Raw genomic sequence first — 57671 nt, 5'->3', positions numbered from 1 at the left:
GTCAATTGATTTGGAATGGGGGTTTCAAATCAACTTGGAGGCGAAAAAATGAAAAGAGTATTAGTCGTTGATGATGAAAGTTCAATCGTAACATTATTAAAATATAATTTAGAAGAAGCTGGTTTTGAAGTAATTACAGCGATGGATGGCTTAGAGGGCTTAAATCTTGCATTGAATGAACATCCTGATGTTATTGTGTTAGACTGGATGCTACCATATAAGGATGGTATGGAAATCTGTAAAGAGCTTCGCATCAGTAAAATACAAACACCTATAATCATGCTAACAGCAAAAGATGAAGAATTTGATAAAGTTCTTGGTTTAGAATTAGGTGCTGACGACTATATGACAAAACCTTTTAGTCCAAGAGAAGTTACCGCACGAGTAAAAGCGATGATTCGACGCTCAGGTATGGCTAGCGATGCAGCTAATACAGAACCTAAACATACTGAGGAATCATATGTTTTTGGTCCTCTACAAGTATTTCCTGAGCGATTTGAGGTTTTATTAAGCAATGAACCAATTGAATTCACACCGAAAGAATTTGAGCTACTTGTTTATTTAATTGAAAACAAAAATAGAGTCTTAACTCGAGATCAACTTTTAAGTGCAGTATGGAATTATGATTTTGCTGGGGATACTCGAATTGTAGATGTTCATATTAGTCACTTAAGAGACAAAATTGAAGAAAATAGTAGAAAGCCGATTTATATTAAAACAATAAGAGGTCTTGGGTATAAATTTGAGGAGCCAAAGACTAAATGAAAACCTATCAATCACGAATTTTGAGAACTTATTCTATATTAATTGGGGTAATCTTAGCTGGACTAGGCATCGTTCTTGGTCAGCTTTTTCCTATTTTCGTGGACCATTCTGCAAATAAGATAGTGGACTCAAAAATAGAGTCTGTTTCAACTTTTTTAGAAACGACAGAACTTTCAAAAGATGAACAAGTGAAAATTAATCAGTTAATTTCTTCTGAGCTCAAAGGGGAGAACTTAGTTGAGGAGCAATCGCTTTGGTTATTTTTGTTCTTTACTTTACTAGCAGCGTTTCTTATTGCATTATTTCTTGGAGCTAGTATATTTAGAAAATATGCTCAACCGATTGAACATTTGACAGAGACAGCTATGGAACTTGCCCGAGGAAACTATCGGATTAGAGCATTCGAAGATGACTTTTCAGGTATGTCGAAATTAAGTAATTCTCTCAATATTCTCGCACGTAATTTACATGATATTTCTGTTATGCGGGAAACAGAAAAAGAGCGTTTAAAAACGTTAATAGAAAATATGGGCAGTGCATTAATTATGATTGATCGAAATGGATTAATTACGATAGTTAATCGCTCATTTCTACAACAATTACAAATTTCCTTAGATAATGTAGATGGAAAGCTTTTTCGTAAAATTGGCTTGCCTGAAAAAATAGAAGAGTTTATAGATAAGCTTTTTCTGACAGAGTCTTCGAGTCGTGAACAAATTCAAATCAAGCGTGATCTTCATACTTATTACATGGATGCATATGGTGCACCAGTTATAGGAGAACACGGTAGATGGCTTGGAATAGTCGTTGTTATGCACGATATTACTGAGCTTATTAAATTGGAACAAATCCGCAAAGATTTTGTTGCCAATGTTTCACATGAATTAAAGACACCTGTTACATCTATAAAAGGATTCTCAGAAACTCTATTATTTGGAGCTTACAAAAACGAAGAAACATTACTTTCTTTTCTAGAAATTATCCATAAAGAAAGTAATCGATTACAAATGTTAATTAACGATTTACTGGATTTATCTAAAGTAGAGCAAGTTGGGTATGAAATATCCTTAAAGAAAGTCAGGCTAACAGATATTTTAGAGCGTGGTCTTGAAATGACCGCACACTTAGTAGAAGAAAAAGATATGAAACTAGAAACGACGGTAGATGATTCTGTCCATGTTTTAGGGGATATGAATCGTCTCATACAAATAATGATGAATTTACTTGCAAATGGGATTACGTATTCTCCAGAGAATACTACGGTTCGTGTAAATATATTCAAAAATGAACAGTATGGAATCTTTCAAATACAAGATGAAGGCATAGGTATAAGCAAGTCAGAGATAAATAGAATCTTTGAACGTTTTTACCGTGTGGATCGAGCTCGAAGTAGAAATTCGGGGGGGACAGGTCTAGGGCTAGCAATAGTTAAACATCTCGTGGAAGCACACCATGGATTAATAAAAGTAGAAAGTGAAGTAGGAAAAGGTACAACATTTACTGTATATATTCCTATTGCTAAAAGTTAACGGAGGTTTTTATGAACAATCAACCCTTTATTCCAATTATTATCGGCACAGACATAAATGCATATAACATGGCGATTTCCTTTCATGAAGAATACAATATAAAGCCAATTTTAGTTGGTAAGGAAGAAATGTCATTTACAAAGTGGAGTAATATTATTGAACATACTGAAATTCACTCTAATCTTTGGGACAAATCAGCGTTTGTCGCAGTTTTAACTCAAGTTGCTGAAAAGTATAATACACCTGGAAAACAATTGCTTCTCATTGGAACGAACGATTTCTATGTGCGATTGATTATTGAACATGCAGATGCATTGAAAAAGATGTATGTCTTTAACTACATGTCAGAAGAACTGATGAATAATCTACTTGTTAAGTCCAACTTTTATAAGCTTTGTGAAGAACATGGTATTGATACTCCAAAAACATATTATTATTCATGTTTGAAAAAGGAAGCTTTCACAGAAGAAGTATTATTCCCTTTAATTATCAAACCAAGTAATGGAGTTCAATATTACAAGAACAAATTCGAGGGACAACAAAAGGTATATAGAGTTGAAAATAGAGAAGAGCTTAACACTGTAATTAACCAAGTTAATGCTAGTGGATATGAAGAGGATCTAATTATTCAGGATTATATTCCTGGAGATGATACTTATATGTGGGATTCCGTTATTTATATTAGTTCGAATGGAAAAGCTCAATTAAGTACATTTGCACAAGTTGTTTTACAAGAACATACAGTTACTGCAATTGGTAACTATACAGCTCTTATTACAAGATATAACGAGGAAATAATGAATAAATTGCAATACTTCTTAGAAGCTGTTGGTTATGTTGGGTTTGCAAACTTTGATCTAAAATATGATGAGCGAGATGGTAAGTTTAAGGTATTTGAAGTGAATATTAGACAAGGCCGTTCCAGCTATTATACTACAGCTCTGGGACATAATATGGCTCGCTATTTTGTTGATGACGTCATCTATAAAAAGGAAAAGCCTCTAACATTATTAAATGAGCATTATTTATTTACAGTTGTACCTAAAATAGTTCTGAGAAAATTTGTAGAGAATAAAGAAATTAAACAAGAAGTAGAGCAACTTATAAGAGAAGGGAAATGGGGGAATCCATTATTTTATAAGAAAGATACCCATTTAACACGAAAACTATTTCTAATTGCTCGACAGTTTAATTATTATAAAAAGTATAAAAATAATAATTGGTGAATGAAAATTTACAGTATATTCACAATGTATTTACAATCGTCTGCTACATTTAAATAGACCCCTTTTCCAAATGATTTACCTAAAAAAGCTAGCCTAGTGCTAGCTTTTTTACTGTCTAAATAAGTATTAACATAGCTACTAAATAATTTAGAATGCGAGGGTTGTGACCTTATTCATGCCACTCGCATATTTTGAAAATTGTGTAGGGACGTAACGTATAGGGAGAACTACCCTTTTGTTTATTTATTTTTGAAACCTATTACACTGTTGTTCCGTAAATGAGTTATACATAGAAAGGGGAAAAGATATGAGCACAAAGAGATTAATTTCTATTATCCTAGTTTCATTCATTGGAATCATTTTATTATCTGCTATCTTTACGTCTTGGTATACCGTAGATGAATCAGAACAAGCAATCGTTATAACATTTGGTGAAGCAAGCGACCCTATTACAGAATCAGGTCTAAAATTTAAGATGCCTTGGCCTATTCAAAAAGTTGAAAAGTTATCAAAAGAAACTTTTAGTCTTCAATTTGGTTATAAGCAGACACCGGATGGAGAGGTAACATCTTTTGATAAAGATACTAAAATGATTACAGGGGATGACAATATCGTGCTAACTGATTTAGTCGTTCAATGGAAAATCACAGATCCAAAAGCTTATTTATTCAACTCAGAAAGTCCACAAGATCTTTTACATGACGCAACTTCGGCCTCCATTCGTTCCGTTATTGGTAACTCTAAAATTGATGATGCTTTAACTTCAGGAAAAGCACAAATTGAGGCGGATACGATAGAATTACTTGGTTCATTAATCGATAAGTATGATATAGGTATCACCGTATTAACAGTGAAGCTACAAGATGTGGAGCTTCCAAATGCCGAAGTTCGTTCAGCGTTTACTGCTGTAACAGATGCCGAAGAAACAAAAAACACAAAGGTGAACCAAGCGGAAAAATATGAAAACCAACAAATGAGTGAAGCTGTCGGGGAAAAGGATGCAATTATCTCCAATGCAAATGGTTATAAAACTGCTCGTATCGAGCAAGCACTCGGAGATGTGGCATTATTCGATAAGTTATATGCAGAATACCAAAACAACAAAGAGATTACGAAGCAACGACTTGTAATGGAGACATTAGAAGCGGTTCTACCAAATGCAAAAATTTATATTATGAACGATGAAGGCGGTACGATGAAGTACTTACCACTTCAATCGTTAGAGTCAACTAAACAAATAACCCCTCCACCAGCAACTGATACGGAAACAAAAACAGAAGAAGGGAGCGGACAATAATGGCAGACAATAATAATCCATTTGCAAATTTAGAAGCAAAATTTAAAGCGATGGAAAATAAACCAAAGAAAGAAAAAGCGCCAAAGAAAGAAAAGACACCGATAGATTTTAAAAAGCATATGAAATCTTTTATCGCTATTTTCATCATGTTTGTCGTTTTTGTCATTGCTCTTGCAAATATTTATGTTGTGAAGGAAGGCGAATATAAAGTAATTCGTCAATTTGGTGAAATAAAAGACGTAAAAGATACACCAGGATTGCATATGAAAATACCATTTATCCAAAGTGTAACAACTATCCCTAGATATCAAATGAACTATAAACTTTCAGAGGCAGAGATCAACACAAAAGATAAGCGCAGAATCATAATAGATAATTACGCTGTATGGCGAGTAGTCAATGCAAAAGAAATGATAACAAGCGCAGGTAGCTTAGTAAATGCAGGTTCTCGTATGGAAGAGTTTATATACTCCGTAGTACGTTCAGAGCTTGGACAATTAGAGTATAGTGAAATCATCAATGATGAAAATTCATCTCGAGGCAGCTTAAATGACCGAATTACTACACAGGTGAATGAATTACTTAAAAAAGATAAATATGGTATTGAAGTAGTCGATGTCCGTATTAAACGTACTGATCTACCACAAGAAAATGAGCAATCCGTATATAATGAAATGATTTCGGAGAGACAAAGTATCGCACAAAAGTTTTTATCAACTGGGGACGCTGATAAACGACGTATTGAAGCGGAAACAGATCGTGAAGTAAGAGTGATGCTAGCAACTGCAAAAAAAGAAGCGGCAATTATTCAAGCTGAAGGTGAAGCAGAAGCAGCGAAAATATACAACCAATCATTCTCAAAAGATCCTGAGTTCTATTCGCTTTATAGAACATTAGAATCCTACAAAAAAACAATTGGAGAAGATACGATGATTATCATTCCATCTGATTCTCCTTATGCTAAAATTCTCTCTGGATATTTAGAGTAGTATGAATCGTCATTCCCCTTACTCACGTGGTAAGATATAGGGAATGACGGTTTTATTTATCTTATTTGAGCAAAACACCTGCTGAATATCGGAGTACCCTGGCAAATACCGCCATGTCCTACGTCAGAGCCTAGCGACAAACATCCTCTTTGCCTAAAGTATCTTGCGGATGTCAGTAGTTTAAGCAAGCTCAAAGCATAATTCTAGAATCGAATAAGCCAAGGTGATTTTGATTCGCTGGCAGCTTCAGGCTGCACACTTATTACATATTTGAAGGAGTGAACTTAATGTCATCCGAAAAAGTTCTTTTATTAGATGGAAATAGTCTCGCATACCGAGCGTTTTTTGCACTACCTTTATTATCGAATGAACATGGAATTCATACAAATGCAGTTTATGGTTTTACATTAATGCTACAAAAAATTATGGAAGAAGAAAATCCGACTCATATGCTCGTTGCATTTGACGCTGGGAAAACAACTTTCAGACACTCCACTTTTGGAGAATATAAAGGTGGAAGACAAAAAACTCCACCAGAACTTTCCGAGCAATTCCCATATGTTCGTAAGCTAATTGATGCATATGGAATTAAAAGATATGAGCTTGAAATGTACGAAGCAGATGATATCATTGGTACTCTTTGTAAGCAAGCGGAAGAGAAGGGACAACAAGTAATTGTTGTTTCAGGAGATAAAGATTTAACTCAACTTGCTACAGAAAATACAACGGTCTATATTACTCGAAAGGGTATTACGGATATTGAAAAATATACACCGGCGCATGTTGAAGATAAATATGGTTTAACTCCTCTGCAAATTATCGATATGAAAGGTCTGATGGGGGATGCATCGGATAATATACCTGGTGTACCTGGTGTAGGTGAAAAGACCGCAATTAAATTATTAAAAGAGCATGGTTCTGTTGAAAATTTATATCAAGCATTAGATACTGTAAGCGGTGCGAAGCTGAAAGAAAAACTAATGGCAAACGAAGAACAAGCAAAAATGAGCAAAGTTCTTGCTACTATTGAAACAAACGCCCCTATCGAAGTATCGGTAGATGATTTAACATACAGCGGTGCGAATATGGATGAGGTTACTTCTATATGGAAGGAGTTATCATTTAAAACACTATTAGAAAAATCAGAGCATGTTACGGAAGAACAAACGGCTTCGGAAGTGACTTTTGAGATTTTAGATGAAATAAATGCTTCTATTCTAAAAGATAAAATGGCCATTCATCTAGAAATGTTTAATGAGCAATACCATACAAGTGAGTTGCTAGGCATTGCTCTTTATGATGGAGAACAATCGTATTTTGTTACTGGATCTGTCGCGTTTGAATCGGCTGTTTTTTGTAAATGGTTGGAGGATGAATCGAGGATAAAATATTTAGTAGATTCAAAAGCAACACAAGCTGTTAGCCGCAAACATAATGTAAGTTTACTTGGAGCAGATTTTGATTTAGTTCTTGCCGCGTATATTGTTAATCCCTCTATTTCTTCTGATGATGTATCAACAATGGCTAAAGAATTTGGCAATTATGATGTGCTCACAGATGAAAATGTATATGGAAAAGGAGCAAAGAAAGCTACTCCTCCATTGGACAAGCTTGCAGAACATGCAATTAGAAAGGCTCAGGCTGTATGGAAGCTAAAGCCTATATTAGAAAAGAAGTTAGAAGAAAATGAGCAATATGCTTTGTATAAAGATATTGAATTGCCGTTAGCATCGATATTAGGAACCATGGAATCGGATGGTGTAAAAGTTGATGTTCATGTTTTAAAAGAAATGGGAATTGATTTAAATCAAAAACTGCGAGCTATCGAAAAAGAAATTTATACTTTAGCTGGACAAGAGTTTAATATTAATTCCCCGAAACAATTAGGCGTTATTTTATTTGAAAAAATAGGGTTAACACCTTTAAAGAAAACTAAAACAGGATATTCAACTGCAGCTGATGTACTTGAAAAGCTAGAAGGTGAACACGAGATTATCTCCCATATTCTAAACTACCGTCAATTAGGGAAGCTTCAGTCTACCTATATTGAGGGATTGACAAAAGAGATACACGGGGAAGATCAGAAAATTCATACACGATACCAACAAGCATTAACTTCTACAGGACGTTTAAGCTCGATAAATCCAAATCTTCAGAATATTCCTATACGATTAGAAGAAGGAAGAAAGATTAGAAAAGCATTTGTTCCTTCCCAACCAGATTGGATTATGTTCGCAGCAGATTATTCCCAAATAGAACTTCGAGTACTTGCTCATATGTGTGAAGATGAAAAATTAGTGGATGCATTTAATCATGATCTGGATATCCACACAAAAACTGCGATGGATGTTTTCCATGTAGGAATAGATGAAGTCACATCAGATATGCGTCGTGCTGCTAAAGCGGTTAATTTTGGAATTGTATATGGCATCAGCGATTATGGTTTATCACAAAGCTTAAATATTACTCGAAAAGAAGCTGCTACTTTTATAGACCAATACTTAAACAGCTTCCCAGGGGTAAAAGATTATATGGATGATATTGTACGCGAAGCAAAACAAACTGGTTATGTAACGACAATTCTAAAACGAAGAAGATACTTACCGGATATCACAAGTTCTAATTTCAACCTTCGCAGTTTTGCAGAGAGAACTGCTATGAATACACCGATCCAAGGAAGTGCGGCAGATATTATTAAAAAAGCAATGATTGATATGGCTAAACGCCTAAAGGATGAAAATCTGCAAACGAAAATGTTATTGCAAGTACACGATGAACTTATTTTTGAAGCACCTAAAGAAGAAATTGCTATACTTGAAAAAATTGTACCTGAAGTAATGGAGGGAGCTATCAAGTTGATTGTTCCATTAAAAGTAGAATATGCTTATGGCTCATCTTGGTACGATACGAAGTAAGGAGTTTTGAAATGCCAGAATTACCAGAAGTAGAAGGACTTGTACGTTCACTTAAGCCAATTGTTACTGGCAAAACAATTGAATCGGTAGAAGTTTCAAAAACTATTATTGATTCTAAAGCAAATGGAAAAGAAGCTATCTTGAAAGGGTTAGATGTAGAATCCTTTCGAGAAGCTCTGCCTCATATGAAGATAGAGCGAATTGATAGACGTTCAAAATATATTTATTTTCATCTACAAAAAGATGGGACTCCATATTTACTCGTTTCTCATCTTGGTATGTCTGGGGCTTGGTTTTATGTAAAGGGCTTACATGAAATTTTGGAGGATAAATTCAAACGGCATATACATGTCATCTTGCATTTTAGTGAGGGTGACATGCTTGTATATGCAGATATTCGTCGCTTTGGAGAACTTCGATTTTTGAATAGCGTTGAAGATTATCCCCCATTATTATTAATGGCACCTGAGCCTTTTGATCAAAACGCTTTAGATCATTACTTAGAAATGAGCATATTGCCAAAGTATGATAATAAACCGATAAAAGAATTTATTATGGATGGTCATGTTGTTTCTGGGTGTGGAAATATATACGCTACAGAAGCATTATTTCGTATGCGAATTCATCCTGGGCGTAAAGTAAAAAGAATTAGTAAAGAGCGTAAGATACAATTATTTAATGAAATCGTCATCGTTCTTTTAGATAGCATTGAAAATGGGGGCAGCAGCATTTCTGACTATCGTCAGATTAATGGAGAGTCAGGGAAAATGCAGAATCGGTTGCAAATGTATGCGAAAAAGACTTGTCCATTATGTAATGCAAAAACTCTACAGAAAACGATTGGCGGAAGAACTTCTACTTATTGTGGAAAATGTCAGAAATAAGGGAGGAAGCAAATGATTATTGGGCTGACTGGTAGTATTGCTAGCGGAAAAAGTACCGTTTCCAACATGTTGAAAGAATTAGGTTATCCTATTGTTGATGCTGACTTAGTTGCTAGGGTTGTAGTTGAAAAGGGAACGATGACGCTGGAAACGATCAAAGTAGCATTTGGAGAAGAAGTTTTATCGGAAGATGGAACGCTGAATCGAGAAAAATTAGGTACTATCATTTTTTCATCACCACAAAAAAGAAAGCAATTAAATGATATTATGCATCCGGCTATCCGTGAAGAAATGCTTCGACAAAAAAATGTTTTACTTGAAGAAGGTTTTGACACAATTGTCATGGATATCCCCTTATTATTTGAAAGTAAGCTTCAGTCCTATGTAGATAAAATTTTAGTTGTAACTGTAACAGAAGAAACGCAGTTGAAGAGACTAATGGCTCGTAATAATTACACTTTAGAAGAAGCTAAAGCAAGAATTCAATCACAGTTACCACTATCGATTAAAGAACAAGGTGCAGATGCTGTCATCTATAACAATGGAACAATAGAATATACTAAAGAGCAATTACTCAAAATATTGTCAATTTGGAAAGACTAGTAGTCGGAAAATAAAAAATATTGCGGGTTTCTTTTGCAAGGCTACACAATTGTGAAAATGTGTTATACTAATTCATGGTTATAAAATAAAAAGTATCACATAGTTACAGGAGGATTTTTTTATGACAGCTTCAATCGCAATAAACGGATTTGGACGTATTGGTAGAATGGTGTTCCGCCAAGCAATTGTACAAGAAGACATTAATGTTGTAGCAATTAATGTGAGATACCCATTAGAAACTTTAGCGCATTTAATTAAATATGATTCTACTCATGGAACTTTCGAGGGAGAAATAAGTATTGATAATGATGCACTAATAGTTAATGGAAAGCGAGTTCAAATCGTAAATGATCGTGATCCAGCTAACTTACCTTGGGGTAAATTAAATGTTGATATCGTGATTGAATCAACTGGAAAATTTAATGACGGGGAAAAAGCTGCCGCTCACTTAGAAGCTGGAGCAAAAAAAGTTATTATTACAGCACCTGCCAAAAATGAAGATGTGACGATTGTTATCGGTGTAAATGATGACAAATTAGATGTAGCTAAACATAATATTATTTCGAATGCTAGTTGTACAACAAATTGCTTGGCACCGGTAGCGAAAGTATTAAATGATACATTTGGAATCGAAAATGGTTTAATGACTACTGTACATTCTTATACAAATGATCAAAACAATTTAGATAATCCTCATAAAGATTTACGTCGTGCACGTGCTTGTGCACAATCCATCATCCCTACTTCTACTGGAGCAGCAAAAGCGCTTACTATCGTGCTTCCAGAATTAGAAGGGAAAATGCATGGAATGGCTTTGCGTGTACCAACGCCAAACGTTTCTTTAGTAGATTTAGTAGTAGATTTACAGAAAGATGTTACTGCAGAGGAAGTAAATGCTGCATTTGTAAAAGCATCTGAAGGATCAATGAAAGGTATTCTAGGAGTAACAATGGAACCTTTAGTTTCAATTGATTTTAATACAACAACAAATTCAACAACTATTGATGGTTTAACAACAATGGTAATTGGAAATCGTAAAGTAAAAGTACTTGCTTGGTATGATAACGAGTGGGGCTATTCGGCACGTGTTGTTGATTTAACAAAAAAAGTTGCTTCATCTCTTTAATCTCTTTCCTCTTTCAAAGTTTTTTGAAAGAGGATTTTTTTTTTCTTGCTAATTTGAATAAAACATCCTATAATGAGAATCGTGTACTTCACGTGCACCGACTACTTAAAGGGTTAGGACCTCTTAGGACTAACTTTCCCCCGTGGTAGTCAACTTTGAAAATTTTTAAAACTAAATTTTATCAAAGGGGGAAACGGACATTGGAAACAATGGGACGTCACATTATTGCAGAACTATGGGAGTGCGATTTCGACAAACTTAACGATATGCCATTTATTGAGCAAACATTTGTTGATGCAGCACTTAAGTCTGGTGCGGAAATCAGAGAAGTTGCATTTCACAAATTTGCGCCACAAGGTGTAAGTGGAGTCGTTATTATTTCCGAATCACATCTAACTATTCACAGCTTTCCAGAGCATGGTTATGCGAGCATTGATGTGTATACATGTGGTGATTTAGATCCATCGATTGCAGCTAACTATATTGCAGATGCTCTTAATGCTGGAATACGCGAAACGATTGAAATGCCCCGTGGAATGGGTCCAGTAAATGTACCTAAGCCACGTTTGACAGTTCAAGCATAATAGACTTTAGGCTAAATGAGTTAGCAGAGGAAGAGATTCCTCTGCTTTTTCGATTTTAGGGAAGAATATTGTTATAATAGATACATAAATTTTCGTAACTAATTAGGAGAGATCAATATGAGATGTCCAGCTTGTCAGTTTAATGGCACGAAAGTTGTCGATTCTCGTCCTGTAGATGACAATAAAGCCATTAGACGAAGAAGAGAATGTGAAGACTGTGGATTCCGTTTTACTACATTTGAAAAAGTAGAAGAAACTCCACTAATTGTAGTGAAAAAAGATGGTTCGCGTGAAGAGTTTAGTCGCGAAAAAGTATTGCGTGGATTAATTCGTGCTTGTGAAAAAAGACCAGTAGCATTAGATCAGTTAGAAGAAATTGTGTTTTCGATTGAAAAAGAATTAAGAAGAACAGGAAATTCTGAAGTAAAATCAGAAGCAGTTGGAGAAAAAGTAATGGACAAACTCTCAGAGGTTGACGAAGTTGCTTATGTTCGATTTGCTTCGGTTTATCGTCAGTTTAAAGATTTAAATGTTTTTATAGATGAACTCAAAGAAATTCTAAAGAAAAATCCGTCATTATAGAAAACAACAAGAGAGAGTAGGTAGGAATGTCGATGTTATATAAGGAGCTACAGCCAGCAGACATGTATATGATTCGCTTGCCATATTCTTTCTCTGATTATGATCGTCAATTATTAACGTTATTGTATCAACCATTAATTGGTGCAGAAGGAATAAGCCTGTATCTTACTTTGTGGGCTGATGGAGAGCTTAAAAGTGAGGAACAATGGCAGCATTATCAGCTTATGAACTTACTTGGGGTATCAATAGGTAAAATATTTCAGGCAAGAATCGCTTTAGAAGCTATTGGATTACTTCGCTCATGGCAAAAGACCGAAAATGATACACGAATTTTTTATTATGAACTTGCTGCTCCATTAGATGCAGAATCGTTTCTAAAGGATCCTTTGTTGTCTATGTTTCTATTAAACAAAATAGGGGAAAAAGCATATAAGCGACTAAGAAGTCGCTTCATTCAAACTCCTAATTGGAATGATGGCTTCAAAGACGTTTCACGTACCTTTATGGATGTATTTAAACCGTCTACAAAAACAGTCCAACCTGTCCCTTATAATGATGCATTTGAATCAAAGAGTAGGAATTCTGCATTGCCTTTTTACTTTGAAGAGTTTGACTTTACTTTGCTTCAAGACGGTTTATCAGAGCAACTTGTTCCGAAATCAGCCTTAACTATTGAAGCAAAACAGGTAATAGCTAAGTTAGCTTTTTTATATAATCTCGGTCCAATTGAAATGCAAAAAGTGGTGATTCTAGCATTAGATGACGATTTGCACTTATCAGATGCAAGATTGAAAAAAGCGTGTGCAGACTATTATAAGTTGACCGTATCAAAGAAAGCTCCTGTTATTCAAAATATAGCTAAGGCTAAAAAAAGTGTAAGTGAAAATAGTAAGCCATTAACTAAAGAGGAAGAACTTATTCATTATTTAGAAACAACTTCACCAGTTACTGTGTTAAAAGATATTGCAAATGGGAAGGAACCAATTCTTGCGGATGTTCAATTAGCGAACCATTTAGTGTCTCATTACAATATGCCTGTAGGAGTAGTAAATGTTTTATTGCAATATGTATTACTTAGAACAGATATGAAATTAACTAAAAACTACGCGGAAAAAATAGCATCTCATTGGATGAGAAAAGATGTCAAAACGGCAAAAGAGGCAATGGAGTTAGCTAGAAATGAACATGAACAATATTTAAAATGGAAGAATGAAGGTTCTAAACAAAAATCCTATTCGAAAAAACCGACCAGAGAAGAAAAGGTACCAGATTGGTTTTATAAAAAAAATGGCGAAACAAAGCAATCGGGAACTGCAACAAACAATATTCAAAACATTGATGAAGAGCGAAAAAAGCTATTAGCTGAATTAGGCGTAACGAAAAGGTAGGTGACATTATGGAACGAATTAATGAAACATTAAAAAGGGTTATTACACCAGAATTTACTTCGAGGCTCGATGAAATGAAACAAGAGGTGCTTGAGGATCCAGGCGTTCAACTATTCCTTGAAGAAAATGCTGCTCATATTTCGAAGCAAATGGTAGACCGAAGCTTAAGTAAGTTATATGAATATAAGTCACAATCTCATGATTGTGGTGCATGCCAATCTCTTGAATTGTGTACGAATTACATGAAAGGCTATGAACCAAGGCTTGTATTGGATCGGAATCTGATTGATCTTGAATATGTTCGATGCAAGCGAGGAGTAATTGAGGATGAACGAAAAAAAGTAACATCCATGATTAATAGTATTCATATGCCGAAAGAGGTAATGGAGTCTAACTTGGCAGGTGTTGACTTAGAGGATGGTAGTAGAGTAGTAGCAGTTCGAGCTGCTAAAAACTTTTTAAATGAATGGGAGCAAACTTCTACATTACCGAAAAAGGGACTATATATTCATGGACAATTCGGTGTAGGTAAATCTTATTTACTTGGAGCACTTGCAAATGAATTGGCAGCCAGACATATCCATTCGGTAGTTGTTTACGTTCCAGAGTTTTTCCGTGAAATGAAGCAAGCAATTCAAGATAATTCTCTTGCAGAAAAAATTGAATTCGTAAAACGTGCGCCTGTTTTAATGCTAGATGATATTGGAGCAGAGACAATGACTAGTTGGACGAGGGATGAAATATTAGGGACAATTCTACATTACCGAATGTCCGAACAGCTCCCAACTTTTATGACATCCAATTTTAATTATGACGAATTGGAACATCATTTATCCTTCACGCAGCGAGGAGAAAAAGAGGTCGTCAAAGCTGGACGAATTATGGAAAGAATCCGAGCGCTTACGAATCCAATTCCACTTCAGGGAAAGAATTGGCGAGAAGAAAAATAGCTACTTGCAAATGATTTTTGAGTGGCGTATAATCATTCACATAAGAATAAAGAAATGCGTAGAAGAGGACAACAATCAGTTTGTACGACTTTATAGAGAGAGAAGCCAAGGCTGCAAGCTTCTTAAGTATCGGCAATCGATTTACCACCTCCGAGCAGTAGTTGTGAATTTAACAGCAATTACCGGTGACCGGCCCGTTAGCCGATGCAGAGCTTCGTCTATTTACAGATTTAATAGACAGAAGAAGGGTGGAACCACGATAGTACCTCGTCCCTTTATAGGGACGGGGTTTTTTTGTTGTTTTCCGATAATAAATGCATACGCTTTACCTAAATAAAAGGAGTGTTCAAAATGGCAGAAGTTATTAAGTTGAAATTTCCAGATGGAGCAGTAAAAGAATTTCCGATTTCTACAACAACAGAAGAAATCGCTCAATCCATTAGCCCAGGCTTACGTAAAAAAGCACTTGCAGGAAAGTTAAGTGGAAAGTTAGTGGATTTAAAAACTCCTATAACAGAAGATGGAGAAATCGCGATTATTACACCTGAATCAGATGAAGCACTAGAAATCTTACGACATAGTACAGCTCATTTACTTGCTCAGGCAGTGAAACGTTTGTTTAAAGATGTGAAACTTGGAATAGGTCCAGTTATCGAAAATGGATTCTATTATGATATTGATTCGCCAGAACCAATAACTGCAGAAGATTTAGTGCTAATCGAAAAAGAAATGAAAAAAATCATCAATGAAAATATTGAAATCGTTCGACATGATGTATCTCGTCAAGATGCATACGACAAATTCAAAGAAATTGATGATGAATATAAATTAGAACTTTTAGAAGCGATTCCTGAAAATGAACAAGTATCCATTTATGAGCAAGGTGAATTTTTTGATCTTTGCCGAGGAGTACATGTTCCTTCTACTGGAAAGTTAAAAGAATTTAAATTGTTAAGCATTGCTGGAGCATACTGGCGCGGAAATAGCGACAATAAAATGCTTCAACGTATTTATGGTACTGCATTCTTCAAAAAAGAAGAGCTTGCTCATCACCTACAAATGCTAGAAGAAGCAAAAGAACGTGACCATCGTAAAATAGGGAAAGAATTAGATTTGTTTATGACTTCCCAAAAAGTTGGACAAGGTTTACCACTATGGTTGCCTAATGGTGCTACAATTCGTCGTGTGATCGAGCGCTATATTGTAGATAAAGAGCTTAAACTTGGATATAAACATGTGTATACTCCTGTATTGGGTTCCAAAGATCTTTATGAAACATCTGGACATTGGGAGCACTATCAAGATTCTATGTTCCCACCAATGGAAATGGACAATGAGACATTAGTGTTGCGTCCAATGAATTGTCCACACCATATGATGATATTTAAAAATGGTATGCACTCTTATAGAAATCTTCCATTGCGAATTGCTGAGCTTGGAACAATGCACCGTTATGAAATGTCTGGTGCTGTATCAGGTTTACAACGTGTACGTGGGATGACATTGAATGATGCTCACTTATTTGTTCGCCCTGACCAAATCAAGGCAGAATTCCAAAAGGTAGTTGAGTTAATCATCTCTGTCTATAAGGATTTCGATTTAACAGATTACTCATTCCGTCTTTCTTATCGTGATCCAGAAGATAAAGAAAAATATTTTGATGATGATGTAATGTGGGAAAAAGCACAAAGTATGTTAAAAGAGGCAATGGATGAGCTTGGCTTAGATTACTTCGAAGCAGAAGGTGAAGCTGCATTCTACGGACCTAAACTTGATGTGCAAGTAAAAACAGCTATTGGTAAAGAAGAAACATTATCAACGGTACAACTTGACTTCTTATTGCCAGAACGATTTGATTTATCATATGTTGGGGAAGATGGTAAGCCGCATCGACCAGTCGTTATTCACCGTGGTGTCGTTTCTACAATGGAACGTTTCGTTGCATTTTTGATTGAAGAATATAAAGGTGCATTCCCAACTTGGTTAGCACCTGTTCAAGTTGAAATCATTCCAGTATCCAATGAGGTCCATTTCGATTTCGCAAAACAAGTGGAGGAAAAATTAGTTGCTGCTGGATTCCGAGTTGAAATGGATGACCGAGAAGAAAAACTAGGTTATAAAATTCGTGAAGCACAAATGCAAAAAATTCCGTACATGCTTGTTCTTGGAGATAAAGAATTGGAAGCAGGTAATGTAAATGTACGTAAATATGGAGAGCAACAATCAGAAAGTATTCCATTTGATGAATTCCTTGCTCGAATTCAACAAGAAGTTTCTCACTAATATTTTATGTTGACATGCCTAGTACAACATGGTATAGTTAATAAGGTTATTGAATACAAGTTTGTGGTATAAGAAGAGGCTGCCCGCTTCTCACCTGTTCGACACAGCAAGTCGTTGACTGGTAAGCACACGATCGACTGTAATATGTAGGTTGCTACATGTTCTTATATCGGCGGGCAGACATACATCTTATGTCTGCTCGTTTTTTTATTTGATCGAAAACGGCGTAAGTAATTCGTTTCTACGGAATTTATGCCCAAACCATGTATTCGCGACACTATCTGGAGGTGGATTGTTATTAGCAAAGACATGTATGTGAACGATGGCATTCGAGCTCGCGAACTACGAGTTATTGATCAAAATGGTGATCAATTAGGTTTAAAAACACGTAACGAAGCACTTGAAATTGCAGGTCGTGTAAATTTGGATCTTGTCCTTGTGGCTCCTCAAGCCAAGCCGCCGGTCGCTCGTATCATGGACTATGGTAAATTCAAATTTGAGCAGCAAAAGAAAGATCGTGAAGTTCGTAAAAATCAAAAAATCATCGTAATGAAAGAGGTTCGTTTGAGCCCAACAATAGATGAACATGATTTCCAAACGAAATTGAAAAATGCGATCAAATTCCTTGAAAAAGGAGATAAAGTGAAAGCATCTATTCGTTTTAAAGGTCGTGCCATTACTCATAAAGAGATTGGTCAACGAGTATTAGATCGTTTTGCTGAAGCTTGTACGGAAGTATCCACAATCGAGTCAAAACCGAAAATGGATGGCCGTAGCATGTTCTTAGTGCTTGCACCAAAGAACGAAAAACAGTAATAGAGTACAATTGTTTAGGAGGAATTCGACATGCCGAAAATGAAAACTCACCGTGGAGCTGCGAAACGTTTCAAAAAAACGGGTACAGGTAAATTAAAACATGACCGTGCTTTTGGAAGCCACTTATTCGCTAACAAATCTACTAAAGCTAAACGTAAATTACGTAAAACTAAAGTAGCTTCTTCAGGCGATTACAAACGTATCAAAACTTTACTTACTTACATGAAATAATAAGAGAAATTCAATCATTCGAAAGAATAGCAGGAGGTAATGAACTATGCCACGCGTAAAAGGCGGAACAGTGACGCGCAAGCGTCGTAAAAGAGTATTAAAATTAGCTAAAGGTTATTACGGTTCAAAACATACATTATATAAAGTAGCAAACCAACAGGTTATGAAATCATTAATGTATGCATACCGTGACCGTCGTAACAAAAAACGTGATTTCCGTAAACTATGGATTACACGTATCAATGCGGCAGCACGTATGAACGGACTTTCTTATAGCCGTTTAATGCACGGATTAAAATTAGCTGAAATCGAAGTAAACCGTAAAATGTTAGCTGACTTAGCTGTAACTGATGCAGCAGCATTTACACAACTTGCAGATGCAGCAAAAAAAGCAATCAATAAATAATTTATAGATAAAAAGGCTGATAGAGATTCTATCAGCTTTTTTTGTACAAGGAGTATCCAATGACAGAGATTATCCTAATATTTATTTTAGTAATGTCCATTTTTGCATTTTTCGTTATGGGATATGACAAGTCTCAAGCAAAAAAACATAAACAAAGAGTTTCGGAGAATACATTGTGGACGCTCGCTATCTTTGGTGGTGGAATTGGCGCATACATTGGAATGCAATTTTTTAGACATAAAACAAAGCATACCAATTTTCGCGTTGGCTTTTTAATGTTATTAATACTATATGTATTCTTGATTTTTTGGCTCTTGCAAAAAGACAGTCCTATTTTAACTTAAATGTATTCCGATGCTTACTTCGGGTGAGCGGCAAGCCTCCTGCTCTACAAAGGTACACTTTCATCTAATATCGTTTGATATTGGATGAAAACAAATTTCACAATCCAGACCTTGCAGGAGCGTAGCGAAGGCACTAAAAAAGTCCTCCAAGAGATTTCATAACAGTATGTGAACGACAAGTTGTTTACATACTCGATTTATTATTTTGGACCTGTTAATTTCGTTCCAGGCGGACGCGTTCCGCCGGCATGGCTTCAGCCGCTTCCCTCACTACGCTCAGTCCAGGGTCTTCAGCTCATGCACCTGACGCTTCGCTTTCGGTGCAGAAAACATTTGCTATTCCGGCTGGAGTCGCCACCTTCCACTCCAATCAACTATTATCCGCTTTTCAATTAGAAAACCATCATGCCATTAATAGAGCAAGTTTTTATGTTTTTATCTCATAAATTTTTTCAATTAGTATTTATAAAAAATCGTTGAAAAAGGCGACACTCCTGCGCGAATAGCGTTAGCCGAAGACCCCACAGCGCAGCGAGGAGGCTAAGGCAACGCCCGCGGAAAGGGAGCCGTTTCAACGATTTTCTTATTTATCGGACGACATTATTTAGTAAAGTCAAATTCTATAGACCTTTTCAGTGCCCTCAGCGTAAGGAAGGAAGTGTAGGTGCGCTACGTCAAATGGATGCAATGTAATTTTTCTGTTGTTTGCACTTTTAGCTTTCTTATTCCTCTTTCATTAGTTGTTCTATCGGGCTTTTCCAATTAATTTTAGCAGCTGGATAACTCATTTTGATTTCGTTATGTAAAAACCGAAAATCTTCTTTAGTAAATCCTTGCAACTTGGATGAATCTTTTGTCCAAACAAATATAGAAACGACTTCAAAAGCTTGGTCAGTAGTACCTAAATATTTTTCTCCCTCAAAAATTGCACCTTTATAAGTAATAAAAAAGTTTTTCCTAACATTTTTAATATCATCATAAAAATAGTATTGTTCCTTCTCGTAGGCCTCATCAAGTTTTCTTTTAGGATCAAACAAGTAACGTAGAATTTTATAAAAAACATATATAATAAGGGCAATTATAAGCAATCGTAGTATATGGACCATTTGAAATGTCCTCCTTGTAAAATACATAGTAACTGCTATACGATAGAAGGGGTAGTTTGGTTTCAAAATAATATAAAATTTTTGGAGGAAAACATGAATTTAGATAAACTTTTTACAATGCAGCAAGCTTTAGATCAATATATTCAGTCAAATAAACAAGTGAAAGAAGATGTTTTTGCGAAAAAAGGGCTCGCTTTGCTTGTAGAATTAGCAGAACTAGCAAATGAAACAAGATGTTTTAAATTTTGGAGTGAGAAAGGTCCATCTTCACAAAGCGTAATACTAGAAGAGTATGTGGACTCCATTCATTTCTTACTTTCACTTGGAATTGAAAAAGGATTTAATGATTTAAAAAGTTGGCCAATCGAAAAAATAGACGCCGATTTAACTGAGCTTTTTCTCTTAACAAATGAGGCGGTGTTATCGTTTTTGAAAAATCCTACAAGAATGTATTACGAAAAAATGTGGGTACTGTATGGAGCAATGGCAGAAGAACTTGGCTTTAGCAGTGAAGAGGTATTACAAGCATACATACAAAAAAATGAAACAAATTATGAGCGCCAGAAAAGTGGATATTAAGTAATTTTAATGAAACCAAATCAAAAGCAAACCGTAAAAATTACTAGAGTTATTAGTATTTTTAGGAGGTGTTGCCGATGAAAAAGATGATTAGCACAATTGTTTTATTCATTATGATGTTTTCATTTAGTGTCATTGCAGAGGCTAAATCCTATTCAATCGAATCGGTTCATATTAAATCATGGATTCAACCAAATGGAGATCTCTTAGTTAATGAAGTATTTACGTATAATTTTGACGGGGAATTTAATAATCTCAGCCGATCCTTCCCTAAAATACACGATAATAATGTAATAAACTTCTATGCTTATGAATTATCTCAATTAAAACCAGAGCCTGGATTTATAGATGATGCTACGCTCAAACAATTAAATGTATCAAAAGAGAATGGAGTTTATCGTACAAAAGTAAATAAAGAGAATCAACAAGTTTCATTTTTATATGTATATACATTAAAAAATAGTATAAAAGCATATGATTCTTATAGTGAAGCGAAAGTAACTTATTTTGAAGATGTGGATGCTCATGATCAGAATATTAATAATGTGACAATTGACTTCATCCTTCCTAGTACAACAGATCCCACTAATTTTGATGGTGTGCTTTTTGATAGGAATGCAAAGAAAAATGAAAAGTCACAGTATGGAATCCGATTTAACACTTCTGTTTCGGAAGCATACACCGAAACTAAAACAAGCTTTTTCTTCCCATCTTCTATGATGACTAATATGGAAAAAACGAAGGTTGCTATTCCTTTACAACAAGCAATAGCAAATGAAAAGCGAATACAGAAAGAAACGGAAAAACGTATTTCTTATATAGACAAACTACATGCAATTATTCCAAAAGCTACAATTGGTATACTTATTATCGTCCTTCTTCTTTTTTTATTACCACAAAGGCACTTTTGGCGAAAAGGATCAACTGAGGATGTTATGAATACAGATCTTTTATATTTATACTTTGTAGACCGGGTAGGTAAGCCACATCCTAAAGCTTTTTTAGCGGGACTATTTTCAATGGTAGAAAAAGGTGCTGCTACAGTTAGGCAAACAAAAGCAGCACTTCGTTTTAAAGAGGATTCTCATGCGCCAAAGGAAACACTTGATTTTCGATTAGTTAAAGGATCATTGGCTTCTTCTGATTTTGAGAAACAGATGATTAATTGGCTTTTTACAACTAGAAGTGGCTCTAGTAAATGGGCATTTCATTTACACGATGCTGCAGGTGCAGCTAGAAATAACAAGACTTCCAGTTATTTTCATGGGAGAGTAAAAGACTTTAAGAAGAATCAAATGAAATGGCATCGTTTAGTTGAAAGTGATTTAGAGGAAGCTGGAACATTTAATAGTAAGCTTCCCTTAATAATATTAAGTATAGCTACAATTGTTTTAGCTACAATGACAGCTTTTTCTTATTATGCAGATTTACGAAGCGGTTGGGGCATTGGTTTTATATTGGGACTAACATTTCTATTTCTAATTATACTATGGTTAAAAAAACGTTCGAATTTATTTTTTGGCTTATATATCATTATTATGTATTTCTCAACAACTCCCCTTGTTAATGATCAATTAGTTGATATTCTAGTGAATTTGTTATTAATGTTCACAGTTTTATTTATTGTACTGCCAAGAAATATATTATCTATGAATGCTGTTCGTGCAAAGGATGCGATACGTTCCTTTAAAAGTCGCATTAAACTAGGTATACCAGATAATTTAAGTGATAAAGAACAAGAAAAATGGGTTGTCAGGGCTTATCTACTTGGTAGAAAAAATGAAAAGAAAGTTTCTTTGCAGGAGATATCAGTTCCTCTTGCTGCTTTGCTTTTAACTTCAACGGATCCACTTGACTATGTTACTCAGTCATGGAAGTGGACTAAAGTAGCTTCATCAGATGGAACTTCGTGGGGAGGAGCTTCTAGTGGTGGAAGTGAAGGAGGGAGTGATGGTGGAGGAGGAGGAGCTGGAGCAGACTAACTAGTTAAATTTTGAAAATGCATACATTTTAGAATATAATATATTAGATAGATATTTAGGAGGTCGAAATAATGGCACAGCTGGATGAAACATTAACTATGTTAAAGGAATTGACAGATGCTAAAGCTATTCCCGGAAATGAGCGAGAAGCACGTAAGGTAATGGAGAAGTATATTGCTCCTCATGCTGACAAAATTGAATATGATAATCTAGGAAGTCTAATTGCCGAAAAAGTCGGCGATGCAAACGGACCAAAAATTCTGGTTGCAGGTCATTTAGACGAAGTCGGTTTCATGATTTCTAAAATAGATGATAAAGGATTTTTAAGTTTTCAAACTGTAGGTGGCTGGTGGTCTCAAGTCATGCTTGCACAGCGTGTTACAATTGTTACTCGTAAAGGAGACACAATTACTGGTGTTATCGGGTCAAAGCCACCGCATATATTAACTCCTGATGCTCGTAAAAAAGCGGTTGACGTAAAAGATATGTTTATCGATATAGGTGCATCTTCCAAAGAAGAAGCAATGGAATGGGGAGTATTACCAGGGGACATGGTTGTTCCGTATTTTGAGTTCACTGTTATGAATAACGAAAAATTACTTTTGGCTAAAGCTTGGGATAATCGCATTGGTTGTGCCATTGCAATTGATGTATTAAAAGGATTAAAAAATGAAAAACATCCGAATATTGTTTATGGAGTTGGAAACGTTCAAGAAGAAATTGGTCTGCGTGGGGCAAAAACTTCTACAGTAAAAGTTAAACCGGATATTGGTTTTGCAGTGGATGTAGGTATTGCAGGGGACACACCAGGAATTACTGCTAAAGAATCAACAAGCAAAATGGGAGAAGGGCCACAAGTTATATTATTTGACGCTTCAATGGTTTCACATAAAGGTCTACGTGACCTAGTAATTGATACAGCAGAAGAAAATAATATTCCATATCAATTTGAGATGATTCCAGGTGGCGGTACAGATGCTGGGTCTATGCATATTTCTTTAAATGGAGTTCCTTCTTTATCTATTGGAATTGCCACTCGTTATATTCATTCACATGCTGGAATTTTACATCGAGATGACTATGAAAATACAGTAAAGCTTCTAATAGAAGTCATTAAAAAGTTAGATCGAAACACTGTAAACCAAATAACATTTGAGTAATGAAAGAGTCTAGAAGGCAGAAAAATAGCCTTTCTAGACTTTTTTTATTATTATAAAATTTGTATTAAAATTCATTTGACTTTATAATTATTCACATTTATAATAAGGGTTACATAAATATACGTAAAAAGGAGTTTTTATAAATGAAATTACTAGAATGGGTTAATCTAAAAGTGGTTGATAGCTTAAAAGGCAAAGACCTGCTAACACTTTTGGATTACTCAAAAGAGGAAGTGAGAGAATTAATACAGCTAGCAGTAGAATTGAAAGCATTGACTAAGGCTGGAAAGTGTCCCCCCTTATTAGAAGGGAAAACTTTAGGAATGATTTTTGAAAAACATTCGACTCGTACTAGAATCTCTTTTGAAGTTGGGATGAAGCAATTAGGCGGAAATGGCATGTTTATGAATGCACGTGATCTACAGATCGGACGAGGTGAATCGGTATATGACACTGGCCATGTATTATCTGGATATTTAGACGGGATTATGATTCGAGCGAATTCACATGAAATGGTGAAAGAACTTGCAGAACATGCAAGTATACCTGTTATTAATGGTTTAACTGATATGTATCATCCTTGCCAAGCACTTGCAGATATATTAACGATACATGAGGTAAAAGACAATATGGAAGGTCTGAAGCTTGCTTATATAGGTGATGGAAATAATGTAGCTCATTCCTTGGTAATTGCAGCAGCTTATATGGGAATGCATATTGCAGTGGCAACTCCGGTTGGTTATGAAGCGAATGCTGACATTATTAATAAAGCAACAGCAATTGCACTGGAAAATGGAGGGTCACTTTTTGTGACAAATGATCCATTAGAGGCAGTTGTGAATGCAGATGTAGTTTATACAGACGTTTGGACGTCTATGGGGCAGGAAGAGGAAACAGCAAAAAGACTTGCGGACTTTAAAGATTTTCAAATTAATGATGAATTAGTAGCAAATGCTAAATCGGACTATATGTTTTTGCATTGCCTACCTGCTCATCGTGAAGAAGAAGTTTCAACATCTATTATAGATGGTCCAAACTCATATATTTTTCAACAAGCCGAAAACCGTTTACATGCCCAAAAAGCAGTACTTGCTTCTGTAATGGCATAGTAAACATTTTATAGAATTCAAGTTGACTTGACAGGGTTTGTCTAGCAGCTTGATAAGATTGTTTTGTATTTGTAACACCGTACAGTGATGTTGTCTGTCAAGATGGACGGCTTCATCACTACATAGGAAGAGTGATTCAGGAGACGCTGGATCACTCTTTATTATTTACATAGAGTAAACTATTTCTACTCAGTAAACTCAGGACACCCTCATCTAAAAAACGCGGTATGGATGAAGCAACCGCACTGTCCACATCAATCCGATATCTATTGAAAACAGGTATTACTTTTCATAGGCGAGATTAACGATTTTTTAGTTCTGTTAAATCTTAATTTTCCACAACTTCAAATTCAATTGATTGTTCCATATTATAAGTTTGTTTTGCCTCATCTGTTTCAATATAGAAATCTGTTTTACTAGTAATAACATATCTTCCTATCGGAAATTCTCCATCCATTAGCTTATTAACAAATTGAACGTGATCATCTGGACTGAATTCATTGTAACCACCAGAAAAACTATATGGTATACGTAAAGGTTCCCTTTTTTTTAGCGTTGAGCTGAGAAGTGGTGTATCCATTGCATACCCAAAATCAAAATTAGTATTTAACTCTTTCAACTCTAATATGAAAGGGGAACTAGCGTGATAAATCGTAATTTCATCACTTTCGCCAACATACTCCAGTTGAGCGTAAATTTGAAGGGGTTCGTTTAGTGTATAAGTATCTTTTTCAGATTTAAGTTGGAATATGAAATCATCCATAATGTCCTTGTTATCTTTTGAAAATATCTGTTCATCATCTTGTTTTGCAGTTCCGCAAGCAACGAGTGCTATTAGGATAAATATTAATAGGAAAATTTTTTTTATAGTGGTCACTTCCTTTCATTAAGGTTGCATTCTATAATTAGTCGTGACTTCCACAAACTTTGTTACAGTTTTTTATGTATATAATCCCATTAAAAAAGACTGACCCATCGTCGTGTTATCGGCAAATGAGTCAGTCATTATTTTGTCAATTATACTTCAGACACGGTAATTTTCGTTGTAGTAGAGCTTATTTTTTCACTTCCCTCAACTGGACGTTTAGACCAATATGTCGCGAGGATAGGACCAGAAATATTGTGCCAAACTGCACCTAGTGCACTTGGTAATGCTGCTAGAGGACCTAGATGAGCTGTAGCTAATGCAACACCTAATCCTGAATTTTGCATCCCAACTTCAATAGAGATAGCACGACAATCTAATTTGGAAAGACCAGTCATTTTCCCTGCATAATAACCTAAAAGGAGACCAGCCCCGTTGTGAAGAAATACTCCTAAGAATACCAAAAATCCAGCAGAAGCAATATTGTCGACGTTTCCAGCTACTACCGCAGAAACGATTGTAATAATCGCTAAAACAGAAATTAAAGGAACGACGTTTAAACTTTTTTCTACAAAAGTAGGTAGTATTTTTTTTACAATTAATCCAAGAGCGATTGGAAGAATAATTACTTGTACAATTGATTTAAACATCGACATAGGATCAACCGGCATCCATTGACCTGCCAATAAAAGTAATAATATTGGCGTAAGTAATGGTGCAAGTAATGTTGAAAAAGATGTCATCGTTATGGATAATGGAACATTTCCTTTTGCTAAATAAACCATAACGTTAGAAGCTGTTCCTCCAGGTACAGAGCCAAGGAGGACAAGTCCAGCTGCAAGTTCACCAGGAAGCTGTAAAATATAAGCAATAGCAAGTGCTGTAGAAGGCATAATGATAAACTGAGCAGCCACACCTAATAAAACTGGTTTAGGATGTGTTGCAATTAACTTGAAGTCAACAGCTTTCAACGTAAGCCCCATCCCAAACATTACTATTCCTAGCAAAATCGTAATATACTTTCCAAACGGTAAAAAAGTATCCGGAATTAAGAATGCGATAACCGCTACTATTATTACTAAAAAAGCAAAATATTTTCCTGCAAAGTTACTGATGGATTCTAAAACTTTCAATTTATTCACCTAAGCTTTCTATTTTTACTATTTTATTAGGATTTAAAATATTATTTGGATCAAGTGCTAGCTTAATCTTTTCCATTACATGAAGTGCTTCTCCATGTTCAGCAGCCTGATATTTTTGTTTACCTACTCCAACTCCATGTTCTCCTGTACAAGTACCATCTCTTTCTAGTGCATAGTGAACGATTTTTTCATTAAATGCATCAGCTTTAGCAACTTCTTCTGGATTATTCATGTCAATCATTAATAGAGCATGGAAATTACCATCTCCAACATGGCCTACAACTCCACCGGTAAGTCCGATTGCTTCTAATTCTTTTCTTGCAAAAATTACTGCACCTGCTAATTCAGATATCGGAACACAAACGTCTGTAACCATCATCTTTTTCCCAACGTTTCCGTGTATATAAGCATAGGCCAGATTATGTCTTGCATCCCATAGTTTCGTGCGAGCTGTATTGTCTGTTTCAAATTGAATTTCTTCGCAATCATGATCTTCCATTATTTCTTTTGTAAACTCAACATCTTGTGTTAATCCTGCTTCGTTGCCGTCGAATTCTAAAAACAGCGTTGGTCTTTCTGCATAATTTGTATCGCTAAAATGGTTTACTTGACGAATAGATTCTTCATCTACTAATTCCACACGAGCTATTGGAATTCCAGCTTGTAAAATAGAGGTAACTGCCTCTACAGCATTTTGGACTGTAGGGAAGACTGCTCTAGCAGCTGTTGTGAATTCAGGAATACCATATACTTTTAAAGTCAGTTCTGTGAAACAACCCAGTGTCCCTTCCGAACCAACAAAAAGACCGTTCAAATGGTATCCAGATGAGGATTTTGCTGCTAAGTTCCCAGTATGTATAATAGTTCCATCCGCAAGTACTACTTCTAAATCGCGGACTTGATCACGCATAACTCCATATTTTACGGTAGTTGTACCACTTGCATTTGTTGCAGCCATTCCACCTAAAGTTGCATCTGCTCCCGGATCAACAGAGAAGAACAGTCCGTATTTTTTTAACTCCTTATTCAACTGAGTTCTTGTTACACCAGGTTGTACTTTTACAAGTAAATCCTTTTCACGAACTTCTAAAATTTTATCCATCAACGAAAAGTCAATGGTAATTCCCTTATCGTAAGGAATGATGTGTCCTTCCAGACTAGAACCACGACCAAATGGGACAACAGGTACTTTTAAATTATTTGCTACTTTCATGATATTACTTACTTCTAAAGTTGTTTTTGGAAATACCACAATATCTGGAAGGCTTATATCATGATAGGATTCGTCTCTACCATGAAGTTCTCTAATTGTTTGATTGATTGAAACTTGGTCGTCTCCTAAAAATTCTTTTAAAGCAAGTACTATAGTTTCGATGGATGTGCTCATTTTTTTCTCCTCTTCACTTAGAATTAAATATAAATTAGAATTTTTCAGACAATTCCAATAGTGTAATTATCAAATAGAAAAAGTAAAATAGCAAGTTATAAAAATACCTTTTTTGGAAGAAAAAAGGGGTAAATATATTGCATATTAGTCTAAAAGTAGCTTAATACAAGGACAAATTCCCTTTGTGAATATTTTCGCAATTTTACTCAAGAAAATATATACAATAGCTAAAGGTGATGTTTAATTAACTTTTTGTTAATTTTAATTGACAATATGTTAAGTATACGTTACATTATGTATATAAAAGTTAACTTTTTGAAGAAAGGGTTATTTAAATGCTTAAAAATCGTGTGAAAGAGCTTAGGGCAAGATTTAGCTACACTCAAGGGGAATTGGGTGAAAAAGCCGGAGTAACAAGACAAACAATTGGGTTTATTGAAAAAGGGGAATTCTCCCCATCTATAACACTTTCTTTAAAGCTTGCACATATTCTCGACTGTAAAGTGGATGAATTATTTTGGTTAGAAGGGGAGGAATGGAAATGAAGAAGGATTTTCGGGTGCAATATCCACTTTGGCAAATGGGCTTTGCTTTGTTATTTCTATTATTTGCAATTGTAATTACTGGAGCAATATCTAATTTTGCTAAGGCGAATAGCTCGTTCACCTATTCTGTAGAGTTAGGTGCATTAGAAGGATTTATGGTGTTTTTATTGCTTCCTGTATACATTGGGATGGTTCTACTATTTGGTACAAAAATATCGAAATATAACAAAGAACATCCGAGAAACAAAATAACTATTTGGGGTATAAAACCAGCTGAATATATGGAAGATGATGAAGCTTGGCAAATGATTACAACTAAAGCAACCCAGAAAGTTTACACATTCTTTTCATGGTCATTGCCTTTATCCGCTGTTTTCCATCTATTTTTACCTGCATCTCAGCTATTGATCATTTTGAATATAATTGTTCTTTCCATGACGCAATATATTATTTATTATGTAAATATTCGTAAACATACAATGGAAGAAGAGGAAGTATAAAAAGAACCCGTGAAGAATCAAATTTTCTTCACGGGTTATTTTTATTTGAATGCAGTTGAAAGTTCATTTAGTACAGCGTTTTTCTTTGTATCATCCGCAATGTTCCACCATTTTTCAAAGAACACTCCAAGACCAGGAAGTAAATGTTCTTCTCCTCTTTGAATTGCATCCTCAACAACCCCTCGAATGTCAGTCGGAGATTGCCCTTTCATATTAGCTGATATTGCTTCTCGAATTTGAAAATCCATTTTTCATCACTCCTTGCAATTATCTTCCCCAAACACTCGCTTGCTATACATGAATTTGTTACTATTAAATAAAAAAGGCGGTTACATATAGATGAAACGAATTGAATCCACGCAAAATTCGCTAGTGAAACATTGGAAAAAATTATTAAGTGTTCGAAAAGAGCGCGAAAAAACAAGCGAGTTTCTAATAGAGGGATATCACTTAGTAGAAGAAGCGATTAAACAAAAAGAAAAAGTATTAACTATAATGATTAGTGACACAAGCGAAATCCCTGTGACTTGGGACGTAAACAATATAGAAATAGTAGAAATTAATGATGTTATTAAAAAAGAACTTGCAGAAACAGAGCATACACAAGGTATATTTGCTCATTGTAAGCAGCAAACTGTGAAAGAGGAAGAGCATGCCAATTGGAAGCGAATTTTGTTAATTGATGCAGTTCAAGACCCTGGGAATATTGGTACAATGATCCGTACAGCAGATGCTGCTGGAATCGATGCAGTAATTTTAGGTAAAGGATCTGCGGATGCATATAATCCAAAGACGCTAAGATCAGCACAAGGCTCTCATTTTCATATACCGATTTTAAAAGGTGACTTGCATTATTGGGTAGAGCAATTAAAAAAACGTCAGATTCCCGTTTTCGGTACTGCATTTGAAAACTCAACACCATTCCATAAAGTTGAGAAAAGTGATTCTTTTGCTTTAATTGTTGGAAATGAAGGAAGCGGCATTAACAAAGAGCTATTAGAGCAGACTGATCAAAATATTATAGTGCCCCTTTTAGGACAAGCCGAATCATTAAATGTGGCGGTTGCAACAGGAATACTGTTGTACGGATTGTCATTATAGTTCACAAATGAGCAACATTGTTGCGAGTAAGGGATTACGCTAGAAATTAGCGTTCTGGCGTTTCGCTTTCCGCGGGCGTTGCCTTAGCCTCCTAGGCCAACACGATGTTGGTCATGCAATCGTTTCCGCAAAAGTTCTTTTGCGACGAGCTTTGCGCAGGAGCAGGATGCGGCGAGCTTAGATTGCCTTCCACACAACTGCGGGGTCTTCGGCTAACGCTATTTCCGCAGGAGTCTCACACCACCACGCTAAATCCAATAAATGGTTGAACGAGACAATACTCGCTATGAACGCGACAAACCGACCTATAAACACGACAACATTTCTTATAAAAAAGCTTTAACTTGGCATGAGATGCTATTTTCTAATTAGCTTTTATATATATTGCACGTATGAAAAGAAATGTAGCGAGTATGGTAGTCTATGTTGAGAAAAATGCTCTGGAATGTTGTGCGTAATTATGTAATTTGTAAAAAAATGATTTTAACTAAATTACTGCTAGTAAGACGTTGATAAATCTAATGATCTATCCCATTTTGCTATTGATTAACCAGCAAGTTCCATTGATTTTCACAGCAGGCGGAGACTCCAGCGGGACGAGTGAGACAGATGAGTCATCACAACGAACGCGTAGCGGCGGTGATGGCTCATCGCTCACCCCGCGGAAAGCGTCCGACTGCTGCGAAATACCTAAAGGGCACTTCTTTAAGACGTATTTTATCTAGTATGCGCAACATTATGGTTCAGTTGCGTATAATATAAAAAAGTCACACTTGATGAAACGTTTAAAACTCCGTATAATAGAATATAATTTGATAAATAAAAAAGCTGTCATCGGGAAAAGTATATATGACGATTCGAATAAAGGAATTTTACACCTTGACTGAAAGTGTAATTGGAGAATGCATATAGAAGTTCACCCCGTTAGCTGCCACCGGGACCAGCAATTGCTGTAAAGGTGTGCCGGTGTAGAACCGTTAGTCGAATTGAGTGATTGTACGTTTTTTGTACAATAATCAGGGTGGTACCGCGAAATTAGTCCTCGTCCCTTTTATAGGGGCGGGGTTTTTATTTTGTCAAAATTTCAATTAGCGGAAACATGCATGCCTTCGGCGGAGGGCACAGATTTTGTAAAGGAGTTCATCGAGCGGGCTCGATGCAAAATCTGGACTCTAATACGCCAAGGCGAATTTGATTAAGGAGAGATCATAAAACATGGAAGCACAACTTCAACAATTAAAAGAAGAAGCTTTGCAAAAAATTGAAGCTTCACAAAATGTAAAAGAATTAAATGATGTACGTGTTGCATACCTAGGGAAAAAAGGACCAATTACGGATTTATTAAAAGGAATGGGTAAACTTCCTGCAGATGAACGTCCAAAAATGGGAGCTCTAGTAAATGTTGTTCGAGAAGAAGTAACCGAAGTATTAGAAGCTCGGATGACACTCCTTCAAGAGCAAGCAATTCTAGAGCAATTAGAAAAAGAATCTATTGATGTTACATTACCAGGTCGCCCAGTTAAAACTGGGAATCATCATCCTTTAACACGAGTGGTAGAAGAGATTGAGGACTTATTTATCAGCATGGGTTATGAAATTGCCGAAGGTCCAGAAGTGGAAAAGGATTACTACAACTTTGAAGCTTTGAACTTGCCAAAAGGACATCCAGCTCGTGATATGCAAGACTCTTTTTATATTTCAGAAGATATTCTTCTTCGTACACATACATCACCTGTGCAAGCTCGGACAATGGAAGCAAAAGAAGGCAAGCCAATTAAAATTATTTGTCCAGGTAAAGTGTATCGTCGAGATAATGATGATGCGACTCATTCACATCAATTCACTCAAATTGAGGGATTGGTAATAGGTGAAAATATTCGAATGAGTGACTTAAAAGGTACACTTTCTGTTTTTGCGAAAAAAATGTTCGGAGAGGATAGAGAAATCCGTCTACGTCCAAGTTTCTTCCCATTTACAGAGCCATCTGTTGAAATGGATATTTCTTGCTTCAAGTGTGGTGGTAGTGGCTGTAACGTGTGTAAAAAAACAGGTTGGATTGAGATTTTAGGTGCTGGTATGGTGCATCCGAATGTCCTTGAAATGGCTGGATATGATTCGAAAAAGCTTTCAGGTTTTGCATTTGGTATGGGCCCAGAACGTATTGCTATGTTGAAATATGGAGTGGAAGATATTCGTCATTTCTATACGAATGATGTGCGTTTCTTATCGCAATTCCACCGAACAGAAGTGTAAGGAGGAAATGACATGTTAGTTTCTACGAAATGGTTAGCAGAATATGTAAATACGCAAGGACTCGATCCAAAGGATTTGGGTGAAAAAATAACTCGTTCAGGTATTGAAGTTGATGCAGTAATAGATCGTTCTCAAGGCATGACAAACGTTGTAGTAGGTTATGTAAAGGATTGTGTGAAGCATCCAGAAGCAGACAAATTAAATATTTGCCAAGTAGACGTAGGAGAAGAAATAACACAAATTATTTGTGGGGCTCCAAATGTTGCAGCTGGACAAAAAGTAATCGTTGCACGACCAGGAGCAGTACTGCCTGGTGGAATAAAAATTAAGAAGGCAAAACTTCGTGGAGAAGAATCAAACGGAATGATTTGTTCTCTTCAAGAACTAGGTATAGAAGGAAGACTCGTACCTAAAGCGTATGCAGAGGGTATTTATGTACTACCGGAATCAGCAACTCCTGGGGAGAGTGCATTGCCTTTACTAGGTTTAGATGATATTATCCTTGAACTTGGCCTGACTCCTAACCGTTCAGATGCACTAAGTATGCTTGGGGTAGCTTATGAAGTAGGGGCAATCCTATCAGAAGACATGAAATATCCGGAAGCAACTTACAATGAAAGTAATGAACAAGCATCTGATTATTTAAATTTACGTGTTAATGCTATGGAAGAAAATCCAATGTACGTAGCAAAAGTGGTGAAAAATGTTCAAGTAAAAGAATCACCATTATGGTTACAGCATCGCTTGATGGCAGCTGGCGTTCGTCCACATAATAACGTAGTAGATATTACAAATTACGTATTAATGGAATATGGTCAACCTCTTCATGCATTCGATTATGACAGATTAGAAACAAAGGAAATTGTCGTTCGTCTTGCAGAAGAAGGGGAAAAAATTGTCACATTGGATGATCAAGAGCGTACATTGAAGTCCAGTCATTTAGTAATTACAAATGGTCAAGAACCAGTTGCAATTGCTGGTGTAATGGGTGGCGCAAATTCAGAAGTGCATGATGGAACTACGACGGTAGTAATTGAATCTGCATACTTTGCAAGTGGTTCTGTTCGACAAACATCTAAAGACCACAACTTACGAAGTGATGCAAGCGCTCGATTTGAAAAAGGTGTAGACCCAAATCGTGTGATTCTAGCTGCTGAACGAGCGGCAAGTCTTCTTGCAGAGCTTGCTGGCGGAGAAGTTTTAGCTGGTTCTGTTATAGTGGATGAGTTAGAAAAAAAACCTACTGAAGTAGTCGTGTCTCCTGATTTCATCAATAACCGTTTAGGGATGAAAATTTCTTTAGAAGACATGACATCTATTTTGAGTAGATTAAAATTTGATTATCAAGCGGCAAATGGATACTTATATATTAATGCTCCAACTCGTCGTCAAGATATTAAAATTCCAGAGGATATCGTGGAAGAAATTGCTCGTATGTACGGTTATGATGAAATTCCAATGACTTTACCAGTGGAAGAATCAAAACCAGGTGGCTTAACCTCTTACCAAGCAAAACGTCGTCAAGTTAGAGCTTATTTGGAAGGTGTAGGTCTTTATCAAGCTATTACGTATTCTTTAACTTCTAAAGAAATGTCTCAAAAATTTGCATTAGAAACAGCTCCAGTCACAGAACTATTAATGCCAATGAGTGAAGAACGTAGCATCCTTCGCCAAAGCTTAATCCCGCATTTATTGGAAGCTGTTACGTATAATACTGCACGTCAAGCAGATACGGTGGCACTTTATGAAGTAGGGTCTGTGTTCTTAGGAGAAACAGAATCAGGTTTGCCACATGAGCAAGAACATTTAGCAGCAGTAATTGCAGGTAAATGGGTAGAGCATAGCTGGCAAGGTGAGAAAAAAGTAGTTGATTTCTTTGTATTAAAAGGAATTGTAGAAGGTTTAATGGAACTTCTTGGCCATACAAGTGAACTTACATTTGAAAAAGCGGTAATAGATGGCTTACATCCAGGACGTACTGCATCCATTAAGCTAGCAGGAGAAGCAATCGGTGTCATCGGTCAATTACATCCTTCTGAGCAAAAAGCACGTGATTTGAAAGAAACTTATGTAGTAGAAATTAATTTAGCAAAAGTATTAAATAAAGAATTGGATGCATTATACTATGCACCAGTTTCAAAATTCCCGTCAATTACACGTGATATTGCATTAGTAGTAGACAGCGAAAAAGCAGCTGGCGAACTACAAGCAATTATTCAATTATCTGGTGGAAGACTATTAAAAGGTGTACATCTTTTCGACTTATATGAAGGAGAAAAAATGGAACCAGGTAAAAAATCGGTTGCATTCTCTCTCACATACTTCGACCCAGAACGTACACTAACAGACGAAGAAGTTGTGAATGCCCATAACAAAGTATTAAAAGCACTTGCAGAACAAGCAGGAGCAGAGTTAAGAGGATAATTTAAACGGAGCAGCACCAATTATTGGTGCTGCTTTTTTATGAATAAAAAGATGAAACATTTGCCAATGACCAAAATGATATGGAGCTATTATAACATGCAGCCTATACACTAAACGTTAGCCTGCACTGAACTAAAAATTAAAAGACCTAAGTTCGAATGGATATCGAACTCAGGTCATGGAAGCTACCATCTTGTCTAATTATTGGGTCAGGCCAAAGATAACTTTTTGCTATACATCTACTTTCTATGTTTCCGAATTGTCAATAAAACACCGAATAAAACTCCAATGAATGACATAATGGAAATAATGAAATAAAAAGTATGTCCACCAAATTCTTTATATATGTAACCACCAGCATAAGATGCAATTATACTAGATAAACCGAAGAATAAGAGCGCAAGTACGGTTTGTCCAGTAGCACGCCATTCTTTTGGCATAATTTGATATAAATATTGAATCGCAGCAGTATAAAAAATAGGGAATGTAAACATCTGTAGTACTTGCAATAATGTTAAAGCAAGGGGACTTAAAATGAAAGCAGCGAGGATAAAACGTAAAAAGTAGAAAAATGTTGCAATCGTAATAATTTCTAACTCTTTGCCCTTTCGAAGCCACCAAAAACTTAAAGCAAATATAACTATTTCACTTGTTGCTGCTATAAAGAAGGCAATTCCAATTAATGAAGTATCCCCTCCAAGTGCCCGCAGATGTAGACCTAGAAATGTATCATTCATACGTGCTGGTATTGAACTTATGAAAACCATCACTAAAAACAGAAGCATTTCTTTATTCTTTAATACTTGTTTCAGTCCTTCCATAGTAACAGGCTTTGTGGAGGCTTGGACATCCGGCATGAACCAAACGATTGCAAATGATATCAATCCTAATATTGCAAACAATATAGAAGCGCTGTTCATACCGAAATAGTCCATTGAAAACCCGACAATTAAAGACAAAATCGCATATCCCAACGCTCCATATGTTCGAATTGATCCATAGCTGACTCGAGCCATTTCGGAAACGGTAAAGTTAAGGCTTTCCGTCAGAGGATCCAATGGCATGAGTGCGAAGTATACTAACAAAGAAAACATTACAAGTAACACAAAACTATCCACGTTAAATAAGAAGTATCCAAAAATTGTTGTTAGACTAACAAGTATTAGCATCACTTTACGTATAGTTTTTGTCTTATCACTAATGAATCCCCATAGAGGTTGTGCAATTAATGTTACAAATCCGCCCGTTCCAATAACTAAACCAATTTCGCTAGCTGATAAACCTTTATCCTCCAAATAGACAGGTAAAAAAGGAATAAATAATGCAAGTAAACCAAAAAATAAAAAATTATACCCTTTTAATAAAACTTGAACTTTCAAATCAATTCTCCTTCTAATGTAAAGCAAATTAATTCTGTATAAACAAATATCCTTGAATATTGTAACTGATTTTAAAGTGAAGAACCGAAAACTGTATTTTTAATTATCTTTTATAGACTGAAAGATAGATACTTACTTTTTGAAAGTTTAAGTAAAGGATGTTGTGCATCTCCCGCAAGTCTTCCTAACTTATCGGTTATTAATTATTTCCATTCTTCTGCTAATATAGCGTAATAATATTCGTCCCACCACTCATTATCATGAGGAATACATTTCTTAAAATACCCTTCTCTTCTCATACCGATCTTTTCCATAACTCGGTAAGAGGGTGGATTTTGAGGTTGGCAAGTAGCAATGATTCTGTGTAATTTCATTTCTTCAAAAGCATATTTTAATATGGAAAGAGCAGCTTCCGAAGCATACCCTTTATTATAATATTTAGGATTAAACACCCAACCAATCTCATAGGTATGATCACCAAAATATTGTTGAAAGGAAATGTGCCCAATTAATTCTTCTTTATCTGACAATACAACAGGAAACATATGAGCGTCCCCGCCAATATTTTTATTTATAAAGCACTTTGCATCCTCTTCAGTAAAAACTCCCTCTGGTATGTATTTCATAACAACTGGATCGGAAGTATACTCGTGCACTGCCTTCCAATCACTTATTTTAAAGTTGCGTATATGAAGTCTTTCTGTTTTTATATTCATTCCTATTCCCCCACCTTTTTCCATTCTTATTTTATTTAACATCATATATCCCAAAAGGACAATGGTTTAATTTATTAAGAAAAAAGGATTTACCTTCTTTAAATAGAACCTTAATAATATGTATATTGTTGGAGGCTATGAAATGGATAACATAGACAAGAGAAAACGTTTAGATGCAAATCCTTTTAGTTATCATATTACGAAGGATCATATTGTTTTTCTTGAGTTTCATGGGAAACGTGTAAAAATATTAAAAGGAAAAGACGCTGAGAGATTTTTAGAAAAAATGAATGATGCCAAAGATGAAAAAGAAGAACAATTAATATTAGCGAAACTCACTGGCAATTTTAAAAGAGGAAATGAGAGAAAATAATAAAGGGGATTAGATATGTTAAAAAGGAGATATGGGAATCGTTCGGAATGGAAGCGAATTGTGAAAAGAAAGTATGCACAATACTATTTGAATACCAAAGAGTTTACTGGAGTTTTAACATTATTAAATCTTGTTCAAGTTACGGAGCCTTTATGGGTGAACTATGCAGACAAAAGCATTTGTATTGTAGATGATGGGTATAGTTGGATGCAACATTTCCCGATAGAGAACAATTATTCCATTACTACGATGTTTAATGCGAATGATGAGATTGTACAATGGTATATAGATATATGTCATGAAATAGGAACAGAAAATAATATTCCTTGGTGGGATGATTTATTTCTAGATATTATAATTTTGCCTAGTGGAGAGATTATTCTGCAAGATGAAGATGAACTGGAAGATGCTCTTTCAAGTAATCTCATTGATCGAGATATGTATAATCTAGCATGGAACGAAGCCAATAGAATTACATCATTACTAAAGGAAGATAAATTTGAGTTGCTTAAATATTCAAAGATCCATAAGGAACAGTTAGAAAAACATTTTCATACTGTGGGGGATGTACATGCGTAGAGTAGAAGTTTTGCCTTATTCTGATCAATGGAAGGAACAGTTTGAGGATGAAGCAAGAAAAATAAAAGAAATATTTGGTTCTGACATTCTGGAGATCCATCATATTGGGAGCACCTCTGTTAGAAGACTTCAAGCAAAACCAATAATAGATATGATGCCGGTAGTTAGTGATATATCTATAATTGATACATATAACGAAGCAATGATTAATCTTGGATATATTCCAAAAGGAGAGAATGGTCTCCCAGGACGTAGATATTTTCAAAAAGGTGGCGATAATCGATCACACCATGTGCATATGTATGAAACGGGTAATACAGAAATTAAACGACACCTTGTATTTAGAGATTACTTAAGCGTGCATCCACAAGTTGCCCATGAATATGGGGAATTAAAGAATATGTTAGCAAAACAATTCCCATATAATATGGATTCGTACATTAAAGGAAAAGAAAAATTAGCATTGGAAATTCAACAAAAAGCAATGGAATGGTCAAAAGGTATAAAAAAAAGGAATTTTCATCGCGCATTTGGTGTCTATGGTATATGCGTGCAACAAGAAAAACTGCTTGTTATTAATAAAAATGGTGGTCCTTACATTAACCGCTTTGATCTTCCTGGAGGGAATTTAGAAGAAAGAGAGAGTTTAGTACTAGCTTTAAAAAGAGAATTTTTAGAAGAAACAGGTTTAGAAATCGAAATTATTCAAACTATAGGAACGACTGATTTCATGGTTTCTGCGGACTGGAGAGGTGCGACAGATGTACATCATATTGCAGTGTTTTATTTAGTTAAGCAAGTGGGTGGTGATATAGTGGAACCTGAACAATTTGAAGGACAAGACTCATTTGGAGCTGTGTGGGTTGCTGAAAATGAAATTAATGCTGATAATGCATCACCACTCGTACTAAAAGCAATGGAATGGTTAAGAACTGAAAGTTTAGGGCTGGATGTAAACCATTACCCTAAGTTTGTAGTTAAAAAAGATTGGAGTTGACTTGATGTTGAAAAATGAAATTACTAGGTTATTAAAGATAGAGCATCCTATTATTCAAGCACCAATGGCTGGAGGGATAACTACTTCGAAATTAGTGGCAGCTGTTTCTAATAGTGGAGCGCTTGGAATGATTGGAGCCGGATATTTAACTCCAGCTCAATTACAAGAGCAAATCAAAGAGGTAAAGCAGTTAACATCAGAATGCTATGGAGTAAATTTATTTGTTCCAAACTTTTTTGAGATTGATGAAACCAAGATAAAGAAAACCAATCAATTACTAAGCAAATATAAAGCGGAATTAAACATTCAAGATGAAAATATACTTCTTCCAAGTATAGAGAATACCAAACAGACATTTATGGAACAAATACAAATTGTTATGGAGGAAAAAGTTCCTATTTGTTCTTTTACTTTCGGTGTTCCATCCAAAGAAGTGTTAAATGAATTAAGGAAACTAAACATTATCTCTATTGGTACGGCAACAACAGTTAAGGAAGCAATACTTATTGAGGAACTAGGAATGAATGCTGTCGTTGTGCAAGGAAGTGAAGCGGGAGGTCATAGAGGTAACTTTTTAAATGCTCACGAAGAAGGCTTGATTGGCCTAATGTCTTTGATTCCTCAAGTAGTAGATCATGTAAAGATACCTGTAATAGCTGCTGGGGGCATTATGGATGGTAGAGGGCTAATGGCTTCTTTAAGCTTAGGTGCATGTGCTGTCCAAATGGGTACTGCGTTTTTAACTTGTGAAGAAAGCGGTGCTCAACCAATACATAAAGAAGCAATACTCGAAGCAAAAGATGAAGATATAACGTTAACTAATGCTTTTTCAGGTAAATGGGCAAGAGGGATTAAAAATAAATTTATAATAGAAATGCACAAAAATGAAACTGATATTCCAATTTTTCCTATACAAAATACATTGACACAATCGATTCGAAAGACATCTTCTGATCAACATAATAAAGAATTTATGTCTCTTTGGTCTGGTCAAAGCCCCTTACTTGCTAGAACGGAGACAGCGGAAGCATTAATACAGCGGATCATAAAAGAAGCAAAAGGAATAAATATAAGCATGTAAAAACAAAGGGGCTGTTCAATAATTCCCTAAAATAATGCAAATGGAGAAAAACGACTTACATTATAAGAAATTTGGCGGTTTTTCGGCGACTCCTGCGGGAAAGCGAGACAGTCCGAGGCACCGCACGTAGTGTAGGAGGGCACTGAAAAAGTCCAAAAGCGTCCGCTTGGAACGGAAATAATCATCTTTTTATTAGAAGCTACGAAGAAAGGGGCTGCCCCTAAAAGTCATTATTTATGACTTTCAAGACAGCCCCATTTTCTAGTTTGATACAATAATGTATTCATAATAAGGCTCATCTTGTTGCGTATCATCAAACCATTTCATACCTTTATAAGTAAAACCAATCTTTTCTAGTATTTTGAGTGAACCTTTATTCTCTGGAGTCGCGGAAGCTGTTACCTTTTGAATATTTGTGTGTCTTTTAGCTAATTCTAAACAAGCCTTAGCAGCTTCAGATGCAAAACCTTTTCCCCAAGATGATTGAATGAAATGATAAATTAATTCAACTTCTTTCATGGTGCCTGCTATATTAAACCCTGCTGAACCAATAACCTCATTCGTTTCTTTTACTATTACAGCGTAAACGGATAACCCGAGGACTTCATGACATTTACGATAAACTGCGATTACTTGAGACAATAGTTCATGTGGGGTAGGTCCATCACATAATGCCATCACTTCTTGATTGCCCCAAAAATGTTTTGCAGACTCTATATGTTCTTCTTCAAATACACATAAATACATTCGAGCAGTTTCCATTACAATCTTCAAATCCCCACTCCTTTTCACTGTTATCAATCTATAAATATGTTATCATGTCCTTTTTGCCTTTTATAGAAAATTTTATCTGCATTTTTTTTCACTTCGCAAATATTATCTGCTTTTTTTTAAAGAAATGAAATTCTGATATCTCATTTAACTAAAAATAAACTATTCGGAATTTGTGTAAGTGTACGAGATTGATTAAATTACAAATTTCTTATTCTGGCTCCTCTATTAAACATGCTCTTTGTTAGCTCCTGTAGTCTCTCACATGGACCCGCTTTTCCCGCTGAAATCAATGGCAACATATAACTTAATTTTTTCTAATAAAATCGTATGTTGGCACGACACTTGCATTATAAAAAGTGTATCAACAAAATTTTATAATTAGGAGGAATTAATAATGACAACACCTGAAATCTTATATTCTGTGAAAGCACAAAGAGGACCTGAGTTACGTTGTAAAGGGTGGAGACAGGAATCCATCCTACGCATGCTTGAAAATAACATGGAAAACGCAGAAAAACCAGAGGAGCTTGTCATCTATGGGGGAATCGGGAAAGCTGCACGCAACTGGGAATCCTATCACGCTATCGTGAAATCCTTAAAAGAGTTAGAGGATGATGAGACATTGGTCGTGCAATCTGGGATGCCGGTGGCGATCTTCAAGACACATAAGTATGCCCCGACCGTGGTGATGGCAACGACGAACATCATGAAAGCAGATTGGCCGACATTCTACGATCTACAAGATAAAAACCTGACGATCTATGCGAACTATACAGCGGCACCTTGGGAGTATATCGGCACCCAAGGGGTGATCCAAGGGACATTTGAAACACTTTCGGCGATTGCACGCCTGCATTACAATGATTCACTCGTTGGAAAAATTCTGCTTACTGCAGGAGCTGGAGGGATGGGTGGAAACCAAACACGTGCAATGACGATGCATGGGGGTGTTGCCATCCTTTGTGACTCGAACATCGAAATCATTCAACGTCGTATCGACAAAGGCTTCATCGATGAGGTTGCGGGATCGCTGGACGAGGCGATTGCGAAGGCGAAGGAATATGCGGCTGCTGGGAAACCGCTTGGCATCGCAGTCGTAGGAAATGCGGCTGATATTTTTGAGGAAGTGCTTGAAAAAGGATGGCTACCAGACATATCTACTTCCATGACCCCAGGGCATGACCCAATCTCTTACTTGCCAGCTGGTTATACCGTGGAAGAAGCGGAAGAATTACGTGATTCCAACCGTGAACTTTACCTGGAAAAAGCACGTGAGACAATGGTCCGTGAATTGAAGGCGCTTATCAAATTCATGGATTTAGGTGTCCATTCATTCGAATACGGAACAAGCCACCGCAAAGAATGCATCGATGCTGGAATGGACGAAAAAGAGGCGAAGCGACTACCGGGCTTCGTGGCAGAATATATCCGCCCGCTGTTCTGTGAGGGACGAGGACCATTCCGATGGGTTTGCCTATCGGGTGAGGCAGAGGACTTACGTAAGATTGACGACATGATCCTCGAGAAATTCAGTGACGACCACCTGGTGACACGTTGGATCAAGCTCGCGAAGAAACATATCCCGATCGAAGCGCTACCTGCGCGTATTTGTTACATGGGCTTCGGTCAACGCAAGGCCTTCGCATTAGAAGTGAACGACATGATCCGTCGCGGAGAACTAGCAGGACCTGTGGCATTCTCCCGTGACAACCTGGATTCTGGTTCGATCGTGAACCCGACATTCGAATCAGAAAACATGAAAGACGGCAGTGACCTGATCTCTGACTGGCCGATGTTGAACGGACTTTTAAACGCAGTAGGCATGTGTGACCTGATCGCGATCCAAGCGAACTATTCAATGGGGGAGGCAGTTCATACAGGCGTGACGATGGTTGCGGACGGAACAGCAGAATCGGATATGAGACTCGAGGTGGCGATGACCGTAGACTCAGGCATAGGGGTTGTTCGTCACGCACAGGCGGGCTATGAAATTGCTCAAGATGTAGCGAACGGAAAAGGAAAATTAACAGAGGAGAGCATCAAGATTCCATTATGGTGGAAGCGTGAAGCGACATTTGGACCTAAAGATATAAAGAAAGAAGAAGCAAGAGTGAAATAAAAAGTACAAAACAGAACGGCATTAAACCGTTCTGTTTTTTAATCCGCATTTGTGACCAGTGTAATGGCAAATAGTTCCGAGAATCCTGAATGATATTATTCCTTCATTTATATAGTAGGTTTTTCAAGATCATGCTTTTTAATATGATATTGTAGACTTTGTCGTGTAATGCCAAGTTTTTTTGCAGCTCGAGATACATTCCAATTTGATTGTACTAATGTTGTTTCGATTAATTGTCTTTCCGTACTATTAAAGATTTTTTTAAGAGGTCTTTGAGTGTCCTCTCGCTGATTATTGGAAGTATTGGAATACATCAATATTTTTCCACGCATATAAGATGGAAGATGCTCAATATCAATAGTTTCACCGTTTTCTGGAACTCGAATAATGATATTTTCAATCAAATGTTCTAATTCTCTAATATTACCTGGCCAAGTATAATGAAGAAGACTTTTTCGTAACCAATCGGAAAGTGGTGGAACCGTTTTTGATAATTTTGCTTGATAAGTATCTAAAAAATAATTTATAAAAAAATGTACATCTTCAATTCGATCTCTAAGTGGTGGAATGTATAAACTTGTATGTGCAATTCGATAAAATAAATCTAGTCGCATCCTATTTTCTGCAATAAGTTTTTCGGGATCTTCGTTACACGCACTTATAATAGTACATTTTACAGGTGCAACTTCGTTAGAGCCTACTTTACGAACTAGCCTTTCTTGTAGGACACGCATTAATTTTGTTTGCAAAGTAATGGGCATCGAGTTAATTTCATCTAAAAATAAGGTGCCATCTTGTGCATATTCAAATAATCCCATTTGGTCTGTAGCACCTGTAAATGCACCTTTTACTGTTCCAAATAACGTACTTTCGAGTAAATTTTCTGGGATTGCAGCACAATTTATTGCAACGAATGGTTTATTTGCCCGCGGACTATGGTTATGCATACTTTGTGCAAATAACTCTTTTCCAGTACCTGTCTCGCCTACAATTAATGTATCTGCATTATGTATAGAAACATTTTGCGCTTCTTTTATAAGTTCTAATAGAGCAAGGCTTTTTCCCTTAATATCATTAAATGTAAAAATAGTGCCATTCTTAGAATGGACTTTATCTTCGCTTGAAACATTTGCTTGTCTTTTTAGTTCAATTGTTTCGTGTAGTCGGTCTTTCAATTTTGATTCATTCGTGCTGATAGAAAATACTGAAATGGTTTTCCCGTCTTTTTGGATAGGAAATGTACTATAGTTAACGTATTTAGGTATACCATTAATTTTTGAATGTGCCCGATATCTAGAATAGATAGGTTTTCCTGTTTTAAATGTATGTCGATGTTCCGAGTATTGCGGATTGTAATTATAGACAGACCATAAATGTTTACCTATTATATCCTTGCTAGATAAACCTTCCATTTTCTCTTGAGCATCATTATACAAAGTAATTTCTCCTTCTGAATTACTCATCATAACTCCTTCATCAAGAGCTTCAATAATTTTTTCTAAGCAAAACAATCTTTCCTCTATATAAGTTATATCGGTTTCCGAATATTTTAGGCATAAAAAAATAATAGAACAATCGGAAGAAAAAACTTTCACATCTACTGATAACTTTCTTCCATCTAATTGAAGAGTAAATGATTCATTGTTGTTAAACTGGTTGTAATCACAGTCAATAAAACTACTAATAGCCATTCCATTTGAGATCTTAATAGGAAAGTCCATATCTAAGTCATACCAAAGAATATCATGATTCTCGTTTAGTGCAATCACTCCATCTACAAAACTTCGAATAATTGATCCGATAGATGCTACAGTCATGGTAGTTTTACTCCCTTCCATAAATAAAATTATCAATAGTATAACATAATTCTTCTGACTATTTAGAAGAGTCTGCATGTAAAATTTATCTGCACCTAATAAAACTCAACTCTCTCTATATATTTTGATAAATAAATAAAATTATTTAATTGCAAGTAAAAAAATATCTGCAGTGTTTTGAATGATTTTGGCATCTCTCTATCTATCAAAATTTCGGTGATAACAAAAATAGACTTATAAAATCAAATGAATTTACGGAATTTTAAAATAGTTTCAAAAAGATTTAGAAAATTGGCACGGCTCTTGCATTATAAAAATGTGTAGAAAACAATTTTATAATTTAGGAGGAAATAGTAATGACAACACCTGAAATCTTATATTCCGTGAAAGCACAAAGAGGACCTGAGTTACGTTGTAAAGGATGGAGACAGGAATCCATCCTACGTATGCTTGAAAATAACATGGAAAACGCAGAAAAACCAGAAGAGCTGGTCATCTATGGGGGAATCGGGAAAGCTGCACGCAACTGGGAATCCTATCATGCCATCGTGAAATCCTTAAAAGAGTTAGAGGATGATGAGACATTGGTCGTGCAATCTGGGATGCCGGTGGCGATCTTTAAGACACATAAGTATGCCCCGACCGTGGTGATGGCAACGACGAACATCATGAAAGCAGATTGGCCGACATTCTACGATCTACAAGACAAAAATCTGACGATCTATGCGAACTATACAGCGGCGCCTTGGGAGTATATCGGTACCCAAGGGGTTATCCAAGGAACATTTGAAACACTTTCGGCGATTGCACGCCTGCATTACAATGATTCACTCGTTGGAAAAATTCTACTTACTGCAGGAGCTGGAGGGATGGGTGGAAACCAAACTCGTGCAATGACGATGCACGGGGGTGTTGCCATCCTTTGTGACTCGAACATCGAAATCATTCAACGTCGTATCGACAAAGGCTTCATCGATGAGGTTGCTGGATCGCTGGACGAGGCGATTGCGAAGGCGAAGGAATATGCGGCTGCTGGGAAACCGCTTGGCATCGCAGTCGTAGGAAATGCGGCTGATATTTTTGATGAAGTGCTTGAAAAAGGATGGCTACCAGACATATCTACTTCCATGACCCCAGGGCATGACCCAATCTCTTACTTGCCAGCTGGTTATACCGTGGAAGAAGCGGAAGAGTTACGTGATTCCAACCGTGAACTTTACCTGGAAAAAGCACGTGAGACAATGGTCCGTGAATTGAAGGCGCTTATCAAATTCATGGATTTGGGTGTCCATTCATTCGAATACGGAACAAGCCACCGCAAAGAATGCATCGATGCTGGAATGGACGAAAAAGAGGCGAAGCGACTACCGGGCTTCGTGGCAGAATATATCCGCCCGCTGTTCTGTGAGGGACGAGGACCATTCCGATGGGTTTGCCTATCGGGTGAGGCAGAGGACTTACGCAAGATTGACGACATGATCCTCGAGAAATTCAGTGACGACCACCTGGTGACACGTTGGATCAAGCTCGCGAAGAAACATATCCCGATCGAAGCGCTACCTGCGCGTATTTGTTACATGGGCTTCGGTCAACGCAAGGCCTTCGCATTAGAAGTGAACGACATGATCCGTCGCGGAGAACTAGCAGGACCTGTGGCATTCTCCCGTGACAACCTGGATTCTGGTTCGATCGTGAACCCGACATTCGAATCAGAAAACATGAAAGACGGCAGTGACCTGATCTCTGACTGGCCGATGTTGAACGGACTTTTAAACGCAGTAGGCATGTGTGACCTCATCGCGATCCAAGCGAACTATTCAATGGGGGAGGCAGTTCATACAGGCGTGACGATGGTTGCGGACGGAACAGCAGAATCGGATATGAGACTCGAGGTGGCGATGACCGTAGACTCAGGCATAGGGGTAGTTCGTCACGCACAGGCGGGCTATGAAATTGCACAGGACGTAGCGAACGGAAAAGGAAAATTAACAGAGGAGAGCATCAAGATCCCATTATGGTGGAAGCGTGAAGCGACATTTGGACCTAAAGATGTGAAAAAGGGAGTTAAGGCATAAGGAAATGAAAAAAGGTAGTAGATATCTAGACATAGGATATCTACCCTTCTTTTCTTTTAGTTTCATGGATAAATGGCTCTAAAAAAACATAAATAGGGGGCAATGGAATGAAAAAGAATTTATTTCTTACGATAGTCATGATTTTCTCTTTAATCTTAGCGGCATGTGGGTCAGGAGAGGCTGATGCAGATAAGAATGGTAGCGGTGGAGATAAGAAAACACTTAAAGTTGCAACAGAGGCTAATTATGCGCCTTTTGTTTATTTGGATAAAGGAGATATGACTGGTTTCGATGTAGACTTTATGAATGCTGTTGCAGCAGAAGCTGGTTATGAGATTGAGCTAGTTAATGTTGGATGGGATCCACTGTTTGTTGAAGTAAAAAGTAAGCTTTCTGATTTAGGGATATGTGCAATTACAATCAATGATGAAAGAAAGCAAACGTACGATTTCTCAGTTCCATATTATCTATCAACTAATAAAATTCTAGTTCCAGAAGGTAGTGATATTAAAACTGCTGCGGACTTAAAGAATGATAAGGTAGTAGCGGTATTAGGTGGAACGACTGGTCAGGAAGCAGTGGAAGGTATTCTTGGTAAAAATAATAGTAATATAAAAAAATTCGATAATAATAACTTAGCTATCATGGAAATGATTAGCGGTGGGGCTGATGCTGTTGTTGCAGATAATGCAGTAGTGGAAGAATATGCAAAAAATAATCCCGACCAAAAGCTTGTAGTAATTACAGATGAACAAGGATTTGAGAGTGAGTTTTATGGAATTATGTTTCCTAAGGGAAGTGAACTGACAGGAGATTTTGATAAAGCGGTGTCTACAATTCTTGAAAATGGAACCTATACAAAAATCTATAAAGAATGGTTTGGAACAGAACCGGATGTAGATACAATACTTGCTCAACAGGAATGATATGAAAATGAAATAGCGTAACTTTGAATTTATTAGTTACGCTATTTAGTTTTTACTAGGGGGGGAACCTATTGGATTTTAGACTAGACATTTTAGTGGAATATATCCCTTTCTTTTTAAAGGGAACGTTATTAACAATAGGATTATCACTTATTGGAATACTACTAGGAACAATATTAGGATTACTAATAGGTTTAGGAAAAATGATGCGAAATAAAGTTATTTCTTTTATATGTAGTTGCTATATAGTATTTTTCCGAGGAACACCTTTATTTGTCCAAATCTTATTGATCCACTTTGGGGTAGTTCCTATGATTATTGGTCATACAAATGGAATAATAGCTAGTATTATCGCACTTTCATTAATAGCGGGTGCTTATATATCAGAAATATTCAGAGCTGGGATTCAATCGATTGATAAAGGCCAAATGGAAGCATCACGTTCACTAGGTATGAATCATGTGCAATCAATGAAAGATGTAATTTTGCCACAAGCATTCAAACGAATGATTCCACCACTGGGTAATGAGTTTATCGTCCTAATTAAGGAATCTTCACTTGCAGCGATTGTTGCAACTCCAGAGCTGATGTATTATGGGCGTGCATTAGCAAGTCAATATTACAGAGTATGGGAGCCTTATCTGACCGCTGCCCTTATTTATCTCGTACTAACAACTACTTTAAGCTTCTTGTTAAATCATCTTGAAAGAAGGTTGGCAACAGAATGATACAAGTGAAGAACTTAAAAAAATCATTTGGTAGTAACGAAGTATTAAAAGATATTAATGTTGTCATAAAGCCAAAAGAAGTTGTGGTAGTTATTGGTCCATCAGGGTCCGGAAAATCTACCTTTTTACGATGCTTGAATTTATTGGAATCCATCACGGATGGTCGTGTTGCGATAGAAGGTGTTGATATAACGGATAAGAAGACAGATATTAATAAAGTTAGAACTGATGTAGGTATGGTGTTTCAACAATTTAATTTATTCCCCCATAAAACGGTAATGGAAAATATAATACTTGCCCCTATGAGGGTGAGAAAACTTTCGGAAGAACAAGCAAAGAAAAAAGGCTTAGATTTACTTCGCAAAGTGGGACTTGAAGAGAAGGCAAATGCTTATCCCGATTCCCTATCAGGCGGTCAAAAACAACGAGTAGCTATTGCAAGGGCACTTGCGATGGAGCCGAAAATTATGCTTTTTGATGAACCGACATCTGCATTAGATCCTGAAATGGTTGGGGAAGTTCTGGAAGTAATGAAGCAATTAGCAAAAGAGGGGATGACGATGGTAGTAGTAACTCATGAAATGGGATTTGCTCGAGAAGTAGGTGACCGCGTTATATTTATGGATGGTGGTTTCATAGTGGAAGAAAATATTCCAAAAGAAATTTTTGAAAATCCACAACACGATCGTACAAAATCCTTCTTGAGCAAGGTTCTCTAATAGTTTCCGAGATTATGAAATCAAAAATGGGGTGAAAAAATGAATAGCCTTCCAGAATCATTAGAAAATCATCAAGTTTCGTTTAATGAGCAACAAAAAATATATTCGTTTCGGAATTTCTTAAAGTTCTTCTTTTTTAGTACGATAGGAATCTTTATGTTTTTTATACCTATCAATATAAATGATAAAAATTCCATTCCTTTAGATCATTTGGTTACATGGATTCGGTCATTTTCTAATACGGCAAATGCCTATTATGCCATGATATTAGTAGTTTTGGGTGCAGCTTACCCATTTTACAAAAAGACATGGCGCAAAAGTAAAGTGGAAATGGTGTTATCTAGCTTTAAAGTATTAGGAGCTATTGCTGCTTTTCTTGTATTGTTTGAAATTGGTCCTGCCTGGCTTATGGCAGAAGATATGGGCCCTTACTGGTACTATAGTTTGCTCATTCCTATTGGAGTTCTTGTACCAATTGGTGCCATCTTTTTAGCAATGTTAGTCGGATATGGATTACTTGAGTTTATTGGTATTTTCATGCAACCAATTATGCGTCCAATATGGAGAACTCCTGGTAGATCTGCTATTGATGCTGTTGCCTCGTTTGTTGGTAGTTACTCAATTGGTTTGTTAATAACGAACAGAATTTACAAGGAAGGTAAATATACAAAAAAAGAAGCTGTTATTATTGCAACTGGTTTTTCAACTGTGTCCGCTACATTTATGATTGTTGTGGCAAACACTTTAGACTTAATGCATATTTGGAATTTATATTTTTGGCTCACATTTTTAGTTACTTTTGTGGTAACAGCAATTACGGTAAGAATTTGGCCAATAAATAAAATGAGCGATGAGTATTACACAGAAGAAGGTTATCCAGAAGAAATTATAAAAGAGAATCGAGTAAAGTATGCATGGGAGCAAGCAATGCTTACTGCTCATAATGCTCCTAAATTAAAGACAAATATTTATGAGAATGTCAAAGATGGATTAGTAATGGCAATGGGTATTTTACCGTCAATTATGTCCATTGGATTATTTGGGCTAATATTGGCCAATCATACACCGGTGTTCGACTTTCTTGGTTATATTTTTTATCCATTAACTTGGATTCTTCAAATTCCAGAACCACTTCTAGCTGCAAAGGCTGCAGCCATTAACCTGATCGATATGTTTTTACCGTCATTGGTTGTATTGGAGGCAAGTTTAGAAACTCGATTTATCATTGGATCTCTTTCCATCTCAACGATTCTTTTCTTCTCTGCTTTGATACCTTGTATTCTATCAACGGAAATACCAATTAAGATGACTCATATATTAGCAATTTGGTTTTGGAGAACAATATTAACGCTAATTATTGTTACACCACTTGCATTTTTATTCCTCTAAAATAGCGAGGTGTGTAGCTGAAATGTGTCTCTTACTACTTATAATGGAGGTATGAAAACAATGAGTGAAAAAATAGAAGTCGACCTTTTAATTAGTAATGCAGCGGAAATCGTAACTTGTTCTGGCGAAGGTATGTCTGGCATTGGAGTTCTAAAGAATACTTCGCTTGTAATTAATGATGGAAGAATTATTGGAGTCGGATTAAAAGATGAACTAAGTAAGAAGTTTGATGTTGAAAATACACAAATAATCGATGCGACTGGAAAAGTAGTTGCACCTGGATTTGTAGATTGTCATACACATTTAGTATTTAACGGTACACGCGTAGAGGAATACGCAGCAAAACTGACTGGCAACAATCCTGAAAAATTAAAAGAACTTGGCATTACTACAGGTCCTAATCGGACGATAGAATTGACACGGGATGCTTCCATAGGAGATTTATTTGAACAGTCCAAGAAAAGAATGCTAAGCATGTTAAATTACGGAATTACAACTATAGAGAGTAAAAGTGGATATGGTTTGACTACCGAAAGTGAAATTAAAATACTTGAGGTGGGAAGAAGGCTTGATAGAGAAACTCCTGTCGATGTATTAAATACTTTTCTGGGAGCACATGGTTTTCCGAAAGGTATGGAAAAGAGTGATTATCTCTCCATTATTATAAATGAAATGATTCCAGAAGTAGGTAAGCGCAATCTTGCAGAATTCTGTGATGCTTGGTGTGATGAAGGTTACTATACGGCGGAGGAATCAAAGCTAATATTGGAAGCTGCTTTACAATATGGAATGAAACCGAAGTTACACGCAGATGCTTATTCCTATATTGGAGGATCTGATTTAGCGGTGGAGATGAACATGGTTTCCGTAGATCATCTTAATTATACACCTGTTGAAGTAATGGAAAGGCTAGCACATTCCAAAGTCACCGGAGTATTAATGCCGGCATTGGATTTTGCTGTTGGACACAAGCAACCATTTGATGCGAGAAAAATGCTCGACTTAGGGATGGAAATAGCTCTTGCAACTGATTTATGCCCTGCATGTTATACAGAGTCCATGCAATTTGTTATTAACCTTGCATGTAGACTGTATAAATTCACAGTTGAAGAAGCAATAAAAGCGGCTACATATGGAGGTGCACGAGCACTAAATTTAAATGATCGTGGTGTTATTGAAGTAGGTAAACTAGCAGACTTGCAGATTTGGGATATTCCTACGTATAAACATATAGCATACGAGCTTGGAACGAACATAGTTGAAACAGTTATTAAAGACGGCAAAGTAGTAGTCAATCGATAAAATAGGAGGAGTTATGGATGACAAAAAAACAATTCACTTCAGCTGCAGAAGAAGTAAAAGAAGAGCGCTTGCTCCAGTTGTTTTTGGAACTTGCAAAAATTAATGGTCCAAGTACAAAAGAACAACTTGTAGCGGAATATTTGATGAAAGTATTACCGGAGCTTGGATTTACAATTGAATTTGATGAAGCACATAAAAATTTTAATGGTGAAGTTGGTAATTTAATTGCTTGGCATGAGGGAACTGATGCAACTATTCCTCCACTATTTTTCTCTACTCATATGGATACAGTGCTTCCAACTGAGGGACTTAAACCAGTTATAAAAGATGGAATTATCTATTCTGATGGCACAACTATATTGGGTGCAGATGATCGAGCTGCATTAGCTGCATATTTAGAAGGAATACGAGCGGTTATTGAAAGTGGGATACAACATGGACCAATTGAATTTGTTTTAACTGTTAATGAGCAACCAGGACTTGTGGGAGCAAAATATATGGACTATTCAAAGGTTAAGAGTAAAGCAGGTTACATTTTTGATAGTAGTGGCGATGTCGGTCAAATAATTTTAAAAGGACCATACAGTAGTCGCATCTGGATGGAAGTGGAAGGTAGTGCGGCACATATTGCACTAAACGCTGAGGAAGGAAATAGTGCATTTCTAATAGCTGCAAATGGTCTATTGAATATGAAGTTAGGCACCATTGATGAAGAGACACTAGCTAATATAGGTATTATAAATGGAGGAGAATTAACATCCATTATTCCTGGTTCTGTGACGGTGGCAGGAGAAGTACGAAGCTTTTCTAAAGATAAATTAGAACGCCAGTTAAAGCATATGGAGGATGCGATGCAAGAGGCAGCTAGAAAAAGTGATGGTAAAGTAAATGTTCGTATTGAAAAGAAATATAGCGGATTTGATATTCCTAAGGATCATATTCTAACCTCCACGGTTGAAAAATCAGCGAGAAACATACATGTAAAACCATATTTAACCGAAACATTAGGAGGTGCAGATACTAATGTACTTAACGAGAATAGTTTGACTTGTATTACTTTAGGTAATGGGTTTCAAAACATCCACTCCTTTAGAGAATGTATTAGTATTGAAAACTTAATAAATACAGGTAGACTAACAGCTGAATTAATAGAACAATGGTATGAGAATCATAAATAATTATTCTATTTAGTAGTAGACATAGGGAGTGAACGGACAATGAGAAATGAAGAAGTAGTTGAATTAGATGGACGTACGTTAGATAGACATAAAATTGAGCGTGTGGTTTATGGGGATGTAAAGGCGATTGTACCAGAGGCTGATTTAATAAGGGTACGTGCTAGTCGGGAAAGAATCGAAAAACAGCTTAGAGATGGAAAAGTTATCTATGGAGTCAATACTGGATTTGGTAAATTAAGTGATATCGAAATAGAAAAAGAAGATATCGCGAAATTACAATTAAATTTACTACGTGCAGACGCAGTTGGGGTAGGAGACCCACTACCAACACCCGTTGTACGGGCGATGATGGTTCTTCGTGCAAATGCACTAGCAAAAGGTTTTTCAGGGATTAAAGAAGACACACTTCTATTATTAGTAAATATGATTAATAAAGGTATTCATCCTATTGTCCCTAGTAAAGGGTCAGTTGGAGCAAGTGGCGATTTGGCACCGTTAGCTCATGTAGCAATAGTGTTAATAGGTGAGGGGAAAGCCGAATATGAAGGTGAGATTCTTTCGGGTGCTGAAGCTCTCAAGCGAGCTGGTTTAACACCTGTTTCCTTAGAAGCAAAAGAAGGACTTGCATTAATCAATGGGACACAGGCGATGACTGGAGTTGGAGTTGTTACACTTAATGAAGCAGAACGTGTAGGCTTAGCCGCGGATATGGCTGCATGCTTAACAATGGAAGCACTACAAGGAATTATTTCTGCTTTTGATAGTGAATTATTAGCTGTGCGCCCACATCCGGAATTGGAATTCGTCGCTTCTCGAATGAGAAATTGGTTGGAAGGAAGTAAACGAATTACGCATCAAGGGGAAATAAGAATGCAAGATGCATACTCCATTCGATGCATTCCTCAAGTTCATGGTGCATCCTGGCAAGCATTTAATTATGTAGAAGAAAGACTGAAAATTGAAATTAATTCTGCAACGGATAACCCTATTATATTAGAAAATGGTGAAATAATTTCTGGTGGACATTTTCATGGTCAACCAATTGCATTGGCTATGGATTTTTTGAAAGTTGGGGCTGCAGAGTGGGCGAATATTTCAGAAAGAAGAACAGAACGTCTAGTTAATCCCCAATTAAGTGGGTTATCTCCATTTTTAGCTATGGATCCAGGTTTAGAATGTGGATTAATGGTTCCGCAATATGCTGCGGCTGCTCTAGTTTCGGAAAACAAAGTCCTTGCTCATCCAGCAAGTGTTGATTCCATTCCGACGTCAGCAAACCAGGAAGATCATGTGAGTATGGGGACTATTGGGTCACGCCAAGCACGTGAAATTGTTCATAACAGCGCGAGAGTCATTGCTATTGAGTTAATATGTGCATCTCAAGCGATTTACTTAGAGAAAGCGGAAAACCAACTTGCACCAGCGACAAGGGATTACTTAGAAAAAGTGCGAGCGATATGCCCGCCATTAGATAGTGATCGAGCAATCTCTGACCAAATGGAAGCATTAGCCCAGTATATTTTGCGAGAAGACGTATTAAAATTCGGCAAGTAATATTAATAAAGCTATTTCTAAAATGGGGGGAAGGAAATGACGGAATTTCGATTAAAAAGTAACATGGATAGCCTCATTACAGATGTATTTGAGGACGTAATTAAATGGAGAAGATATTTTCATCAAAACCCTGAATTATCGTATGAAGAGATTAAAACATCTCAATATGTTTTTGAAACACTCACATCATTTGGAAATATAGAAGTTACACGTCCAACAAAAACAAGTGTAGTGGGACGTCTGAAAGGTAGCGAGCCCGGTGAAGTTCTAGCGATGCGAGCTGATATGGATGCTTTGCCCATAACGGAAGAAACTGGGTTGCCATTTGCTTCAAGTAATTCGGGCATCATGCACGCTTGTGGGCATGACGGACATACTGCTATGCTCCTTGGTGCTGCTAAAATTCTTGTGCAACTAAAGGATGAAATAAAAGGTGAGATAAGATTTATTTTCCAACACGCTGAAGAACTCTTTCCTGGTGGTGCGCAAGAAATGGTGAAAGCTGGAGTGCTGGATGGTGTCGACAAAATAATTGGATTACATGTTTTTTCCAATATTCCAACTGGAAAAGTTATTATGCCATATGGAACTTTCTCAGCAAATTCAGATGTGTTTGACATTAAAATTATTGGTAAGGGGGGACATTCCTCTCAGCCTGAAGAAACAATTGATCCCATATCAATAGGAGCGCAAGTAGTAAATAACATGCAGCATATAATTGCACGCAATGTAGCGCCATTAGAGCAAGCGGTAGTTTCCGTTACGGAGTTTAATGGTGGAACCGCAAAAAATATCATACCTGATTCCATTAAAATCGGTGGAGGAGTAAGAAGTTTTGATCAAGGAGTTCGAGAAAAAATTGTACATCGTATGGAAGAAATAGTGAAAGGAGTTACAGAGGCTCACAAAGCATTCTACGAGTTTGATTATATATATGGTTATGGTTCTGTAATGAACAATCACAAATTAACGGAGGAAATGGAAGAACTTATTAAAGAAGAATTTAGTGATGAAACAATTATGATTGTTCCACCGATGATGGGTGGGGAAGACTTCTCAGCTTTTTCAGACAAAGTTCCTGGCTGTTTTATTGGTGTTGGAGCAGCATTTGCTGATGATGGGCGTAATTTTCCCCATCATCATCCTCGATTCGATATTGATGAAAAATCATTGGAGATGGGCCTTAAGCTATTGATTAAGGCACCGTTTAAATTATTGAATTAACAAGTACATCATCTTAGAAAAACTCTATAAATAATTTTCCATAAAATAATGATAGAGAAGAGGAAAAGATGTATGTTTCAAGAACCTGTTGTAGCAGCAATGGTGATTTTAGGATTAATCGCTGTTGGAGAGGTAATATCTATTTTAACAAAAGCAAGAATTCCAATGCTGTTCATAGCGTTGATGGGTTATCTTGTACTAATTTGGACAGGAATATTACCAAAGAGTATGATTGTTGATTCTGGTTTCGTAACTGTAGGTACTGTTTTAGGTACTGCTCCGATTATTGTTCATATGGGGACATTAATTCCATTAAAAAGCATTAAGTCCCAATGGAGAGCGGTTGCAATAGCAGTGTTAGGTATAATCTTTGCTTCTGTGCTAATCTTAACGATTGTTACTTTCATTTTTGATTATTCTGTAGCAGTTGCTGGTGTTGGTCCTCTAACTGGAGGTATTATCGCCCTTCTTGTTACGTCAGAAGGATTAGCGGAGTTAGGCTTAGTTTCACTGGTGACAATTCCTGTATTAATTATGGCGATACAATCCTTATTTGGAATACCTATCGCGACAAATATTCTCCGTAAATATGCACTGAAAATTCGTACTGAAATGGACAATGGAACCTACGTCTCAGAATACAAGGCAAGCGATAATAATGAAAAGGAAAATGACAAGTTTTTTCTTCCGGATAAATATAGAAGTAATTTAATTTTACTCTTCTTATTATTTGTCGGTGGAGCTCTTGCAGTTGTTCTAGGGAAATACACACCTATTCCATATAGTTTATGGGCTCTAGTTATCGGTGTCTTGGGTAGGTTAATTGGATTTTATCCAGAGAGAGTAATGGAGCGTGCGAATGCATTTACTGTCGGTATGGCAGGAATTATATTTTTAATTATTATCATGATGAATGATATTACATTTGGCCAATTTATTGGCTACCTCCCAGAAGTACTATCTATTATGGTAGTTGGGATTATAGGAATTATTGTCGGTGCGTACATCGGATCAAAAATATTTAAGTGGGACCCACTTAAAGGGATTCCAGTGGCCCTAACTGCTACGTTTGGCTTCCCTGGAGATTATATTGTGTGTGAAGAAGTTAGCAGAAGTGTAGGAAGAGATAAAGAAGAAGAAGAAAAGATTTTTAATGAGATATTAACCCCCATGCTCGTAGGTGGTTTTACAACTGTAACTGTGGGGTCGGTTATTATTGCAAGTATATTAATAAAAACACTATAAAGGGAAATAGAAAAAGAGATTATGTAACATTCATAATCTCTCAGATTTAAGACAAAAGGCAGTAAGGTATCTCTTAGCGAGTATGTGAACGACATTTCGTTCACATACTCGCTTTTTGTCTGGGTCCCGTTAATTTCCGTTCCAGGCGGACGCTTTCCGCCGGCATGGCTTCAGCCGCTTCCCTCGCTCCGCTCAGTCCAGGGTCTTCAGCTCATGCACCTGACGCTTCGCTTTCGGTGCAGAAAACATTTGCTATTCCGGCTGGAGTCGCCGCCTTCCACTCCATCAACTATTATCCGCTTTACAATAAGAAAACTATCATGCATTAATAGATCGAGTTATTATCACTTACATTTTTTCAATTAGTATTTATAGAAAATCGTTGAAAAAGGCGACACTCCTGCGGGAATAGCGTTAGCCGAGAT

52 protein-coding genes and 1 other annotated feature (1 of these 53 running past the window's edge) are annotated in these 57671 nt (G+C 36.5%); of the genes, 43 read left to right on the top strand and 9 right to left on the bottom strand.

Going from position 1 to position 57671, the window contains the following annotated elements:
• From P2Q73_RS14070 to P2Q73_RS13980, 19 genes are all read left to right on the top strand, one after another.
• Positions 1 to 9 carry the final stretch of a hotdog family protein gene (locus P2Q73_RS14070; protein WP_053588645.1) on the top strand. Its footprint begins 438 nt before the window's first position, so 9 of the gene's 447 nt are visible here — the last part of the coding sequence; its start codon lies off the left edge, out of view; the stop codon is at positions 7 to 9.
• A 39-nt stretch (positions 10 to 48) separates the two neighbouring features.
• Positions 49 to 765: a response regulator transcription factor gene (locus P2Q73_RS14065; protein ID WP_056833021.1), complete on the top strand. Its 717-nt coding sequence runs from the start codon at positions 49 to 51 to the stop codon at positions 763 to 765.
• Entirely contained in the window at positions 762 to 2294 is a 1533-nt protein-coding gene (gene pnpS, locus P2Q73_RS14060; RefSeq protein ID WP_053588647.1) for a two-component system histidine kinase PnpS, read from the top strand. Before P2Q73_RS14065 ends, pnpS begins: the two co-directional genes overlap by 4 nt.
• An 11-nt stretch (positions 2295 to 2305) precedes the next feature.
• The gene (locus P2Q73_RS14055; protein ID WP_275788285.1) at positions 2306 to 3520 is read left to right on the top strand and encodes a carboxylate--amine ligase; all 1215 of its coding nucleotides are present in this window, start codon (positions 2306 to 2308) and stop codon (positions 3518 to 3520) included.
• Between the two features lie 307 nt (positions 3521 to 3827).
• Positions 3828 to 4817, top strand: a complete 990-nt coding sequence (gene hflK / locus P2Q73_RS14050) for an FtsH protease activity modulator HflK (RefSeq protein WP_056833025.1) — start codon at positions 3828 to 3830, stop codon at positions 4815 to 4817.
• Positions 4817 to 5806, top strand: coding sequence for a protease modulator HflC (gene hflC, locus P2Q73_RS14045; RefSeq protein ID WP_053588650.1), 990 nt, complete (start codon positions 4817 to 4819; stop codon positions 5804 to 5806). The genes hflK and hflC overlap by 1 nt, the downstream gene beginning before the upstream one ends.
• Before the next feature lie 287 nt (positions 5807 to 6093).
• Positions 6094 to 8721, top strand: a complete 2628-nt coding sequence (gene polA, locus P2Q73_RS14040; protein WP_275788282.1) for a DNA polymerase I — start codon at positions 6094 to 6096, stop codon at positions 8719 to 8721.
• An 11-nt stretch (positions 8722 to 8732) separates the two neighbouring features.
• The gene (mutM, locus tag P2Q73_RS14035) at positions 8733 to 9605 is read left to right on the top strand and encodes a bifunctional DNA-formamidopyrimidine glycosylase/DNA-(apurinic or apyrimidinic site) lyase (RefSeq protein WP_275788280.1); all 873 of its coding nucleotides are present in this window, start codon (positions 8733 to 8735) and stop codon (positions 9603 to 9605) included.
• Positions 9606 to 9617: 12 nt separating this feature from the next.
• Complete coding sequence (gene coaE / locus P2Q73_RS14030) at positions 9618 to 10208, top strand: dephospho-CoA kinase (protein ID WP_275788278.1); 591 nt, start codon at positions 9618 to 9620, stop codon at positions 10206 to 10208.
• Between the two features lie 121 nt (positions 10209 to 10329).
• Positions 10330 to 11334, top strand: coding sequence for a glyceraldehyde-3-phosphate dehydrogenase (locus P2Q73_RS14025; RefSeq protein ID WP_053588654.1), 1005 nt, complete (start codon positions 10330 to 10332; stop codon positions 11332 to 11334).
• Between the two features lie 200 nt (positions 11335 to 11534).
• Positions 11535 to 11918, top strand: a complete 384-nt coding sequence (gene speD / locus P2Q73_RS14020) for an adenosylmethionine decarboxylase (protein ID WP_053588655.1) — start codon at positions 11535 to 11537, stop codon at positions 11916 to 11918.
• A gap of 117 nt (positions 11919 to 12035) precedes the next feature.
• Positions 12036 to 12500, top strand: a complete 465-nt coding sequence (nrdR, locus tag P2Q73_RS14015; RefSeq protein ID WP_053588656.1) for a transcriptional regulator NrdR — start codon at positions 12036 to 12038, stop codon at positions 12498 to 12500.
• A gap of 26 nt (positions 12501 to 12526) precedes the next feature.
• Complete coding sequence (locus P2Q73_RS14010; protein WP_275788276.1) at positions 12527 to 13888, top strand: replication initiation and membrane attachment family protein; 1362 nt, start codon at positions 12527 to 12529, stop codon at positions 13886 to 13888.
• A gap of 8 nt (positions 13889 to 13896) precedes the next feature.
• Positions 13897 to 14838: a primosomal protein DnaI gene (gene dnaI / locus P2Q73_RS14005; RefSeq protein ID WP_053588658.1), complete on the top strand. Its 942-nt coding sequence runs from the start codon at positions 13897 to 13899 to the stop codon at positions 14836 to 14838.
• 351 nt (positions 14839 to 15189) lie between these two features.
• Positions 15190 to 17121 carry a threonine--tRNA ligase gene (thrS, locus tag P2Q73_RS14000; RefSeq protein WP_275788273.1) on the top strand — a complete coding sequence of 644 codons (1932 nt, stop codon included), beginning with the start codon at positions 15190 to 15192 and terminating at the stop codon, positions 17119 to 17121.
• 252 nt (positions 17122 to 17373) lie between these two features.
• Entirely contained in the window at positions 17374 to 17937 is a 564-nt protein-coding gene (gene infC, locus P2Q73_RS13995; protein ID WP_082355151.1) for a translation initiation factor IF-3, read from the top strand.
• Between the two features lie 30 nt (positions 17938 to 17967).
• Positions 17968 to 18168, top strand: a complete 201-nt coding sequence (gene rpmI, locus P2Q73_RS13990) for a 50S ribosomal protein L35 (RefSeq protein ID WP_053588661.1) — start codon at positions 17968 to 17970, stop codon at positions 18166 to 18168.
• Positions 18169 to 18214: 46 nt separating this feature from the next.
• Complete coding sequence (gene rplT / locus P2Q73_RS13985; RefSeq protein WP_053588662.1) at positions 18215 to 18574, top strand: 50S ribosomal protein L20; 360 nt, start codon at positions 18215 to 18217, stop codon at positions 18572 to 18574.
• 59 nt (positions 18575 to 18633) lie between these two features.
• Positions 18634 to 18918: a DUF1294 domain-containing protein gene (locus P2Q73_RS13980; RefSeq protein WP_275788269.1), complete on the top strand. Its 285-nt coding sequence runs from the start codon at positions 18634 to 18636 to the stop codon at positions 18916 to 18918.
• A 722-nt stretch (positions 18919 to 19640) separates the two neighbouring features.
• Here P2Q73_RS13980 and P2Q73_RS13975 read toward each other — a convergent pair.
• On the bottom strand, positions 19641 to 20024 hold the full coding sequence (locus tag P2Q73_RS13975; RefSeq protein WP_053588664.1) for a hypothetical protein: 384 nt from the start codon (positions 20022 to 20024) through the stop codon (positions 19641 to 19643).
• A 93-nt stretch (positions 20025 to 20117) separates the two neighbouring features.
• Here P2Q73_RS13975 and P2Q73_RS13970 point away from each other — a divergent pair, with 93 nt between their 5' ends.
• The 4 genes from P2Q73_RS13970 to argF all read left to right on the top strand — a co-directional run bounded on the left by P2Q73_RS13970 (position 20118) and on the right by argF (position 24854).
• Positions 20118 to 20603: a dUTP diphosphatase gene (locus P2Q73_RS13970; RefSeq protein WP_275788267.1), complete on the top strand. Its 486-nt coding sequence runs from the start codon at positions 20118 to 20120 to the stop codon at positions 20601 to 20603.
• A gap of 77 nt (positions 20604 to 20680) precedes the next feature.
• Entirely contained in the window at positions 20681 to 22585 is a 1905-nt protein-coding gene (locus tag P2Q73_RS13965; RefSeq protein ID WP_275788265.1) for a DUF2207 domain-containing protein, read from the top strand.
• A 71-nt stretch (positions 22586 to 22656) separates the two neighbouring features.
• Positions 22657 to 23745, top strand: coding sequence for a M42 family metallopeptidase (locus tag P2Q73_RS13960; RefSeq protein WP_275788264.1), 1089 nt, complete (start codon positions 22657 to 22659; stop codon positions 23743 to 23745).
• A 143-nt stretch (positions 23746 to 23888) separates the two neighbouring features.
• Positions 23889 to 24854, top strand: coding sequence for an ornithine carbamoyltransferase (argF, locus tag P2Q73_RS13955; RefSeq protein WP_275788261.1), 966 nt, complete (start codon positions 23889 to 23891; stop codon positions 24852 to 24854).
• A gap of 328 nt (positions 24855 to 25182) precedes the next feature.
• Here argF and P2Q73_RS13950 read toward each other — a convergent pair whose 3' ends face one another.
• The 3 genes from P2Q73_RS13950 to P2Q73_RS13940 form a co-directional block, all read right to left on the bottom strand.
• On the bottom strand, positions 25183 to 25731 hold the full coding sequence (locus P2Q73_RS13950) for a hypothetical protein (protein ID WP_275788259.1): 549 nt from the start codon (positions 25729 to 25731) through the stop codon (positions 25183 to 25185).
• A 140-nt stretch (positions 25732 to 25871) separates the two neighbouring features.
• Positions 25872 to 26852 carry a bile acid:sodium symporter family protein gene (locus tag P2Q73_RS13945; protein WP_056833048.1) on the bottom strand — a complete coding sequence of 327 codons (981 nt, stop codon included), beginning with the start codon at positions 26850 to 26852 and terminating at the stop codon, positions 25872 to 25874.
• 1 nt (position 26853) lies between these two features.
• Positions 26854 to 28248: an FAD-binding oxidoreductase gene (locus P2Q73_RS13940; RefSeq protein ID WP_056833049.1), complete on the bottom strand. Its 1395-nt coding sequence runs from the start codon at positions 28246 to 28248 to the stop codon at positions 26854 to 26856.
• Positions 28249 to 28583: 335 nt separating this feature from the next.
• Here P2Q73_RS13940 and P2Q73_RS13935 point away from each other — a divergent pair, with 335 nt between their 5' ends.
• Both P2Q73_RS13935 and P2Q73_RS13930 read left to right on the top strand, forming a co-directional pair.
• Complete coding sequence (locus P2Q73_RS13935) at positions 28584 to 28793, top strand: helix-turn-helix transcriptional regulator (protein WP_053588672.1); 210 nt, start codon at positions 28584 to 28586, stop codon at positions 28791 to 28793.
• Positions 28790 to 29293, top strand: coding sequence for a hypothetical protein (locus tag P2Q73_RS13930; protein WP_275788253.1), 504 nt, complete (start codon positions 28790 to 28792; stop codon positions 29291 to 29293). Before P2Q73_RS13935 ends, P2Q73_RS13930 begins: the two co-directional genes overlap by 4 nt.
• Before the next feature lie 41 nt (positions 29294 to 29334).
• Here P2Q73_RS13930 and sspI read toward each other — a convergent pair whose 3' ends face one another.
• Positions 29335 to 29541, bottom strand: a complete 207-nt coding sequence (sspI, locus tag P2Q73_RS13925; RefSeq protein WP_053588674.1) for a small acid-soluble spore protein SspI — start codon at positions 29539 to 29541, stop codon at positions 29335 to 29337.
• Between the two features lie 91 nt (positions 29542 to 29632).
• Here sspI and P2Q73_RS13920 point away from each other — a divergent pair, with 91 nt between their 5' ends.
• From P2Q73_RS13920 to pheT, 3 genes are all read left to right on the top strand, one after another.
• Positions 29633 to 30394: a TrmH family RNA methyltransferase gene (locus P2Q73_RS13920; protein ID WP_275788249.1), complete on the top strand. Its 762-nt coding sequence runs from the start codon at positions 29633 to 29635 to the stop codon at positions 30392 to 30394.
• Between the two features lie 821 nt (positions 30395 to 31215).
• Positions 31216 to 31447: a binding site (T-box leader), on the top strand.
• 162 nt (positions 31448 to 31609) lie between these two features.
• The gene (gene pheS, locus P2Q73_RS13915) at positions 31610 to 32647 is read left to right on the top strand and encodes a phenylalanine--tRNA ligase subunit alpha (RefSeq protein ID WP_275788246.1); all 1038 of its coding nucleotides are present in this window, start codon (positions 31610 to 31612) and stop codon (positions 32645 to 32647) included.
• 12 nt (positions 32648 to 32659) lie between these two features.
• Positions 32660 to 35071 carry a phenylalanine--tRNA ligase subunit beta gene (pheT, locus tag P2Q73_RS13910; protein ID WP_275788243.1) on the top strand — a complete coding sequence of 804 codons (2412 nt, stop codon included), beginning with the start codon at positions 32660 to 32662 and terminating at the stop codon, positions 35069 to 35071.
• Between the two features lie 239 nt (positions 35072 to 35310).
• Here pheT and P2Q73_RS13905 read toward each other — a convergent pair whose 3' ends face one another.
• Together P2Q73_RS13905 and P2Q73_RS13900 are read right to left on the bottom strand one after the other, a co-directional pair.
• Positions 35311 to 36450, bottom strand: a complete 1140-nt coding sequence (locus tag P2Q73_RS13905; protein ID WP_275788240.1) for an MFS transporter — start codon at positions 36448 to 36450, stop codon at positions 35311 to 35313.
• A 203-nt stretch (positions 36451 to 36653) separates the two neighbouring features.
• On the bottom strand, positions 36654 to 37166 hold the full coding sequence (locus tag P2Q73_RS13900) for a GNAT family N-acetyltransferase (protein WP_275788237.1): 513 nt from the start codon (positions 37164 to 37166) through the stop codon (positions 36654 to 36656).
• A gap of 142 nt (positions 37167 to 37308) precedes the next feature.
• Here P2Q73_RS13900 and P2Q73_RS13895 point away from each other — a divergent pair, with 142 nt between their 5' ends.
• The 4 genes from P2Q73_RS13895 to P2Q73_RS13875 are packed head-to-tail and all read left to right on the top strand — an operon-like array spanning position 37309 to position 40196.
• Positions 37309 to 37539 (top strand): hypothetical protein, encoded by a 231-nt coding sequence (locus P2Q73_RS13895; protein WP_053588679.1) that lies wholly within the window; start codon positions 37309 to 37311, stop codon positions 37537 to 37539.
• 15 nt (positions 37540 to 37554) lie between these two features.
• The gene (locus P2Q73_RS13890; protein ID WP_275788234.1) at positions 37555 to 38118 is read left to right on the top strand and encodes a ribonuclease FAU-1 family protein; all 564 of its coding nucleotides are present in this window, start codon (positions 37555 to 37557) and stop codon (positions 38116 to 38118) included.
• A complete protein-coding gene (locus tag P2Q73_RS20345) occupies positions 38111 to 39115 on the top strand; it encodes a GrpB family protein (RefSeq protein WP_345798851.1) in 1005 nt (334 codons plus the stop codon). The genes P2Q73_RS13890 and P2Q73_RS20345 overlap by 8 nt, the downstream gene beginning before the upstream one ends.
• A 4-nt stretch (positions 39116 to 39119) precedes the next feature.
• Positions 39120 to 40196 (top strand): NAD(P)H-dependent flavin oxidoreductase, encoded by a 1077-nt coding sequence (locus P2Q73_RS13875; protein WP_275788231.1) that lies wholly within the window; start codon positions 39120 to 39122, stop codon positions 40194 to 40196.
• 261 nt (positions 40197 to 40457) lie between these two features.
• On the opposite strand, the gene P2Q73_RS13870 is transcribed toward P2Q73_RS13875, so the two are convergent.
• Positions 40458 to 40970 (bottom strand): GNAT family N-acetyltransferase, encoded by a 513-nt coding sequence (locus tag P2Q73_RS13870; protein WP_275788229.1) that lies wholly within the window; start codon positions 40968 to 40970, stop codon positions 40458 to 40460.
• A gap of 394 nt (positions 40971 to 41364) precedes the next feature.
• Here P2Q73_RS13870 and hutU (P2Q73_RS13865) point away from each other — a divergent pair, with 394 nt between their 5' ends.
• On the top strand, positions 41365 to 43089 hold the full coding sequence (gene hutU / locus P2Q73_RS13865; RefSeq protein ID WP_275788227.1) for a urocanate hydratase: 1725 nt from the start codon (positions 41365 to 41367) through the stop codon (positions 43087 to 43089).
• A gap of 107 nt (positions 43090 to 43196) precedes the next feature.
• On the opposite strand, the gene P2Q73_RS13860 is transcribed toward hutU (P2Q73_RS13865), so the two are convergent.
• Positions 43197 to 44906 carry a sigma-54 interaction domain-containing protein gene (locus tag P2Q73_RS13860; protein WP_275788224.1) on the bottom strand — a complete coding sequence of 570 codons (1710 nt, stop codon included), beginning with the start codon at positions 44904 to 44906 and terminating at the stop codon, positions 43197 to 43199.
• A 356-nt stretch (positions 44907 to 45262) separates the two neighbouring features.
• Here P2Q73_RS13860 and hutU (P2Q73_RS13855) point away from each other — a divergent pair, with 356 nt between their 5' ends.
• From hutU (P2Q73_RS13855) to P2Q73_RS13810, 10 genes are all read left to right on the top strand, one after another.
• Positions 45263 to 46981, top strand: a complete 1719-nt coding sequence (gene hutU, locus P2Q73_RS13855) for a urocanate hydratase (RefSeq protein WP_275788221.1) — start codon at positions 45263 to 45265, stop codon at positions 46979 to 46981.
• Between the two features lie 107 nt (positions 46982 to 47088).
• On the top strand, positions 47089 to 47907 hold the full coding sequence (locus P2Q73_RS13850; RefSeq protein WP_275788219.1) for a basic amino acid ABC transporter substrate-binding protein: 819 nt from the start codon (positions 47089 to 47091) through the stop codon (positions 47905 to 47907).
• Positions 47908 to 47978: 71 nt separating this feature from the next.
• Positions 47979 to 48635, top strand: coding sequence for an amino acid ABC transporter permease (locus tag P2Q73_RS13845; RefSeq protein WP_053588686.1), 657 nt, complete (start codon positions 47979 to 47981; stop codon positions 48633 to 48635).
• Positions 48632 to 49354: an amino acid ABC transporter ATP-binding protein gene (locus P2Q73_RS13840; RefSeq protein WP_053588687.1), complete on the top strand. Its 723-nt coding sequence runs from the start codon at positions 48632 to 48634 to the stop codon at positions 49352 to 49354. Before P2Q73_RS13845 ends, P2Q73_RS13840 begins: the two co-directional genes overlap by 4 nt.
• Before the next feature lie 39 nt (positions 49355 to 49393).
• The gene (locus tag P2Q73_RS13835) at positions 49394 to 50743 is read left to right on the top strand and encodes a YjiH family protein (protein ID WP_275788215.1); all 1350 of its coding nucleotides are present in this window, start codon (positions 49394 to 49396) and stop codon (positions 50741 to 50743) included.
• A 60-nt stretch (positions 50744 to 50803) separates the two neighbouring features.
• Entirely contained in the window at positions 50804 to 52045 is a 1242-nt protein-coding gene (gene hutI, locus P2Q73_RS13830; protein ID WP_275788212.1) for an imidazolonepropionase, read from the top strand.
• A gap of 17 nt (positions 52046 to 52062) precedes the next feature.
• On the top strand, positions 52063 to 53223 hold the full coding sequence (locus P2Q73_RS13825) for a M20/M25/M40 family metallo-hydrolase (protein ID WP_275788210.1): 1161 nt from the start codon (positions 52063 to 52065) through the stop codon (positions 53221 to 53223).
• A 39-nt stretch (positions 53224 to 53262) separates the two neighbouring features.
• Positions 53263 to 54777 carry a histidine ammonia-lyase gene (gene hutH / locus P2Q73_RS13820; RefSeq protein ID WP_275788207.1) on the top strand — a complete coding sequence of 505 codons (1515 nt, stop codon included), beginning with the start codon at positions 53263 to 53265 and terminating at the stop codon, positions 54775 to 54777.
• Between the two features lie 36 nt (positions 54778 to 54813).
• The gene (locus tag P2Q73_RS13815; protein WP_275788204.1) at positions 54814 to 56001 is read left to right on the top strand and encodes an amidohydrolase; all 1188 of its coding nucleotides are present in this window, start codon (positions 54814 to 54816) and stop codon (positions 55999 to 56001) included.
• A 72-nt stretch (positions 56002 to 56073) separates the two neighbouring features.
• Positions 56074 to 57246, top strand: coding sequence for a hypothetical protein (locus tag P2Q73_RS13810; protein ID WP_275788201.1), 1173 nt, complete (start codon positions 56074 to 56076; stop codon positions 57244 to 57246).
• The last annotated feature ends 425 nt before the right edge of the window (positions 57247 to 57671 follow it).

Source organism: Bacillus sp. Cr_A10, assembly GCF_029222665.1.
In the GTDB taxonomy this organism is placed as follows: domain Bacteria; phylum Bacillota; class Bacilli; order Bacillales_A; family Planococcaceae; genus Psychrobacillus.
The sequence above is the reverse complement of the archived record's forward strand: the minus strand, read 5'-3'. Positions and strand labels throughout refer to the sequence as shown.

What these genes read in the sequence shown, in the direction of transcription:
- pheT (WP_275788243.1), top strand. Translation starts at nt 32,660, where the DNA reads ATGTTAGTTTCTACGAAATGGTTAGCAGAATATGTAAATACGCAAGGA.
- pnpS (WP_053588647.1), top strand. Translation starts at nt 762, where the DNA reads ATGAAAACCTATCAATCACGAATTTTGAGAACTTATTCTATATTAATT.
- P2Q73_RS14055 (WP_275788285.1), top strand. Translation starts at nt 2,306, where the DNA reads ATGAACAATCAACCCTTTATTCCAATTATTATCGGCACAGACATAAAT.
- P2Q73_RS14065 (WP_056833021.1), top strand. Translation starts at nt 49, where the DNA reads ATGAAAAGAGTATTAGTCGTTGATGATGAAAGTTCAATCGTAACATTA.
- P2Q73_RS13970 (WP_275788267.1), top strand. Translation starts at nt 20,118, where the DNA reads ATGAATTTAGATAAACTTTTTACAATGCAGCAAGCTTTAGATCAATAT.
- hflK (WP_056833025.1), top strand. Translation starts at nt 3,828, where the DNA reads ATGAGCACAAAGAGATTAATTTCTATTATCCTAGTTTCATTCATTGGA.
- pheS (WP_275788246.1), top strand. Translation starts at nt 31,610, where the DNA reads ATGGAAGCACAACTTCAACAATTAAAAGAAGAAGCTTTGCAAAAAATT.
- infC (WP_082355151.1), top strand. Translation starts at nt 17,374, where the DNA reads ATGCCCAAACCATGTATTCGCGACACTATCTGGAGGTGGATTGTTATT.
- P2Q73_RS13895 (WP_053588679.1), top strand. Translation starts at nt 37,309, where the DNA reads ATGGATAACATAGACAAGAGAAAACGTTTAGATGCAAATCCTTTTAGT.
- rplT (WP_053588662.1), top strand. Translation starts at nt 18,215, where the DNA reads ATGCCACGCGTAAAAGGCGGAACAGTGACGCGCAAGCGTCGTAAAAGA.
- mutM (WP_275788280.1), top strand. Translation starts at nt 8,733, where the DNA reads ATGCCAGAATTACCAGAAGTAGAAGGACTTGTACGTTCACTTAAGCCA.
- hflC (WP_053588650.1), top strand. Translation starts at nt 4,817, where the DNA reads ATGGCAGACAATAATAATCCATTTGCAAATTTAGAAGCAAAATTTAAA.
- P2Q73_RS13940 (WP_056833049.1), bottom strand. Translation starts at nt 28,248, where the DNA reads ATGAGCACATCCATCGAAACTATAGTACTTGCTTTAAAAGAATTTTTA.
- hutH (WP_275788207.1), top strand. Translation starts at nt 53,263, where the DNA reads ATGAGAAATGAAGAAGTAGTTGAATTAGATGGACGTACGTTAGATAGA.
- rpmI (WP_053588661.1), top strand. Translation starts at nt 17,968, where the DNA reads ATGCCGAAAATGAAAACTCACCGTGGAGCTGCGAAACGTTTCAAAAAA.
- P2Q73_RS13840 (WP_053588687.1), top strand. Translation starts at nt 48,632, where the DNA reads ATGATACAAGTGAAGAACTTAAAAAAATCATTTGGTAGTAACGAAGTA.
- polA (WP_275788282.1), top strand. Translation starts at nt 6,094, where the DNA reads ATGTCATCCGAAAAAGTTCTTTTATTAGATGGAAATAGTCTCGCATAC.
- P2Q73_RS13900 (WP_275788237.1), bottom strand. Translation starts at nt 37,166, where the DNA reads ATGAATATAAAAACAGAAAGACTTCATATACGCAACTTTAAAATAAGT.
- hutI (WP_275788212.1), top strand. Translation starts at nt 50,804, where the DNA reads ATGAGTGAAAAAATAGAAGTCGACCTTTTAATTAGTAATGCAGCGGAA.
- nrdR (WP_053588656.1), top strand. Translation starts at nt 12,036, where the DNA reads ATGAGATGTCCAGCTTGTCAGTTTAATGGCACGAAAGTTGTCGATTCT.
- P2Q73_RS13935 (WP_053588672.1), top strand. Translation starts at nt 28,584, where the DNA reads ATGCTTAAAAATCGTGTGAAAGAGCTTAGGGCAAGATTTAGCTACACT.
- P2Q73_RS13875 (WP_275788231.1), top strand. Translation starts at nt 39,120, where the DNA reads ATGTTGAAAAATGAAATTACTAGGTTATTAAAGATAGAGCATCCTATT.
- P2Q73_RS13810 (WP_275788201.1), top strand. Translation starts at nt 56,074, where the DNA reads ATGTTTCAAGAACCTGTTGTAGCAGCAATGGTGATTTTAGGATTAATC.
- P2Q73_RS13980 (WP_275788269.1), top strand. Translation starts at nt 18,634, where the DNA reads ATGACAGAGATTATCCTAATATTTATTTTAGTAATGTCCATTTTTGCA.
- P2Q73_RS13850 (WP_275788219.1), top strand. Translation starts at nt 47,089, where the DNA reads ATGAAAAAGAATTTATTTCTTACGATAGTCATGATTTTCTCTTTAATC.
- P2Q73_RS14010 (WP_275788276.1), top strand. Translation starts at nt 12,527, where the DNA reads ATGTCGATGTTATATAAGGAGCTACAGCCAGCAGACATGTATATGATT.
- P2Q73_RS13930 (WP_275788253.1), top strand. Translation starts at nt 28,790, where the DNA reads ATGAAGAAGGATTTTCGGGTGCAATATCCACTTTGGCAAATGGGCTTT.
- P2Q73_RS13860 (WP_275788224.1), bottom strand. Translation starts at nt 44,906, where the DNA reads ATGACTGTAGCATCTATCGGATCAATTATTCGAAGTTTTGTAGATGGA.
- hutU (WP_275788221.1), top strand. Translation starts at nt 45,263, where the DNA reads ATGACAACACCTGAAATCTTATATTCCGTGAAAGCACAAAGAGGACCT.
- P2Q73_RS13920 (WP_275788249.1), top strand. Translation starts at nt 29,633, where the DNA reads ATGAAACGAATTGAATCCACGCAAAATTCGCTAGTGAAACATTGGAAA.
- P2Q73_RS13815 (WP_275788204.1), top strand. Translation starts at nt 54,814, where the DNA reads ATGACGGAATTTCGATTAAAAAGTAACATGGATAGCCTCATTACAGAT.
- P2Q73_RS13835 (WP_275788215.1), top strand. Translation starts at nt 49,394, where the DNA reads ATGAATAGCCTTCCAGAATCATTAGAAAATCATCAAGTTTCGTTTAAT.
- thrS (WP_275788273.1), top strand. Translation starts at nt 15,190, where the DNA reads ATGGCAGAAGTTATTAAGTTGAAATTTCCAGATGGAGCAGTAAAAGAA.
- P2Q73_RS13825 (WP_275788210.1), top strand. Translation starts at nt 52,063, where the DNA reads ATGACAAAAAAACAATTCACTTCAGCTGCAGAAGAAGTAAAAGAAGAG.
- P2Q73_RS14025 (WP_053588654.1), top strand. Translation starts at nt 10,330, where the DNA reads ATGACAGCTTCAATCGCAATAAACGGATTTGGACGTATTGGTAGAATG.
- dnaI (WP_053588658.1), top strand. Translation starts at nt 13,897, where the DNA reads ATGGAACGAATTAATGAAACATTAAAAAGGGTTATTACACCAGAATTT.
- P2Q73_RS20345 (WP_345798851.1), top strand. Translation starts at nt 38,111, where the DNA reads ATGCGTAGAGTAGAAGTTTTGCCTTATTCTGATCAATGGAAGGAACAG.
- P2Q73_RS13890 (WP_275788234.1), top strand. Translation starts at nt 37,555, where the DNA reads ATGTTAAAAAGGAGATATGGGAATCGTTCGGAATGGAAGCGAATTGTG.
- sspI (WP_053588674.1), bottom strand. Translation starts at nt 29,541, where the DNA reads ATGGATTTTCAAATTCGAGAAGCAATATCAGCTAATATGAAAGGGCAA.
- P2Q73_RS13975 (WP_053588664.1), bottom strand. Translation starts at nt 20,024, where the DNA reads ATGGTCCATATACTACGATTGCTTATAATTGCCCTTATTATATATGTT.
- hutU (WP_275788227.1), top strand. Translation starts at nt 41,365, where the DNA reads ATGACAACACCTGAAATCTTATATTCTGTGAAAGCACAAAGAGGACCT.
- argF (WP_275788261.1), top strand. Translation starts at nt 23,889, where the DNA reads ATGAAATTACTAGAATGGGTTAATCTAAAAGTGGTTGATAGCTTAAAA.
- P2Q73_RS13965 (WP_275788265.1), top strand. Translation starts at nt 20,681, where the DNA reads ATGAAAAAGATGATTAGCACAATTGTTTTATTCATTATGATGTTTTCA.
- coaE (WP_275788278.1), top strand. Translation starts at nt 9,618, where the DNA reads ATGATTATTGGGCTGACTGGTAGTATTGCTAGCGGAAAAAGTACCGTT.
- P2Q73_RS13960 (WP_275788264.1), top strand. Translation starts at nt 22,657, where the DNA reads ATGGCACAGCTGGATGAAACATTAACTATGTTAAAGGAATTGACAGAT.